Source organism: Desulfovibrio sp. SGI.102, from assembly GCF_050314315.1.
Classification (GTDB): domain Bacteria; phylum Desulfobacterota; class Desulfovibrionia; order Desulfovibrionales; family Desulfovibrionaceae; genus Desulfovibrio.
Genome location: NZ_JBNPNC010000017.1, coordinates 1 through 47,349, shown reverse-complemented (window position 1 = coordinate 47,349; position 47,349 = coordinate 1). Strand labels below are relative to the sequence as shown.

42 protein-coding genes are annotated in these 47,349 nt (G+C 64.5%); 27 read left to right on the top strand and 15 right to left on the bottom strand.

All coding sequences use genetic code 11. The features are described 5' to 3' along the window. Positions 1 to 167 precede the first annotated feature (167 nt). Positions 168 to 1,118: an aminotransferase class IV gene (locus tag ACQRCJ_RS05670; RefSeq protein ID WP_204625663.1), complete on the bottom strand. Its 951-nt coding sequence runs from the start codon at positions 1,116 to 1,118 to the stop codon at positions 168 to 170. A 259-nt stretch (positions 1,119 to 1,377) separates the two neighbouring features. Beyond that, the gene (locus tag ACQRCJ_RS05665; RefSeq protein ID WP_006007301.1) at positions 1,378 to 2,424 is read right to left on the bottom strand and encodes an aspartate-semialdehyde dehydrogenase; all 1,047 of its coding nucleotides are present in this window, start codon (positions 2,422 to 2,424) and stop codon (positions 1,378 to 1,380) included. 472 nt (positions 2,425 to 2,896) lie between these two features. Between ACQRCJ_RS05665 and ACQRCJ_RS05660 the strand changes: the two genes are divergently transcribed. The 21 genes from ACQRCJ_RS05660 (at position 2,897) to lepA (ending at position 24,947) form a co-directional block, all read left to right on the top strand. Continuing rightward, positions 2,897 to 3,706 (top strand): dihydroorotate dehydrogenase electron transfer subunit, encoded by an 810-nt coding sequence (locus ACQRCJ_RS05660; protein WP_297137663.1) that lies wholly within the window; start codon positions 2,897 to 2,899, stop codon positions 3,704 to 3,706. Positions 3,707 to 3,734: 28 nt separating this feature from the next. Continuing rightward, the gene (locus ACQRCJ_RS05655) at positions 3,735 to 4,661 is read left to right on the top strand and encodes a dihydroorotate dehydrogenase (protein WP_427799465.1); all 927 of its coding nucleotides are present in this window, start codon (positions 3,735 to 3,737) and stop codon (positions 4,659 to 4,661) included. 197 nt (positions 4,662 to 4,858) lie between these two features. Continuing rightward, positions 4,859 to 5,992 (top strand): hypothetical protein, encoded by a 1,134-nt coding sequence (locus tag ACQRCJ_RS05650; protein ID WP_289616840.1) that lies wholly within the window; start codon positions 4,859 to 4,861, stop codon positions 5,990 to 5,992. After that, positions 5,989 to 7,041 carry an NAD-dependent epimerase/dehydratase family protein gene (locus ACQRCJ_RS05645; RefSeq protein ID WP_427799464.1) on the top strand — a complete coding sequence of 351 codons (1,053 nt, stop codon included), beginning with the start codon at positions 5,989 to 5,991 and terminating at the stop codon, positions 7,039 to 7,041. Before ACQRCJ_RS05650 ends, ACQRCJ_RS05645 begins: the two co-directional genes overlap by 4 nt. Then, complete coding sequence (locus ACQRCJ_RS05640) at positions 7,038 to 9,044, top strand: ABC-F family ATP-binding cassette domain-containing protein (protein WP_427799463.1); 2,007 nt, start codon at positions 7,038 to 7,040, stop codon at positions 9,042 to 9,044. The genes ACQRCJ_RS05645 and ACQRCJ_RS05640 overlap by 4 nt, the downstream gene beginning before the upstream one ends. Then, positions 9,041 to 9,442, top strand: coding sequence for a (deoxy)nucleoside triphosphate pyrophosphohydrolase (locus ACQRCJ_RS05635; RefSeq protein WP_297137667.1), 402 nt, complete (start codon positions 9,041 to 9,043; stop codon positions 9,440 to 9,442). Before ACQRCJ_RS05640 ends, ACQRCJ_RS05635 begins: the two co-directional genes overlap by 4 nt. Positions 9,443 to 9,989: 547 nt before the next feature. After that, positions 9,990 to 11,069: a M24 family metallopeptidase gene (locus ACQRCJ_RS05630; protein ID WP_427799462.1), complete on the top strand. Its 1,080-nt coding sequence runs from the start codon at positions 9,990 to 9,992 to the stop codon at positions 11,067 to 11,069. Positions 11,070 to 11,078: 9 nt separating this feature from the next. After that, the gene (gene aroL / locus ACQRCJ_RS05625; protein WP_204674997.1) at positions 11,079 to 11,597 is read left to right on the top strand and encodes a shikimate kinase AroL; all 519 of its coding nucleotides are present in this window, start codon (positions 11,079 to 11,081) and stop codon (positions 11,595 to 11,597) included. Positions 11,598 to 11,665: 68 nt separating this feature from the next. Next, on the top strand, positions 11,666 to 12,727 hold the full coding sequence (locus ACQRCJ_RS05620) for a glycosyltransferase (protein ID WP_168934758.1): 1,062 nt from the start codon (positions 11,666 to 11,668) through the stop codon (positions 12,725 to 12,727). A gap of 303 nt (positions 12,728 to 13,030) precedes the next feature. Continuing rightward, on the top strand, positions 13,031 to 13,450 hold the full coding sequence (locus ACQRCJ_RS05615; RefSeq protein WP_006007274.1) for an ATP synthase F0 subunit B: 420 nt from the start codon (positions 13,031 to 13,033) through the stop codon (positions 13,448 to 13,450). Positions 13,451 to 13,598: 148 nt separating this feature from the next. Further along, positions 13,599 to 14,144: a F0F1 ATP synthase subunit B gene (locus ACQRCJ_RS05610; RefSeq protein ID WP_427799461.1), complete on the top strand. Its 546-nt coding sequence runs from the start codon at positions 13,599 to 13,601 to the stop codon at positions 14,142 to 14,144. Next, positions 14,141 to 14,692 carry an ATP synthase F1 subunit delta gene (atpH, locus tag ACQRCJ_RS05605; RefSeq protein WP_006007270.1) on the top strand — a complete coding sequence of 184 codons (552 nt, stop codon included), beginning with the start codon at positions 14,141 to 14,143 and terminating at the stop codon, positions 14,690 to 14,692. The genes ACQRCJ_RS05610 and atpH overlap by 4 nt, the downstream gene beginning before the upstream one ends. A 3-nt stretch (positions 14,693 to 14,695) precedes the next feature. Continuing rightward, positions 14,696 to 16,204 (top strand): F0F1 ATP synthase subunit alpha, encoded by a 1,509-nt coding sequence (gene atpA / locus ACQRCJ_RS05600; protein ID WP_006007267.1) that lies wholly within the window; start codon positions 14,696 to 14,698, stop codon positions 16,202 to 16,204. A gap of 17 nt (positions 16,205 to 16,221) precedes the next feature. Further along, positions 16,222 to 17,103 (top strand): F0F1 ATP synthase subunit gamma, encoded by an 882-nt coding sequence (locus ACQRCJ_RS05595; RefSeq protein WP_168934756.1) that lies wholly within the window; start codon positions 16,222 to 16,224, stop codon positions 17,101 to 17,103. A 12-nt stretch (positions 17,104 to 17,115) separates the two neighbouring features. Beyond that, positions 17,116 to 18,537, top strand: coding sequence for a F0F1 ATP synthase subunit beta (atpD, locus tag ACQRCJ_RS05590; protein ID WP_168934755.1), 1,422 nt, complete (start codon positions 17,116 to 17,118; stop codon positions 18,535 to 18,537). A 9-nt stretch (positions 18,538 to 18,546) separates the two neighbouring features. Beyond that, positions 18,547 to 18,948 carry a F0F1 ATP synthase subunit epsilon gene (locus tag ACQRCJ_RS05585; RefSeq protein ID WP_168934754.1) on the top strand — a complete coding sequence of 134 codons (402 nt, stop codon included), beginning with the start codon at positions 18,547 to 18,549 and terminating at the stop codon, positions 18,946 to 18,948. Between the two features lie 156 nt (positions 18,949 to 19,104). Next, positions 19,105 to 19,788, top strand: a complete 684-nt coding sequence (locus ACQRCJ_RS05580) for a helix-turn-helix transcriptional regulator (protein ID WP_168934753.1) — start codon at positions 19,105 to 19,107, stop codon at positions 19,786 to 19,788. A gap of 44 nt (positions 19,789 to 19,832) precedes the next feature. Then, positions 19,833 to 21,278 carry a Na+/H+ antiporter NhaC family protein gene (locus tag ACQRCJ_RS05575; RefSeq protein ID WP_204625511.1) on the top strand — a complete coding sequence of 482 codons (1,446 nt, stop codon included), beginning with the start codon at positions 19,833 to 19,835 and terminating at the stop codon, positions 21,276 to 21,278. Beyond that, positions 21,262 to 22,590 carry an MmgE/PrpD family protein gene (locus tag ACQRCJ_RS05570; protein WP_204625510.1) on the top strand — a complete coding sequence of 443 codons (1,329 nt, stop codon included), beginning with the start codon at positions 21,262 to 21,264 and terminating at the stop codon, positions 22,588 to 22,590. Before ACQRCJ_RS05575 ends, ACQRCJ_RS05570 begins: the two co-directional genes overlap by 17 nt. 4 nt (positions 22,591 to 22,594) lie before the next feature. Continuing rightward, positions 22,595 to 22,969 (top strand): Rid family detoxifying hydrolase, encoded by a 375-nt coding sequence (locus ACQRCJ_RS05565; RefSeq protein WP_427799460.1) that lies wholly within the window; start codon positions 22,595 to 22,597, stop codon positions 22,967 to 22,969. A 172-nt stretch (positions 22,970 to 23,141) separates the two neighbouring features. Continuing rightward, positions 23,142 to 24,947 carry a translation elongation factor 4 gene (gene lepA / locus ACQRCJ_RS05560; RefSeq protein WP_168934747.1) on the top strand — a complete coding sequence of 602 codons (1,806 nt, stop codon included), beginning with the start codon at positions 23,142 to 23,144 and terminating at the stop codon, positions 24,945 to 24,947. Between the two features lie 125 nt (positions 24,948 to 25,072). Here the strand turns inward: lepA and ACQRCJ_RS05555 are convergent, their stop codons facing one another. Further along, positions 25,073 to 26,176, bottom strand: coding sequence for a hypothetical protein (locus ACQRCJ_RS05555; protein ID WP_427799459.1), 1,104 nt, complete (start codon positions 26,174 to 26,176; stop codon positions 25,073 to 25,075). A gap of 264 nt (positions 26,177 to 26,440) precedes the next feature. On the opposite strand from ACQRCJ_RS05555, the gene ACQRCJ_RS05550 reads away from it, so the two are divergent. From ACQRCJ_RS05550 to ACQRCJ_RS05535, 4 genes are all read left to right on the top strand, one after another. Next, complete coding sequence (locus tag ACQRCJ_RS05550) at positions 26,441 to 30,007, top strand: FAD-binding and (Fe-S)-binding domain-containing protein (RefSeq protein WP_168934745.1); 3,567 nt, start codon at positions 26,441 to 26,443, stop codon at positions 30,005 to 30,007. 184 nt (positions 30,008 to 30,191) lie between these two features. Further along, entirely contained in the window at positions 30,192 to 30,695 is a 504-nt protein-coding gene (panD, locus tag ACQRCJ_RS05545) for an aspartate 1-decarboxylase (RefSeq protein WP_168934744.1), read from the top strand. 666 nt (positions 30,696 to 31,361) lie between these two features. Continuing rightward, positions 31,362 to 32,672 carry a malic enzyme-like NAD(P)-binding protein gene (locus ACQRCJ_RS05540; RefSeq protein ID WP_006007250.1) on the top strand — a complete coding sequence of 437 codons (1,311 nt, stop codon included), beginning with the start codon at positions 31,362 to 31,364 and terminating at the stop codon, positions 32,670 to 32,672. Between the two features lie 207 nt (positions 32,673 to 32,879). Continuing rightward, positions 32,880 to 33,290, top strand: coding sequence for an OsmC family protein (locus tag ACQRCJ_RS05535; protein ID WP_168934742.1), 411 nt, complete (start codon positions 32,880 to 32,882; stop codon positions 33,288 to 33,290). 320 nt (positions 33,291 to 33,610) lie between these two features. Here the strand turns inward: ACQRCJ_RS05535 and ACQRCJ_RS05530 are convergent, their stop codons facing one another. The 12 genes from ACQRCJ_RS05530 to ACQRCJ_RS05475 form a co-directional block, all read right to left on the bottom strand. Continuing rightward, positions 33,611 to 34,639: an FAD:protein FMN transferase gene (locus tag ACQRCJ_RS05530; protein WP_427799458.1), complete on the bottom strand. Its 1,029-nt coding sequence runs from the start codon at positions 34,637 to 34,639 to the stop codon at positions 33,611 to 33,613. Continuing rightward, complete coding sequence (rnfB, locus tag ACQRCJ_RS05525) at positions 34,632 to 35,564, bottom strand: RnfABCDGE type electron transport complex subunit B (protein WP_006007242.1); 933 nt, start codon at positions 35,562 to 35,564, stop codon at positions 34,632 to 34,634. The genes ACQRCJ_RS05530 and rnfB overlap by 8 nt, the downstream gene beginning before the upstream one ends. A 49-nt stretch (positions 35,565 to 35,613) precedes the next feature. Next, the gene (locus tag ACQRCJ_RS05520) at positions 35,614 to 36,189 is read right to left on the bottom strand and encodes an electron transport complex protein RnfA (protein WP_168934740.1); all 576 of its coding nucleotides are present in this window, start codon (positions 36,187 to 36,189) and stop codon (positions 35,614 to 35,616) included. Positions 36,190 to 36,216: 27 nt separating this feature from the next. After that, positions 36,217 to 36,897, bottom strand: coding sequence for an electron transport complex subunit RsxE (gene rsxE, locus ACQRCJ_RS05515; protein ID WP_168934739.1), 681 nt, complete (start codon positions 36,895 to 36,897; stop codon positions 36,217 to 36,219). 10 nt (positions 36,898 to 36,907) lie between these two features. Further along, complete coding sequence (rnfG, locus tag ACQRCJ_RS05510; protein ID WP_006007236.1) at positions 36,908 to 37,486, bottom strand: RnfABCDGE type electron transport complex subunit G; 579 nt, start codon at positions 37,484 to 37,486, stop codon at positions 36,908 to 36,910. Positions 37,487 to 37,488: 2 nt separating this feature from the next. Next, positions 37,489 to 38,448, bottom strand: coding sequence for an RnfABCDGE type electron transport complex subunit D (locus tag ACQRCJ_RS05505; RefSeq protein ID WP_427799457.1), 960 nt, complete (start codon positions 38,446 to 38,448; stop codon positions 37,489 to 37,491). Beyond that, positions 38,448 to 39,719 carry an electron transporter RnfC gene (locus ACQRCJ_RS05500; protein WP_168934736.1) on the bottom strand — a complete coding sequence of 424 codons (1,272 nt, stop codon included), beginning with the start codon at positions 39,717 to 39,719 and terminating at the stop codon, positions 38,448 to 38,450. The genes ACQRCJ_RS05505 and ACQRCJ_RS05500 overlap by 1 nt, the downstream gene beginning before the upstream one ends. A 10-nt stretch (positions 39,720 to 39,729) precedes the next feature. Then, complete coding sequence (locus tag ACQRCJ_RS05495) at positions 39,730 to 40,542, bottom strand: cytochrome c3 family protein (protein ID WP_168934735.1); 813 nt, start codon at positions 40,540 to 40,542, stop codon at positions 39,730 to 39,732. A 277-nt stretch (positions 40,543 to 40,819) separates the two neighbouring features. After that, positions 40,820 to 42,175 (bottom strand): alanine/glycine:cation symporter family protein, encoded by a 1,356-nt coding sequence (locus tag ACQRCJ_RS05490; RefSeq protein WP_427799456.1) that lies wholly within the window; start codon positions 42,173 to 42,175, stop codon positions 40,820 to 40,822. Between the two features lie 761 nt (positions 42,176 to 42,936). Further along, on the bottom strand, positions 42,937 to 43,497 hold the full coding sequence (pyrE, locus tag ACQRCJ_RS05485) for an orotate phosphoribosyltransferase (RefSeq protein WP_040369879.1): 561 nt from the start codon (positions 43,495 to 43,497) through the stop codon (positions 42,937 to 42,939). A gap of 21 nt (positions 43,498 to 43,518) precedes the next feature. Then, entirely contained in the window at positions 43,519 to 44,814 is a 1,296-nt protein-coding gene (gene purB, locus ACQRCJ_RS05480; protein WP_168934734.1) for an adenylosuccinate lyase, read from the bottom strand. A gap of 7 nt (positions 44,815 to 44,821) precedes the next feature. Continuing rightward, positions 44,822 to 45,151, bottom strand: coding sequence for an FmdB family zinc ribbon protein (locus ACQRCJ_RS05475; RefSeq protein WP_168934733.1), 330 nt, complete (start codon positions 45,149 to 45,151; stop codon positions 44,822 to 44,824). 720 nt (positions 45,152 to 45,871) lie between these two features. Between ACQRCJ_RS05475 and rnhA the strand changes: the two genes are divergently transcribed. Both rnhA and ACQRCJ_RS05465 read left to right on the top strand, forming a co-directional pair. Further along, positions 45,872 to 46,351 (top strand): ribonuclease HI, encoded by a 480-nt coding sequence (rnhA, locus tag ACQRCJ_RS05470; protein ID WP_168934732.1) that lies wholly within the window; start codon positions 45,872 to 45,874, stop codon positions 46,349 to 46,351. A gap of 15 nt (positions 46,352 to 46,366) precedes the next feature. After that, positions 46,367 to 47,349, top strand: a 983-nt coding sequence (locus ACQRCJ_RS05465; protein ID WP_427799455.1) for a hypothetical protein, incomplete at its 3' end; no start/stop codon positions are given.

Sequence of the window (47,349 nt, the reverse complement as noted above, 5' to 3'; positions counted from 1 at the left end):
CCCGCACATACAAATTCAAGAAAACCGGGATGCTCCATGAGGGATGGCTATTTCCCTGTATGGAACTTTTCACCATGTCCATCTGACATGGCGGGGCTTTCCCGGATAACGTGCGCAGGGGAGAGGGGAGTTTGAGGAAAGGGGCCCCTTCCCTCTCAAATATGCCCCTAAAACGGCGTGCCGGTAGCCAGCATGTGTTCCAGCAGGGCGTCACGCAGCCAGCGGGCCACGGGGCCGGGACGGCCGGCGTCGGGGCCCTGGCCGATGGGACGGCCCTCGAAGTGGCTGATGCCCACACACAGGCTGGCGCTGGTGAAAAGCAGCATCTCGCGGGCCGTGAAGATCTCTTCGCGGCGGATGGGGCGCTCCACCACGGGCAGGCGCTGCGGCGCGATCTTGCGGGCGGCCAGCATGGAGGTGCCGGGCAGGATGCGGCGCCCTTCGGGACAGCACAAGCGGCCTTCGGCATCCACGATGCCCACATTGGCGATGGCGGCCTCGCCCAGATGGCCGTCCTCGTCAAAGGTCACGGCCACGTCCATGCCCCGCTGCCGGGCCTCGGCGGCCATGAAGACATTGGGCAGATAGTTGGTGCTCTTGATGCGGGCCAGATATTCCTGCTTGGGCGGGATGGCGCTGGCAAAGGCCGTGAGGCCCTTCTCGTAAAAGGCTTCCGTGGGCAGGGCCTTGCGCAGGGCCACGATGTAGAGGCTGGACTGCGGGCACTCCTCGGGCGAGACGCCGAAACCGCCGGGCCCACGGCCCACCAGCACGCGGATGTCGCCATGATCGGTGCCCGAAGCGCGGGCCACGTCCAAGATGCGGGCACGCAGTTCGTCCCACGAACAGGGCGGCAGCAGGGAAAGGGCGCGGCTGCCGTCGCGCAGGCGGGCCAGATGTTCCTCAAGGGCAAAGATGCGGCCCTCGCGGTAGCACAGGCTCTCGAACAGGGCATCGCCCCGGTGGCACATGTGGTCGTCCAGGGGCAGGAGCAGACAGCGCGCGTCACGGCAGACGGCGTCCACACGCGCATCGTAAAAGGCCAGGATCTTGTCGGCCCCGGGCCGGGGCGCGGCCATCAGGGCCGCCATCCAGGCATCGGCATCCAGAATCTTCATGGCATCCCCGCGAAAGGCCCTCCCGCGCGGGAGCGGCCTGTTGTGGTTGCTGATCGGGGGCAGGGCCCCTGCCGGCGGCTGTCGCCGGTGAAACGTCTTTTTCTAGCACGAACGGCAGCGGCGGGGAATACCTTGCCCCGCTGCCGGGGATCACGCCCGCGCCTGCGCGCCGCAGGGCAAAAAGCAGGGGGAAGGACCTGCCCCGCCACGGCGGGAACGGGCCCCTCCCCCTCTGCTGTCCGTATCCTGTCGCTGCGGACTAGGACATGAAAACGTTCTTGTCGGGCACGCGCACCAGATCGCGCTTGAGCAGTTCCTCGGCGATCTGCACGGCATTGAGGGCCGCGCCCTTGCGCACGTTGTCGGCCACGATCCAGAGGTTCAGGCCGTTCTCGATGGTCTCGTCCTCGCGGATGCGGCCCACATAGGTCTCGTCGTCGCCCACGCAGTAGGCGGGCATGGGGTACATCTTTTCGCGCGGGTTGTCGAAGACGCGCACGCCGGGGGCCTGCGAGAGCAGGATGCGGCATTCCTTGGCGGTCATCTTCTTGTGGGTCTCGATGTTCACGGACTCGGCATGGCAGTAGAACACGGGCACGCGCACGCAGGTGGCGGTCACCTTGACCGTGGGATCGTTGAAGATCTTCACGGTCTCGTTGACCATCTTCATTTCTTCCTTGGTGTAGTCGTTCTCCAGGAAGACGTCGATGTGCGGCAGCACGTTGAAGGCGATGCGGTAAGGATAGACCTTGTTTTCGGGCTCGCGCATGTTGAACAGGTCGCGGGTCTGGCGTTCCAGTTCTTCCAGGCCCTTCTGGCCGGTACCGGACACGGCCTGATAGGTGGAGACCACGATGCGCTTGATGCCCACGGCGTCATGGATGGGCTTGAGGGCCACCAGCATCTGGATGGTGGAGCAGTTGGGGTTGGCGATGATGCCCTGATGGCCTTCCAGGTGTTCGGGGTTCACTTCGGGGACGACCAGGGGGCAGCGGTCGTCCATGCGCCACTGGGAGGAGTTGTCCACCACCACACAGCCGGCATGGGCGGCATGGGGAGCGAATTTTTCGGAAGTGCTGCCGCCGGCGGAGAAGATGGCGATGTCGATACCTTCGAAGACATCTTCCTTCAGTTCCTGCACCACCAGCTCGTCATCGCCGAAAGGCACCTTGGTCCCGGCGGAACGGGCCGAGGCGAAAGCACGCACTTCCGTGGCCGGGAACTGGCGATCGTGCAGGGTTTTCAGCATTTCACGGCCCACGGCGCCCGTGGCGCCCACAACGGCAACAGTCAACTTCTTGCTCATGCTCAATTCTCCATGCAGGGCAAATCAAAGGCTATACGGGGTCTGCAGCAGCATCATTCTGGCCCGGCCCCAAAAGAAACCTGACTATAGCGGGCATCATGGCAAAAGGGAAGATGTGACGGCGCGTCTGTACTGACAATTTTCGTGTGAAAAATTACACAGTTATCCTGCAGTGCTCCGACAGTGCAGCGCCTTTTTTGCCGACCGTGCGGCATGGTGCGGCGCAACACGCTGAAATCGAAACGATTTTCCGCATTCTTCCTGCACCGCCGCCGGGACGGATATGCAAAGCATCCCGCGGCCCGGAGGCCCGCCGTCAGCCCCCCTGACGCAGGCTCTCCCCGAGGCATGACCGAGCCTTTTTGCCTGCGCTTTTCCCGGCTTGCGGCGCAGGCAGAAAAAAACGCCTTCCGGCCGCTTCTGACGGGCCCGGAATGTTGACCGCTCCGGCACAAGCTCCTATACTTGCGCGATGACACAACCTAGCTCCTGCCTACTTACGGTGCTGGATCTGGTCCCCTTCGGCCAGACCGGCCAGGAAAGCCGCTTCTTCGCCCTGCGCCTCACCCGCCCCGACTGGCCGTCATGGCGTCCCGGCCAGTTCGTGATGGTGCGGCCCACGTCGTTCGGTCTTGAGATGCCCTGGGCCCGTCCCTTCGGCATCTGCCACATGACTTCCCGCCACCTGATCTGCTTCTTCCAGGTCGTGGGGCGCGGCACCCGTCGCATGGCCGAACTCAAGGCCGGCGACACCGCGCGCGTCTGGGGGCCCCTGGGCAACGGCTTCGCCATGGAGCCCGACACCCCCACACTGCTGCTGGCCGGCGGCATGGGCATCGTGCCCTTCGTGGGCTATGTGAGCGAGCACCCCAAGCCGTGGAACGTGACCATGCTCTTTGGCCATCGCGAGCCGCTGAGCTGCTACCCCGTGGACAGCATCAACGAGCATGTGCCCCTGGACAGCCTGCGCGAGACCGTGCCCGGCGACCTGGACAACTTCATCTTCACCATCCAGGAACGCATGCGCGAATACGCCGAGCAGAAGGGCCTGATCCTGGCCTGCGGCCCCCTGCCCTTCCTCAAGACCGTGCACGGCTTCGCCCGTGAGCTCAACGCCCGCGTGCAGCTCTCGCTGGAAAACCGCATGGCCTGCGGCGTGGGCGCCTGCCTTGGCTGCGTGACCCGCACCACCGAGGAATGGCCCGTGGCCGACAAGCGCAACGGCCTTGTCCAGACCTGCAACCACGGCCCCGTGTTCTGGGCCAACCAGATCGAGCTCTAGGCCGGGGGACAGCATGAACCAGCACTCTATGGATCTTTCCGTCACCCTCAAGGGGCCCACGCAGAGCCTGCACCTCAAGAACCCGGTGCTCACGGCTTCCGGCACCTTCGGTTACGGCATGGAATTCGCCCCCTACGGCGACCTGACCAGCCTGGGCGGCATCATCGTCAAGGGCCTGTCCCTGCTGCCCCGCGACGGCAACCCCTGCCCGCGCATCGTGGAGACCACGGCCGGCATGCTCAATGCCGTGGGCCTGCAGAACGACGGCGTGGAAGCCTTCTGCAAGGAAAAGCTCCCCCGCCTGCCCTGGCAGCATCTGCCCGTCATCGCCAACCTTTACGCCACCTCCCCCGCCGAATTCGGCGAGCTGGCCGCCCGCCTCAATGAAGAGGAAGGCGTGGCCGCGCTGGAAGTGAACGTCTCCTGCCCCAACGTCAAGAGCGGCGGCATCCTCTTCGGGCAGGACCCCAAGCTGGCCGCGGCCGTCACCCGCGCCGCCCGTGACGCGGCCCCCAACAAGCCGCTCATCATCAAGCTTTCGCCCAATGTCACGGACATCGCCCTCATGGCCCGCAGCGTGCAGGACGCCGGTGCGGACATGATCTCGTGCATCAACACCCTTTCGGGCATGGCCGTGGACGTGGCCCGGCGCAAGCCCCGCCTGGCCAATGTCATCGGCGGCCTGTCCGGCCCGGCCATCAAGCCCGTGGCCCTGCGCTGCGTGTGGCAGGTCTGCAAGGCAGTGGACATCCCCGTCATCGGCCTGGGCGGCATCTGCTCCGCCGAAGACGTGCTGGAGTTCATCCTGGTGGGTGCCCATGCCGTCCAGATCGGCACGGCCAACTTCATCAGCCCCGACTGCGCCTTCGAGATCGTCAAGGAACTGCCCGCCGTCTGCCGCCAGCTGGATGTGACCAGCCTGGACGAGCTGCGCGGCTCCCTGAAGACGGCCTAACGCACGTCCGCTCCTTTTCCCGTGCGGGAGGGTACCGTAAGGCGCTCTCCCGCGCGGTGTTTTTTGTCCGGGGCACTGCGCCCCGTCCCGGCCTTGCTCCCGAGCCCCGGCGCCTGCCGGGACGGCCCGGCCAGCCCCGAAGATCCAACCGCAACAGGGTACGGCAGCCCCTGCAAGTCTGCTCCATGGAGGCCCGCGTGGCAGAACTGAGCATCATCCCCGTCAACACTGCGGAAGACCTGGACCGCTTCGTCGAACTGCCCTGGAGCATCTACACGCCGGATTCCCTCTGGGTGCCCAACCTGAAAAAGCAGGACCGCGAGCTGCTCTCGCCCGGCGAGCATCCCTTCTGGAAGACCGCCCGGCGCGAACTGTTCCTGGCCCTGCGCGACGGCCGCCCCGTGGGCCGCATCGCGGCCATCGTGGACGAAAAATACAACGCCTATGCCGGCGAACGCTGCGGGGCCTTCGGCTTCTTCGAATGCCAAGATGACCGCGAGGCCGCCCACGCCCTGCTGCAGGCCGCCCATGACTGGCTGCGCCGCCAGGGCATGGCCTTCATGCGCGGGCCCCTCAATCCGTCCACCAACTACACCTGCGCCATGCTGGTGGACGGCTTCGACGAGGCCCCCGCGCTCATGATGCCCTGGAACCCGCCCTACTATCCCGCCCTGCTGGAATCCTGGCACATGCGCAAGGAGCAGGACCTGTTCGCCTACCTCATCGAGCGCGACAAGCTGCGGGTGGAGGACTGGCTCAAGGACGAGATCCGTCACCTCAAGGAACAGGAGCGCTTCACCTGCCGCGTCTCCTCCAAGGCCACCCTCACCGAGGACATCCGCATCATGCTGGACCTCTACCGCATCTCGTGGGCCGGCAACTGGGGCTTCGCGCCCCTTTCCGACGGCGAGGCCGACGTGCTGGTGAAGGAGCTCAAGGGCCTGCTCAACCCCGATTTCTTCGTCCTCTTCTTCCATGACGGCGAGCCCGCCGCGGGCATGGTGGCCCTGCCGGACTTCAATCCCCTGCTCAAGCGCCTCAACGGCAAGCTGGGCCTGAGCGCCCTGTGGCATTACTGGCAGGCGCGGGGCGAGATGCGCGGCAAGTACCGCATGATCCTCTTCGGCATCCGCGAAGAGTTCCGCCTGCTGGGCCTGCCCCTGCTCCTGCTGGACTACATGCTGGAACAGGCCCGCCGCCACCCCGAGTTCTGCCAGGTGGAAGGCTCGTGGGTGCTGGAGGACAACATGGCCGTCAATGACCTCATCGAAGACTTTTCCGGGCGGATCACCAAACGTTACCGCCTGTACCGCAAGGAGATCGTGTCATGAGCCATAGCACCGATACTCCCCTGGGCATGCCCGCTCCCTGGCTGGACGGCAAAAAAATCGTCGTCACCGGCGGCACCGGCTTCGTGGGCCGTCACCTGCTGCCCCAGCTGGTGGCTGCCGGGGCCCGCGTCACCTGTATCACCCGCGCCACGTCCCGCCGCGACCATCTGCCCGCCGGGGTGGAAGTGGTCCGCGCCGACCTGCGCAGCGGCGCCGGGCTGGAAGAAGCCCTGCGCGGCCAGGACATCTGCATCCACATGGCCGCCCTGCTCTTCGGTCTGGGCTGGCAGGACTATCTGCGCGCCAACAGCGAGGCCGCCCGCGCCTTGGCCACGGCCTGGCAGCGCCTCGACGCGCAGGGCCAGGCCCCGCAGCGCATGGTGCTGGTCTCCAGTCTGGCCGCCAGCGGCCCCTGCGACACGCCCGCCGGCAAGGGCGACGACGCGCCCGGCGCGCCCGTGTCCGCCTACGGCTGGTCCAAGCTCATGGTGGAACAGATCCTGGGCCGTGCCCTGGGCGAGCGCATGGTCACCCTGCGGCCGCCCATCATCTACGGCTCCGGCGACCGCGGCCTGCTGCCCGTGTTCCAGGGCCTGCGCTACGGCGTGGCCGTCACGCCCGGCATGTTCCGCCGCTTCCCGGTCTCGGCCGTGCATGGTCGCGACGTGGGCCGCGCCATCGTCTGCTGCTGCCGCCCCGAAGCGCACGGCGTCTATCACGTCAATGACGGCGGCTGCTACGCCATGGCCGACTTTTACCGCGCCATGGCCCGTGCCATGGGCAAAAAGGCCTGCATCCTGCGCCTGCCCCTCTGCTTCCTGGGCCTGACCGCGCTGCTGTCCACCCTGGGCGGCAGCCTGCTGGCCGCGCTGGGACGCAAGGGCCGCGCCCCCAACTGGAATCTGGACAAATACCGCGAAGCCCGCCAGTCCGGCTGGACCTGCGACGCGTCGCGCCTGCGCGAGGAACTCGGCTATGCCCCCGCCCTCACGCTCGACCAGGGCATGCAAGAAGCCGTGGAAGGCTACAGGCGCGAGGGCCTGCTGTGAAAATAACCATCCAGGAACTGTCCAAGTCCTTTGGCGGACGGGACATCTTCAACAATTTCTCGCTGGAAGTGGATTCCGGCGTGCGTCTGTGCGTCTGCGGCCCCAACGGGACCGGTAAATCCACCCTCCTCCGCCTGCTGGCCGGTGTGGAACCCGCCGACGGCGGCCGTGTCATCCTGCCCAGGGGCTGCCGCCTGGGCTTCGTGGAACAGGAGCTTTCCGAAGAGGCCCTGGACACGCCCCTGCTGACCTATGTGCTGGACGTGCTCCATGACTGGAACGAGTTCTGGGCCGAATGGGAAGAGGCCGCCCAGCAAAAGGACGAGGCGCGCCTGACCCAGCTCATGCACCGCCAGGCCGAGCTGGAAGCCACCCACGGCTACAATCCCGAGCACCGCGCCAAGGCCGTGCTCTCCGGTCTGGGCTTTGCCGAAAGCAAGTGGCTGCGCACCCTGCGCGAGCTCTCCGGCGGCTGGCGCGAACGCGCCAAGCTGGCCCGCGTGCTCACCGCCGGGGCCGACGTGCTGCTGCTGGACGAACCCACCAACCATCTGGACATGGAAGCCGTGGAATGGCTGGAGTCCTTCCTCATGGACTTCAAGGGCGCTCTGGTCTTCGTGGCCCACGACCGCGTGTTCATGGACCGCGTGGGCACGCACGTGCTATATCTGGGCCTGTCCCGCCCGGTCTTCCGCAAGGCCACCTACACCCAGTTCCTCTCCCTTCAGGAAGAATACAACGCCCAGCGCGAACGCGAGGCCAAGGCCCTGCAGGACGAACTGGCCCGCAAGATGGCCTTTGTGGAACGCTTCCGCGCCAAGGCCACCAAGGCCCGCCAAGCCGGTTCACGCCAGAAGATGGCCAAAAAGCTGGAAAAAGAGCTGGAAGATTACCGTCCCGAGCCCAAGCGCAAGGAACTGAACTTCACCTGGCCCGAAGCCCCGCACATGGAAAAGGTGGCCCTTGCCGCCGCCGATCTGGCCTTCCACTTCCCGGACGGCAAGCAGATGTGGCCGCCGCTGACCTTCACCCTGTACAACGGCCAGCGCGTGGCGCTGGTGGGGCACAACGGCTGCGGCAAGTCCACCCTGCTCAAGCTGCTGGCCGGGACCCTGGAACGCTGTGGCGGCAACGTGGTCACCGCGCCCCAGATGCGCCTGGGCTACTACACCCAGCACCAGATGGACACCCTGCGCCCGGACACCACCGTGCTGGGCGAGATCCGGCGCCTGTCCGACCCTCGCACCACCGAAGAAGAGCTCATGAGCGTGCTGGGCCTCTTCCTGCTGGGGCAGGAATACTTCGACCGGCAGGTGAGCAAGCTCTCCGGCGGTGAAAAGAGCCGTCTGGTACTGGCCAGCCTGTTCCTCAAGCGCTGCAACTTCCTGCTGCTGGACGAACCCACCAACCATCTGGACCTCGAAAGCCGCGAGGCCCTGGGCACGGCCCTGCAGAAGTTCGACGGCACCCTGCTCATGGTGGCCCACGACCGCTGGCTGCTCTCGCAGGTGGGTGCCGAGGCCTGGGCCCTGGACGAGAAAGGCATCACCGTCTACCCCGACTTCGCCAGCTACGACACGGCCCGCCGTGCCGCGCTGGAAAGCGGCAGCGTCAGTCCCAGCCTCAACGCCTCCAACAAGGCCGAGAAGCCCGACAACGCGCCCCGCGCCAACCTCTCCCGCGAGGAGCAGAAGCGCCTCAAGCGCGAGCAGGCCGAGCGCCGCAACGCCCTGCACAAGGAGCTCAAGCCCCTGCAGCAGAAATACGCCGCGCTGGAAGGCGAGCTGGAAAAGGCCATGAGCGAACAGTCCGATGTGGAGACCCAGCTGGCCGATCCGGCCGTCTACGCCGACGGCGCCCGCTCCACCGAGCTGCTCAAGCGCTTCAACGAGCTGCGCGACCTGACCGAGCGCCTTATGGAAGACATGGCCGCCCTGGAAGAACAGATCGCCGCCATCGAAGCCAGGCGCGCCGACATCGACAGCATGGGGGATCTGGCATGACCTCCATCGTCGTGGCCGGCGGCATCATCTGGCAGGACGACCACCTGCTGGCCGCCCTGCGCCCGCAAGGCAAGCCCATGGCCGGTTACTGGGAGTTCCCCGGCGGCAAGCTCGAACCCGGCGAGACCGCCGAGCAGGCCCTTTGCCGCGAGCTGCGTGAGGAGCTGGGCATCAGCGTGCGCGCCTGCCGGCTCTGGCAGATCGTGGAGCACGATTACGCCGAGCGCGACCTGCACGTGCAGCTGCACTTCTTCCACGTCACCGCCTTCGACGGCACGCCCTGCGCCCGGGAACGTCAGGAGCTGCGCTGGGTCACGCCCGCCCAGGCCCGTGACCTGCCCTTCCTGCCCGCCGACGCCGATCTGGTGGCCAGCCTGCCCGCCTGCGCGCCGCGGTAGCGCGTCAGGCTCTGTAAGAGTGATTTTGTTGAGGGGGGAAGGGAACCCCTTTGGCTAGCGCACAAAGGCAGTTCCCTTCCCCCTCAAACTCCCCCATCCTTCCCCAAACGCGCTTTCACGGCCTGTGTCCCTCCGGGGACACAGGCTTTCTTATTTTTTAGGGGGAAGTTCATGGAAAAGAGGCCGGGAGGCTGATCCATAACCTTCCCCAAATACTCAGCCAGGGCCAGAGTGGAGCCGCCTGTGCCTCCATATGACCTTCCGGCAGGAAGAGCGGCCCCGGCATCCCTGCCGTATTTCCTTCCGCAAACCCGGCCATTGCGTCCGAGCCGGACGGCGGCTAAGATGCCACCTTGTCCCCAAAGCCTCGCCCGACGGCAGCGCACGATGCCATGCCCTGTGTCCGCCAGACGGGGACCTGCCATACCGGCCTGAATAAAAGTTTTTGGAAGGGTTGGGGGGTCCGGGGGGAAGGGGGACCTTTTTCCCAAAAGGTCCCCCTTCCCCCCGCCCATCCCTCTCTGCCTTCCCTGCAAAGGAACCTCGCATGAACACGCCCTATGCTGCCCGACGCGACCGCCTGCGCCAACTGATGCGCGCCCGCGGTCTGGATGCCCTGCTGGTGAGCCACGCTGCCAACCGTTTTTATCTTTCCGGCTTCGAGCTGCATGACGTGCAGCTCAACGAGAGCGCGGGACGCCTGGTCATCTGCGCGGACGGGCGGGACTGGCTCTGCACGGACGCCCGCTACAAGGATGCGGCGGCCCGTCTCTGGGACGAGGACCGCATCCTCATCTACGGCCCGGACGCGGCCACGGAGATCGGCCAGCTCATGCGGCGTTGCGGCAGCCGCCTGGGCCTGGAGGCGGAGATCGTGAGCCTCAATTTCGCCCGCTCGCTGGGCCGTGCCGTGGGACGCGGCGCGCATCTGCAGGCCGCCGACGGCCTGGTGGAAGAGCTGCGCGTCATCAAGGATGCGGACGAGATCAAAGCCCTGGAGCGTTCCTTCGCTCTCAACCACGCCATGCTGCGCTGGCTGGAGGAAAGCCAGCTGCAACCGGGCCGCAGCGAAGCCGAGCTGGCCTGGGCCATCGAAAAATATTTCCGCGACAACGGCGCTTCGGAACTGGCCTTCCCGTCCATCGTGGCCGTGGACCAGAATGCGGCCCTGCCCCACGCCATCCCCGGCGAGAAAAAGCTGCCGGACAACGGCCTGGTGCTGGTGGACGTGGGCTGCCGCGTGGACGGCTATTGCTCCGACCAGACGCGCACCTTCTGGGTGGGCGACGCGCCGCACAAGGAGTTCCGCGAGACCATGAAGCTGGTGCGTGACGCTCAGCAGGCCGCCCTGGACAAGATGCGGCCGGGCCTGCCCCTGCACGAGGCCTATACGCTGGCGCGGGGCGTGTTCGAGAAGGCGAGCGTGGAGGCCTGGTTCACCCATGGCCTGGGCCACGGCGTGGGGCTGGAGACGCACGAGGCCCCCAGCCTGGGCCGTCGTGGCGACAAGGTCCTGCAGGAAGGCATGGTGGTCACGGTGGAGCCCGGCCTCTACTATCCGCAATGGGGCGGCATCCGCTGGGAATACACGGTGCTCATCACGGCCGACGGCAACCGCATCCTCTAGGGAGGCACCATGTCCCTGATCTACCTTGTGGGCCCGCGGGCCTGCGGCAAGACCACGCTGGGCAAGGCCCTGTCCGAAGTGCTGGACGTGCCTTACTGCGATACGGACCACCACCTCTGCGAGCGTCTGGGCATGGACGTGGCGACCATGGTGGAGCGCTGGGGCTGGGAGGGCTTCCGCAGCCGCGAGAGCGAATCCCTGCGCCTGGCCAGTGAGGAGCTGGCGGGCCGTGGCGTGGTGGCCACCGGCGGCGGCATGGTGCTGGCGGAGGCCAACCGGCGCTACATGCGCGAGCATGGCCGGGTCTTTTTTTTGTCCGCCCCCGTGGAGGTGCTGGCCGCCCGCCTGCGGCGCAATCCGCTGGAGGCCCAGCGCCCCAGCCTCACCGGCAAGAGCCTGGACGATGAAGTGCGCGAGGTGCTGGAAGCCCGCCTGCCCCTGTACCGGGACGCCGCCCACCACGAACTGGACGCCCGCCAGAGCATCACGGAACTGTGCCTGGCAGTGCGGACCCTGCTGCGTCGTTGATCATCACGGGGAGCGCGTCACGCCCATAGCGGCCTGATGCGCTCCCCGTGCGTTTTTTGGGAGGAGACATGTCTGCTAGCCCGCTGGTGACCGTCCTGCTGCCGGTCTGGAACGGCGCTTCCCTGCCCCTGACCGCAGAGGGGGAAGAGCCCCTGCGCGTGGCCATCCGTTCCCTGGCCCGGCAGGAAGCCGCGCCGGACGCCCCCGTACCGGGCTTCGAGGTGCTGGCCGTCGATGACGGTTCCACCGACGGCACGGCGGCCCTGCTGGATGCCCTGGCGGCGGAATATCCCTGCCTGCGCGTCCTGCATCGTCCGCATGAGGGCCTGCCCGGCGCGCTCAACGCCGGTCTGGAGTCCGCCCGGGGCGCGCTCATCGCCCGCATGGACGCCGATGATGTCTGCCACCCGCAACGCCTGGCCCTGCAGGCCGCCTGGATGGCGGAACATCCCGAAACGGGCCTGCTGGCCACGCGGGTACATTTTGGCGGCGACCGCGAGACCGCGCGCGGCTTTGCCCATTTCGTGGACTGGCAGAACGGCCTGCTGGATCATGAGGCCATCAGCCGCAACCGTTTTCGCGATACGCCCGTCAGCCATCCTTCGGTCATGTTCCGGCGCGAGCTGCCCCGGCTGCACGGCGGCTATGCCGACGGTTTTTTTGCCGAGGACTGGGAGTTGTGGCTGCGCTGGCTGCACGCCGGAGTGCGCATGGCCAAGCTGCCGCAGGAGCTGCTGGTCTGGAACGATCCGCCGCGCCGGGCTACCCGCAGCGACAGCCGCTATTGCGAGGCCGCCAACAACCAGTTGCGCGCCCTCTGGCTGGCCCGCTGGCTGGAACGCCACAACCCCTGGCATCCGCGGGTCTACCTGCTGGGCGCGGGCAAGGTGGCGCGCCGCCGTCTGGCCCCCCTGTGGGAAAAAGGCGTGCAGGTGGCCGCTTTCGTGGACATCGATCCCAAAAAGATCGGGCAGAAGGTGCACGGCGTGCCGGTCATCGGCCGGGACGGACTGCCCGGGCCGGGACGCTGTTTCCTGCTCAACGCCCTCACCGCCCACGGCGCCGACGAGGATGCCGCCCGCTGGCTGGCTGCCGCCGGCTATGATGCGGAGCAGTGGCTGCTGGTCTGAGAGGTCCCGGATAGTCCGCGAAGCGTGAGCCGCTGTCCAAAAATTGACGGCTCCTGCCGCGCTCTGCCTTCTTTCGCCCTTGCGGCCGCGCATTTTTCCCAAGAGATCCCGCTTTTTATTTGTTGAGATAATGGCTTAAAATTACTTGATTTTTACGAAAACATATGAAAAATATCATAAAATTGTTTGTGCAGATGCGAAGACTTTGCGAATTTTGTCACCAATACCCTTTGACATAACCCCTTGTTGAGGGTATTTTATAAAAGCTTTGAACATCACACCGTCCAGAGGGAGGATACGGTAATGTTGGACCTTAATATCACCTTGGTTTTCCAGTTGGTGAACTTCTTCATTGCACTGTACGTGCTGAACCTCCTTCTGATTCGCCCCATCCGCGAAATCATCCGCAAACGCAAAGCCGTCATGGACGATATGTCCGGCGAATCCGAATCCTACGAATACCAGGCCGAACAGCGCCTTTCCGACTATGACAACCAGCTGACCCGCGCCCGTCAGGATGCAGGCCAGAACCGCGAAAAGGCCCGCGAAGCCGGCGCCGCCGAACAGGCCAGCCTGGTGGCTGAAGCCCAGAAGCGCGCCCAGGAAATCATTGCCGAGACCCGTCGCAACCTGCAGGCCGAAGCCGATGCTTCCCTGAAGGAACTGCGCGGTCAGGTCGCCACGCTCTCCGGCCAGCTGGCCGAGCGTGTGCTGCGTGGCTAGTACGCCGTTTCTGCCACTGTGCCACGCGCGAGCTCGGTGGTTTTTCGGGCGGTCTTCGGACCGCGAGGGTAAAGAATCAAGAGAAACCCAATCAAGGGGGTGGGCTTTGAGCAAATGGAAACACGCTGGGCTGGGCTTGACGCGAGTTATGGTGCCTGTCCTTGCGCTTACGCTGCTTTTCGCCGTGGGGGCGCAGGCCTCTGAAGGGCATGACGCGCCGCGCTGGGGCGACTTTGGCTGGCGTGTGCTCAACTTCATCATCTTCGCCGGTATCCTGTGGTACTTCGTGGGCGGTCTGGCCCGCAAGTTCTTCTCCGGCCGCCGCGCCCGCATCAGCCAGGACCTCCAGGATCTGGAAGCCCGCCGCGCTGAAGCCCAGAAGCGCCTGGATGAAGTGGAAAAGCGCATCAGCAACCTTGAGTCCGAACGCAAGGCCATCCTCGATGAAAGCCTCGCTCAGGCCGAAATCGTGAAGCAGGCCGTCGTCGAAGAAGCCAAGCGTCAGGCCGAACAGATTGTGCAACAGGCTCGTCGCACTGCCGAGAACGAAGGCCGCGCCATGCTGGCCGAAGTGCGCGCCGCCATTGCCGATGAGATTGTGGACGCAGCGGAAAAGGTCCTGGCTGAAAAGCTGACCGCCGCCGAGCATGAAAAGCTCATTACCAACTCCCTCAACAAGGTGGTGCTCCATTGACGGACGCGATAGTTGCTCGCAGATATGCCGGCGCCATATTTGCGCTGGGCAAACAACAAGGGGATGAGGCCCTCTCGCGTTACGGGAGCGATCTCGCCGCGCTGGGAGACATGCTTGCCGCCTCGCCGAAGCTGGACGCCGCGCTGAAAAGCCCGGTCATCAGCATCGATGAAAAAAAGGCTGTGATGGGCAAGCTGCTTAAGAAAATCAAGGCGGACAAAACCGTCAGCAACTTCTGCCTGCTGTTGGCCGACAAAGAGCGTCTGGCTTATCTCGGCGAGATTGTCGGCTGGTATGGCAAGTTGCTTGACGACGCCAAAGGAATTATCCGTGGTACGCTCACTACCGCCGTGGAGCTTACGGATAACAAGCGGGCCGAACTCAAGGCCGAGCTTGAAAAGAAGGCGGGGGCGAGCATTGAGCTTGCCTTTGATGTGGATGCTTCCATCCTTGGGGGCGTGGTGCTCAAGGTTGGTGATCGAGTGCTGGACGCAAGTCTGCGCGCGCAGTTGGCGATCCTTCGGGAGACATTCAAGAGGGGTGAATAGCACATGCAGATCAAAGCTGAAGAGATAAGCAAGATCATTGAAGATCAAATCAAAAACTACGAGCAGCGCGTAGAAATGAGCGAAACCGGCACCGTGTTGTATGTCGGTGACGGTATCGCCCGCGTCTACGGGGTTCAGAATGCCATGGCCATGGAACTGCTGGAATTCCCCGGCGGCGTCATGGGTATGGTGCTCAACCTCGAAGAAGACAACGTGGGTGTCGCGCTGCTCGGCTCCGATGTGGGCATCAAGGAGGGCGATCCTGTCAAGCGTACCGGCAAGATCTTCTCCGTGCCCGTGGGCGACAAGGTTATGGGCCGCGTGCTCAACCCCCTTGGCCAGCCCATCGACGGCCTCGGCCCGGTCGAAGCCGAAGAAGTCCGCCCGGTGGAAATCAAGGCCCCTGGTATCATCGCGCGTAAGAGCGTGCATGAGCCCATGCCCACGGGTCTGAAGGCCATCGACGCCATGACTCCTATCGGCCGCGGCCAGCGTGAACTGATCATTGGCGACCGTCAGACCGGTAAGACCGCCGTCTGCATCGACGCCATCCTGGCCCAGAAAGAAACCGACATTCACTGCTTCTACGTGGCCATCGGCCAGAAGAAAGCGTCTGTCGCCCTGGTGGCCGACACCCTGCGCAAGCACGGTGCCATGGAATACACCACCATCATCTCGGCCACCGCTTCCGACCCGGCTCCCTTGCAGTACATCGCGGCTTACACCGGTTGCACCATGGCCGAGTACTACCGCGACAACGGCAAGCATGCCCTGATCATCTACGATGACCTCTCCAAACAGGCTGTGGGTTATCGCCAGATGTCCCTGCTGCTCCGTCGTCCTCCCGGACGTGAAGCTTTCCCCGGCGACGTGTTCTACCTGCACTCCCGCCTGCTGGAACGCGCTGCCAAGGTGAGCGACAAGCTCGGTGCCGGCTCCCTGACCGCCCTGCCCATCATCGAAACGCAGGCCGGTGACGTGTCCGCCTACATCCCGACCAACGTGATCTCCATCACCGACGGTCAGGTGTACCTGGAACCCAACCTGTTCAACGCCGGTGTGCGTCCGGCCATTAACGTGGGTCTGTCCGTGTCCCGCGTGGGTGGCGCCGCTCAGATCAAGGCCATGAAGCAGGTTGCCGGTACCATGCGTCTGGACCTGGCCCAGTACCGCGAACTGGCCGCTTTCGCCCAGTTCGGTTCCGACCTGGACAAGGCCACCAAGGCCAAACTGGAACGCGGCGCCCGTCTGGTGGAACTGCTGAAGCAGCCCCAGTACCAGCCCATGCCCGCCCAGGAACAGGTGGCTTCCATCTACGCCGCTACCCGCGGCTACATGGACGACGTGCCGGTGGATCAGATCCGTCGCTTTGAAAGTGAAATGCTGGCCTTCATGCGCGATACCCGCAAGGACGTGCTGGACGCCATCAAGGATAAGAAAGTCATTGATGAAGCTGTGGAAAAGGCGCTGAACGAGGCGATTACCGCCTTTAAGCAGGGCTACCAGGCTTAACGCCGGGGGATACCCATATGCCTTCACTCAAAGACGTAAAAATGAAAATCGTGGGGGTCGGCAAGACCAAGCAGATCACCAAGGCCATGAACATGGTGGCCTCGGCGAAACTGCGCGGCGCGCAGGCCCGCATCGAACGCTTCCGGCCGTATGCCGGCAAGTATCGCCAGGTCCTGGCCGAGCTTGCCCGCAAGGTGGAGGGCACTGCCCATCCGCTGCTGGCCGAGCATGAGGAAAAGAAAAACTGCGCCATCGTGCTGGTCACGTCCGATCGTGGTCTGTGCGGCAGCTTCAACGGCAACATCATCACCACGGCCCTGAAGCTCGCTGCTGAAAAAACCAATGCCGGTATGAAGGTCACCTTCGCCTGCATGGGCCGCAAAGGACGCGACGCTGTGCGCAAGGCCGGCTACGACATCTCGGTCGCTTACGGTGACCGTATGGGCAGCCTGGACTTTTCGCTGGCCAGCTCCATCGCGCAGGAAGTCATTCACGGCTACGAAACCTTTGCTTTTGATGAAGTCTGGATGGTGTACGGCGAGTTTGTGTCCATGGGGCATCAGCCCCCGCGCACACTGAGCCTGCTGCCCCTGGCTGCCCCTGAGGCGGAAGCGGAAGAAGGTCAGGAAGAAGCCCACTGCGAGTACGTTTACGAACCGCAGGAAGAAGCCCTTCTGGCCGAGCTGCTCCCCCGCTACATCAAGGTTCAGGTCTACCGGGGAATGCTGGATACGTCTGCCAGTGAACACGCTGCGCGCATGGCCGCTATGGACAACGCGACGCGTAACTGTAACGAGATGATCAATACGTTGACCCTGCTCTACAACAAGACACGGCAGGCTTCCATCACCAGCGAACTCATCGACATCGTCGGCGGCGCAGAAGCGCTGAACGGGTAACAGGAGCCAAGCATGAGCAAAAACATTGGTAAAATCGTCCAGGTTATCGGCGCCGTCGTGGACGTTGAGTTCAGCGACGGACACCTGCCTGATATCCTGACCGCCCTGGAAATCAAAAACCCCAACAACAGCGACGCGCCTGACCTCGTCTGTGAAGTGGCCCAGCACCTCGGTGACAACGTGGTGCGTACCATCGCCATGGACGCCACCGAAGGTCTGGTGCGCGGCATGGAAGTTGTGGATACGGGCAACCCCATCATGGTGCCCGTGGGCAAGGCGGCTGTGGGACGTATCCTCAACGTTATCGGCCGTCCCGTGGACGAAATGGGTCCGGTCAACGCTGAGAAGTACTACCCCATCCACCGTCCCGCCCCCGAGTTCACCGAGCAGAACACCAAGGTGGAACTGCTTGAAACCGGCATCAAGGTCGTGGACCTGCTCGTGCCCTTCCCCAAGGGCGGCAAGATGGGTCTGTTCGGCGGCGCCGGCGTGGGCAAGACCGTTATCCTGATGGAAATGATCAACAACATTGCCAAGCAGCACGGCGGCTCTTCGGTGTTCGCCGGCGTGGGTGAACGTACCCGTGAAGGCAATGACCTGTATAACGAACTGAAAGAAGCCGGTGTTCTGGAGCGCGCCACGCTGGTTTACGGCCAGATGAACGAGCCTCCGGGAGCCCGTGCCCGCGTGGCCCTGACCGCCCTTGCCTGCGCCGAATACTTCCGCGACGAAGAAAACCAGGACGTGTTGCTCTTCATCGACAACATCTTCCGCTTCACGCAGGCCGGTTCGGAAGTGTCCGCTCTGCTGGGCCGCATGCCCTCGGCCGTGGGTTACCAGCCCACCCTGGGTACTGACCTGGGTGCCCTGCAGGAACGCATCACCTCCACCAACAAGGGTTCGATCACCTCCGTGCAGGCCGTTTACGTGCCCGCTGACGACTTGACCGACCCCGCCCCGGCTACCACGTTCTCGCATCTGGACGGTACGCTCGTGCTTTCCCGTCAGATCGCCGAACTGGGTATCTACCCCGCCGTGGACCCGCTGGACTCCACCTCCCGCATCCTCGACCCCAACGTCGTGGGCGAAGAGCACTACAGCGTGGCCCGTCAGGTGCAGATGGTGCTGCAGAAGTACAAGGAACTGCAGGATATCATCGCCATTCTGGGTATGGACGAACTGTCTGACGAAGACAAGCTCACCGTTGCCCGTGCGCGTCGTATCCAGCGCTTCCTGTCCCAGCCCTTCCACGTGGCCGAAACCTTCACCGGTACCCCCGGCCAGTATGTGAAGCTGGAAGACACCATCAAGGGCTTCAAGGGCATCCTGGAAGGCCAGTACGACCACCTTGCCGAATCCGACTTCTACATGCTGGGCAGCATCGACCAGGCCGTGGCCAAGTACGAAGCCCGCATCCAGCAGGAAGCTAAGTAAGGAGCGCCCATGAGCATGCTGCAACTGGAAGTGGTGACACCTGACAAGACCGTTGTCAGCGCTCAGGTGGATATGGCCGTGTGCCCCGGCGTCATGGGTGAGTTTGGCGTGCTGCCGCATCACGTCTCCCTGCTCTCTGCCCTCAAGATTGGCAATCTGCGCTATACTGAAGGCGGCAAGCAGCACAACGTGTTCATCTCCGGCGGCTTTGCCGATGTGAACAACAAGGTCCTGACCGTGCTGGCGGAATCGGCCGAACTGGCCGAAGACATCGACACCGCCCGCGCCCAGGCCGCCAAGGAGCGCGCCGAAAAGCGCATGGCCAGCCAGGCCGATGATGTGGACCATGCCAGAGCGGAAGCCGCTCTGCAGCGCGCCGTCGAGCGCCTGCATGTGGCCCAGTTGCGCTAGCGGCAATCAGTCTCCTGATTAAAACAAGCCGCATTGCGGGAAACCGCAATGCGGCTTTTTCATACCCGAAAATTTTTATACAAAAAATTTTTTGTTGTACAAAAAATAGTTTACAAATCGAGAGCCACCCCGTATATTCACCTCATGGAGTTCCACATGGACAAGAAAACTCTTCTGGAAAATTTGTGCAGGATCGCCGACGGGCTGGTCGCTTTTTGGGGGCGTGACTACGAGATCGCCATCCACGACCTCAGCCGTCTCGAATCCTCCCTGGTCCATATCGCCGGCGAAGTGACCAAAAGAGCCCCCGGAGCTCCGGCAACCGATTTCCTCATCAACCACCTGAGCCGCTATGGCGCCGATGCGCCGGACGTGCGCCCCTACCGCGCCCAGGGCCGCCATGGCGAACCCCTGCGCGGATCACTGGTCTACATCAAGGACGACAAGGGCGTGCCTGTCTTCGCCATGTGCATCAACCAGAACATCTCCCGCCAGATGGCCGCCATCGCCGCCCTGGAAGACCAGATACGCACGGCCCCCGCCGGAGACAGCCGCAATGACGGTACCCAGGAGACCTTTGCCGCCACCTCGGAAGAGACCATGGAAGCCATCGTCCGCAAGGTACTGCAGCAATTCGGCAAGCTCCCCACAGAGCTGGACAGGGAAGAACGCATCGCCCTGATAGCCCAGTTCGACCAGCACGGAGCCTTCCGCTTCAAGGGCATGGTCGAACATATCGCCTCCATCATGGGCATCTCCAAATATACGCTCTACAGCTATCGCAAGGCGTGCCGCCAGGGCCCGGCCAACGGCCCGCAAGATCCGGAATTGCCTTCATAACACGTGGAGGACTGCTCCACGTAAACATTTACTGGAGGTACTTCATGTCAGTCCCGAACCGCCCCGAGAGCGAATACAACGCTGCCCTCAAGATGTGGGGGGGAAAGTGGGGGGCAGCCATCCCCCTGCTCCTGCTTATCTGCGGCCTCTTATGGTTGTCCCTGCACGGGCCGGCCACGCCAAAGAACTTCTGGAGCATCGGCTTTGCCGCCATCTGCATCGGCCTTTTCCTCTCCAAGACGCCCAAGGAATACTGCGCGACCGTCCTGCGCGGGTTCAACAACAAGAGCGTCGGCGTGCTGTGTGCCTCCTGGATCTTTGCCAGTGTCTTCGGCCAGATCATGCAGGCCGGCGGCATCATCGAGGGGCTGCTCTGGTTCGGGCTCAACGTAGGGGCCCAGGGCAGTGTGTTCACCGTCATCACCTTCCTGGCGGCCATGCTGTTCTCACTGGGTACCGGCACCGCCAACGGCACCATCCTGGCGCTGACGCCCGTCATGTTCCCGGCCGGTGTCTTCCTTGGGGCGGACCCCGCCTTCCTGGCCGTGGCCATCCTCTCCGGCGGCGCCCTGGGGGACAGCTATTCCCCCATCTCCTCTTCCAACATCACCGTCGCCTTCACCCAGGACGCTGACATCCAGAAGATAACCCGGACCCGCGCGCCCCTGGTCTTCACGGCTGCCGCCATCTCCGCCATCGTCTTTGCCTGCTTCGGCGGTGGCGGCACGGTCTCCACGCCGCCCCAGTTCGCGGCCTCCATGTCGCCCACCTGCCTGCTGCTCCTGCTTGCCTTCGGGATCGTCATCGTGGCCTCGCTCCTTGGGCGCCATATCATCGAATCCCTCACCTGGGGCATTGCCGCGGCCATCGTCATCGGCCTTGCCATAGGCCGCCTCAGCCTGTCGGATCTGCTCCATCCCGTCACCACCGGCGGCATGAGCAGCGGCCTGCTCGAGAACGGCGTGAGCGGCGTCACGGGGGTCATCATCTTCATCCTCTTCATCCTTGGCGTGATCCAGCTCGTCATGGAAAGCGGCATCATGGAAGATATCGTCAACTGGGTGCAGAAGACCTTCATCAAGACGGCCCGTCAGGCCGAGATCACGATCATCGCCTCCACGGTGCTGATCACCATCCCCATTTCCGCCAACGTCCCTGCGGAAGTCCTGCTGGGTACGACCTTCGTCAAGCCCCTCTCCCAGCGCTTCGGCATAGCTCCCGAACGCGCCGCCGACCTGCTGTGCTGCTCGGCCTGTACGATCTTCTATATGCTGCCCTGGCATATCGTCTGTGCGCTCTGGTTCAATACGGTCAGCCACGCCGCCGCCGAATACGGCCTTGTCAGCCCGCCCATCACCTCCGCGCTCCTCATGCCCTACGCCTGGGCCCTGCTGCTCGTCCTTTTCCTTTCCGCCATCACGGGATGGCAGAAGCGGATACCGACCCAAGGTCTTTCTTCCAAGGAGCAAAATGATGCCGTCTCCCGCTAACCTCCTTACGGATTTCATCCTCAGGCAGAGCTATGCCGATCTTCCCGAACCGATCCGCCATCAGGCAAAGCGCTGCCTGCTGGACAGCATGGGCGCCCTGTCCGCCGGTGCGGTCACGCCGCTGGCCCGCCTGACCGCCCGCACGGCCGAACGTTTTTTCCAGGGCGGGGAATGCACCCTGATCGCCAGCGGCAGGAAGGTCTCCCCCCTGGGGGCCAGCATGGCCAACGGTTTCGCCTCCAATGCCCTTGATGTGGAGCACGGCTACCGGCCCGCCCAGGGACGCCCCGGTGCGGCCCTGACGCCGGTGATGCTGGCTGCCGCCGAGATGGCGGAAACGCCTCCCTCGGGCACGGATATGCTGGCTGCAGTGGCCGTCGGCTACGAGGTGGGGATGCGCTCCGGCATGTACTGGAACCGGGATCATGCCCGCGTCTACACTTCCGGCCTCTGGGGCGCCATCGGCGCCGTGGCCGCCGCCGGCCGCATCCTCGGCCTGAAGGAAGACGTCCTGCTCCAGGCGCTGAACTGCGCCGATTACCACGGCCCGGTAGGCTTCATCGCCCGCGGTGTGGCCACCCCCTGCATGGCCAAGGACGGCGTCGGCTGGGGGGCCCATACGGCCATGATGTCCATCCTGCTGGCACAGGCCGGGTTCACCTCCCCCCTGCTGGATTTCGACGCCGCGCTGGCCGAAGAACTGGGAAGCCGCTGGCGCATGGCGGACCTGTACTTCAAGCCCTACTGCTGCTGCCGCTGGGCCCAGGCCTCCATCGCAGGCGCCCTCAAGATCGTCAGGGAAAACCACCTTGCCGTCAGCGACATCCGCCGTCTTGTCATCCACACCTTCTCCAAGGCGGCCTCGCTCAGCCGCGAACACCCCACGCATACGGACGCGGCCCAGTACAACATCACCTATCCCATCGCTGTCGCCCTGCTGGACGGCCAGATCAGCGGGGCCCAGGTCCTGCCGCCGCGCATCTTCGACAAGGATGTCCTGGAGCTTGCCGACATGATCGAAGTGGTGGTGGAAGAGCGCTTCGAAGAGCGCTTCCCGGCCCGGACGTTCTCCGAAGTCTGCATCACCACCACGGACGGCAGGGAGCTGCGGTCCGGGGAACTGGAGCCCCAGTGGGAACCCGCCGACAGCCCCTCCGATGAAGAGCTGCTGGACAAGTTCACCCGCCTGACCGCCCCCGTCTTCGGTGAGCAGGAATGCGCCCGCATGCGGGAGGCCATCTGGCATGCGGAAGACCTGGACAATGCGCTGGACATCTGGCCGCGCACCCTTGCCCGTCATATCGAGGAGTAACCATATGGACATGATCCAGAGCACAGGGGCCCCGGCGGCCATCGGTCCCTATTCGCAGGCCGTGGATACCGGCAGCACCGTCTATCTGAGCGGCCAGATCGGCCAGGACCCCGCCAGCGGGCAGCTCGTCACCGGCTTCAAAGCCCAGACCATCCAGGCTCTCGAAAACCTGAAAGCCGTGCTTGCCGCGGCCGGCATGACGCTCGACAACATGGCCCAGGTCGATGTCTTCGTGACGGACATGCGCAACTTTGAGGACTTCAACGCCATCTACTCCACCTACTTCCCCGCCTACAAGCCGGCACGACTGTTCGTCGAGGTCCGGGGGCTCTGCCCGGGAGCAGAGGTCGAGATCCGCGGTATCGCATGCAGGCGGTGACCCCGCCGGCATGAGACCGGCCTGTCCGGGAACGGTTCCGCACAACTCCGTTTCCCGGACAGGCTCCTTTTCCCCTCCCTCCGGGCGGGCACGGGCGGGCAGCATGGACTTTGGCCCTGTTTTGGCTTATTAAGATACTTTTCAATCTTCGTAACCCAATGCAGGATATACCATGCCCAGTCTGGATCATATTCGCAATTTCTGCATCATCGCCCATATCGACCACGGCAAGTCCACCCTTGCCGACCGCATCCTTGAGCTGACCAAGGTCGTCAGCCAGCGCGAGGCCCGCCAGCAGTACCTGGACAAGATGGATCTGGAACGCGAGCGCGGCATCACCATCAAGGCGCAGACCGTGCGCATCCCCTATGTGGCTGCCAACGGAGAGGAATATGAGCTGAACCTCATCGACACGCCCGGACACGTGGACTTCAACTACGAAGTGTCGCGCTCCCTGGCCGCCTGCGAAGGCGCGCTGCTGGTGGTGGACGCCACCCAGGGCGTGGAGGCCCAGACCCTGGCCAACGTCTATCTGGCCCTGGACCACGACCACGAGATCGTGCCCGTGCTGAACAAGATCGACCTGCCCAGCGCCGAGGTGGACCGCGTCAAGGAAGAGATCGAGGAAGCCATCGGCCTGGACTGCACCGACGCCCTGCCCGTGTCCGCCAAGACCGGTCTGGGCGTGGACGCCGTGCTGGAAGCCATCGTCAACCGTCTGCCCGCGCCGGGCGGCGATCTGGACGCCCCCCTCAAGGCCCTGATCTTCGACTCCTGGTACGACAGCTACCAGGGCGTGGTGGTGCTCTTCCGCGTGGTGGACGGCCGGGTGAAACTGGGCGACATGGTGCGCCTCATGAGCACCGGCAAGGAATATGAAGTGCTGCGCCTGGGCGTGTTCTCGCCTGAGGCTACGGACGTGAAGGAACTGCACGCCGGTGAGGTGGGCTTCCTTTGCGGCAGCATCAAGTCCCTGGGCGATGCCCGCGTGGGCGATACCATCACCCTGGCGGCCAATCCGGCCACCGAGCCCGTGCCCGGCTTCAAGGAAGTGAAGCCCATGGTGTTCTGCGGCCTCTATCCCTCGGAATCCGACGATTACGAGAACCTCAAGGCCGCGCTGGAAAAGCTCCAGCTCAACGACGCCGCCTTCAGCTTCGAGCCTGAGACCTCCCAGGCCCTGGGCTTCGGCTTCCGCTGCGGCTTCCTGGGCCTGCTGCATATGGAGATCATCCAGGAACGCCTGGAACGCGAATTCGAGGTGGACCTCATCGCCACGGCGCCCTCGGTCATCTACCGGGTGGACACCACCGACGGCAAGACGCTGGAGATCGACAACCCGGCCCATCTGCCCGACTCCACCAAGATCAAGGCCCTTTACGAGCCCTATGTGAGCATGGACATCCACGTGCCCAACGAATACGTGGGCAACGTCATGAAGCTCTGCGAGGACAAGCGCGGCACCCAGAAGAACCTGCACTACCTGGCCGCCAACCGCGTGGTGGTGACCTACGAGCTGCCCTTCGCCGAGATCGTCTATGACTTCTTCGACCGACTCAAGTCCTGCACGCGCGGCTACGCCAGCATGGACTACCAGCCCATCGACTACCGCGAGTCCGACCTGGTGCGTCTGGACATCCTGCTCAACAGCGAGCCCGTGGACGCCCTGGCCGTCATCGTGCACCGCGACCGCGCCTACACCTACGGCCGTTCGCTGGCCCTCAAGCTCAAGCGCACCATCCCGCGCCAGCTCTTCCAGGTGGCCATCCAGGCGGCCATCGGCCAGAAGATCATCGCCCGCGAGACTGTGTCCGCCTTCCGCAAGGACGTGACCGCCAAGTGCTACGGCGGTGACATCACCCGTAAGCGCAAGCTGCTGGAAAAGCAGAAGGAAGGCAAAAAGCGCATGAAGCGCATGGGCAACGTGGAGCTGCCGCAGGAAGCCTTCCTGGCCGCCCTCAAGGTGGGCGACGAATAAACCGCTTTTGTACGGACGTAAAAAGGCCACCCCGCAGGATGGCCTTTTTTCATGCATCACGACAGGACGGCACCGGAGCCGGAGAAGCGCTCGCTGTCCGGCGCCCATCCCTCCCGGCCGGTCCGTCAGCTGGCGGCCTTCTTCTTTCCGGCCGGAGGACGGGGCATCGTGCGCCGGGCGCGGCGCTCCGCAGCGCCGAACACGCATTCCTCCCGCGCCACGGGCAGGGCCGCCTCCCGGGTCTTGCGGCGCTGCCGCCAGGCTTCCAGATGCGGCTTGCCGTAGAGCACGCCCTCACGCGGTTCCGCGGGCTCCGGCACCTTGCCGTAGGACAGGGGCAGGTGCTCCGTCTCGCGGGACGAGGCAGGCAGCTGGGGGCCGCGCAGGGCCGCGGGCCGGAAGTATCTGGTGGCCCAGGTCAGGGCCAGCACGTAGGCGGCCGCGAACAGGCTGGCGGCCGTGTCCCACGGCGGGGTGGCCGAAAGGGCCAGACGCATCATCAGCGTGCCGATGACGAAGCCGGAGTTGCGGAACACCGCATGGAAGGACGGCATGTAGCGCTGCGAGATGAGGACCAGCGCGATGTCGGCGAAGATCAGCACCGTATAGATGGTCTCGAAAAAGCGCATGTCCTCGCCGGTGTGGATGTGGATCCAGGCATCCCGGATGCCGATGCCCAAAAAGATGACGAACAGCGTCAGCGAAAGCAGCTTTTTGCTGATGACGAAACGCATGCGCATCTCCGGGCTCTGGATGTAGGCATAGCTGGAGGCCAGCTTCCCGTAGATGCCCAGGGCCACGAAGATACCCAGGGCCCCCAGCGCCGTAACCGCGATATGGATGACGGGATCGAGGTTGCCGGCGATGCTCACCGGCTCGGGCAGGTGCGCCAGCTCCTTGAAGGCATTGCGCAGCAGGATCAGCGCCAGGATCTCGAACTGCTTGCCCACGGACCGTGAAAAGGATGTGGAGATGATGAAGATCAGGCTCATGACCTCCAGGCCCAGGATCAGGGTGAAGGCCAGCTGGATGGCGCTGAAATGGCTGTGGGGCGTCAGCTGGGCCAGTGCGGGCGGCAGCATGCCCTGGCGTTTGAGCTCCACGCAGCACAGGGCCGCCACGTAGATCCAAAAGATGACCAGCGCCACCTTGCGCTGGACGTGGGTCCGCTCCCAATTGTGGTGCAACCAGTCAAAAATATCTGTAAGCCATTGCAGCTTGAGCAGCATGTGGAGTCTCCTTTCCGGGGATCGTGTGTGGCGCACAGCATCTTTCAAGTTCGGGAAAATGTAAAGAGGACAAGGCATGACAGGAATGACAGGAATCGTTCCTGACGGCTTTTTTCCTCTCTGGCGAAGACAGTGGCCCCAGTATGGGGGCGTGCTTGCCTTGCGCGGCCAATAGCAGTAAAAAACAAGGTTTCTCCACTTGTGCATCCGGCCCGCCGGGCCCGTGCACAAGGAAAATGCAGAAGACAACGAGGTACCTACGCCATGGCTCACAAGGGTCCGCACATATCCATCTCACCTGACTATGTGGTCAACCGCATCCTGCGTATCAATATCGACGACTTCGCGGAGTGGCCCGAGTCTGTGCGGCATCTGGCCATTGCCATTGCCGAAGAACTGTTCCTGGTGGCCTACAACCCCTTCATCAACGTGGAGACCGTGCGCAACAGCGTGCACGCCCGCTTCGAACGGGAATCCATGGCCCTGGCCCACTATTTCGCCAACGCCATCGGCGAAGGCATCACCATGTTCTGGTCCGCTTACGAGGCCGAACGCAGCTTCCGCGAAGAGCTGATCTCCGCCCTGCGCAACATCCTGCCCAACGAGTGCATCCTTTCCTCGCCCTCCGCCCTGGTGGCCTCGGCCACGGACGCCACGGACCTGCGCATGGAACTGCCCCTGCTGGTGGTGGAACCCGACAGCGCCGAGCAGGTGGCTGCCCTGGTGAAGCTGGCCAACGACATGAAGTTTGCCCTCATCCCGCGCGGCGGCGGCTCCGGCATGACCGGCGGCGCCGTGCCGGCCCGCAAGCGTACGGTCATCGTCAGCCTCACCCGTCTGACCAAGATCGGCCCCATCGACCTTGAGAACATGACCGTCACCGTGGAAGCCGGCGCCATCACCCAGAACGTCATCAAGGCCGTGGACGCGGCCGGGGCGCTCTTCTCCGTGGACCCGGCCTCCAAGCAGGCCTCGTCCATCGGCGGCAACGTCTCCGAAAACGCCGGCGGCCCCAGCGCCTTCGAATACGGCACCACCCTGGACAACCTGCTCTGGTGGCGCATGGTCACCCCCACGGGCGAGATCATCAGCGTGGAACGCGAGAACCATCCCCGCCACAAGATCCTGCCCGAAGAAACGGCCGTGTTCGTGGTCAAGGACATCAGCGGCGGCGTGCGCAACGTCATCCACCTGCGCGGCGACGAGATCCGCCTGCCCGGCCTGGGCAAGGACGTGACCAACAAGGCCCTGGGCGGCCTGCCCGGCATGCAGAAGGAAGGCGTGGACGGCATCATCACCGAGGCCTGCTTCATCATCCATCCCAAGCCCAAGTTCAAGCGCGTCATGGTGCTGGAATTCTTCGGCCGCTCCATGCACCCCGCCGCCGTGGTGGTGCGCGAGCTGGTGGGCCTGCGCAACCGCATCCGTCAGGAAGGCGACTACGCCCATCTGTCCGCCCTGGAAGAATTCAACGCCAAGTACGTGCAGGCCATCGAGTACAAGCGCAAGTCCCAGAAGTATGAGGGCCTGCCCATCTCGGTCATCATCCTCCAGGTGGACGGCGACGACCCCTACCTGCTGGACAAGTGCGTCAACGACATCGTCTGCGTGGTGGAAGAACAGGACAACGTGGACATCATCGTGGCCCAGGACGACAAGGAAGGCGAACGCTTCTGGGAAGACCGGCACCGCCTGTCGGCCATCGCCAAGCGCACCTCCGGCTTCAAGCTCAACGAGGACGTGGTCATACCCATGGACCGCATCCCGGACTTCGCCCTCTTCCTCGAACAGCTCAACCTGGAATGCACGGCCCAGGCCTACCGCCACGCCCTGCAGGAAGTGGGCCGCCTGCCCGGCTTCCCCATGGAAGACAAGGAATTCAACCGCGAGTTCTCCTTTGCCTCCAAGGTGGCGTCCGGCGACAACCCGCAGGCCGAGCTTTCCGATACCGAGCTCTGGAAGCGCGCCGAGGCCTTTTTGGCCGGCATGGGCCAGAAGTACGCCCATCTGGACAAGAAGATCGGCAAAATCCGCGATTACATGGAAGCCAGCCGCATCGTGGTGGCCAGCCACATGCATGCCGGTGACGGCAACTGCCATGTGAACATCCCGGTCAACTCCAACGACGCCCACATGCTGGAAGAGGCCGAAGAGACCGCGGCCCGCGTCATGGCCGAATGCCAGGAGATGGGCGGCGAGGTCTCCGGCGAGCACGGCATCGGCATCACCAAGATCTCCTTCCTCGGCAAGAGCAAGATGGACGCCCTGCGCGCCTTCAAGGAACGCGTGGACCCCCGCGACGTCATGAACCCGGCCAAGCTGGTGCATCGCGAACTGCCCGTGCGTCCCTTCACCTTCTCCTTCAACCGGCTCATCAACGACATCCACGCCAGCGGTCTGCCGGACAAGGAAAAGCTCATCAGCCTGCTGTCCACGGTGCAGGTCTGCACCCGCTGCGGCAAGTGCAAGCAGGTCTGCTCCATGTGCTACCCCGAGCGTTCCATGCAGTACCATCCCCGCAACAAGAACATGGTGCTGGGCATGCTGCTGGAAGCCGTCTATTACTCGCAGGTCAACAAGGGCGCCATCGACGACAACCTGCTGCGCTGGCTGCGCGACCTGGTGGAACACTGCACGGCCTGCGGCCGCTGCCTGGCCAACTGCCCGGTCAAGATCCCGTCCGGCGAGGTGGCCCTGACCCTGCGCTCCCTGCTGGAACACGAGAACGCCGGCGGTCATCCCATCAAGAAGCGTGCCCTGGAATGGCTGGTGCATGACGTTTCGTCCCGCGTGCCCAAGGCGGCCAAGATGGCCTCGCTGGGCCAGAAGGTGCAGAACAAGCTGCTGGGCGTGGTGCCCTCCGTGTGGAAGAAGCGCATGCAGAGCCCCATCTTTGCGGGCAGCGGCCCCAAGATGGGCTACACCAACCTGTACGAATCCCTGCGCCTGCACCGCGGTTCCGTGTTCGCGCCCAGGGAAGTGACGCCGGGCATGCCCTGCGTGCTCTACTTCCCCGGCTGCGGCGGTTCGCTCTTCTATGACCGCATCGGTCTGGCCGCCATCATGCTGCTGCTGCACACCGGCCACGCCGTGGCCGTGCCGCCGCGCCATTTGTGCTGCGGCTATCCCCTGCTGGCCGCGGGCATGGATACCGAATACGAAGACAACATGGCCCAGAACCGCCAGTATCTGGCCTCCATGCTGCGCAACCTCATCAAGCAGGGCTTCGATGTGCGCTATCTGGCCACGGCCTGCGGTTCCTGCCGCGACAGCCTGGCCCGCATGAAGCTCAACGAGCAGTTCCCGCAGCTGGAACAGAAGGACGTGAGCCAGATCGTCCTGCCCCTGCTGCAGCACGAGGGCATGGAAGCCCCGGTGGCCCCCGGCACCAATGTGCTCTATCACGCGGCCTGCCACTGCGAATGGGCGGGCGTGCCCACCCTCAAGGGACAGGCCCAGCTTACCGGCGCCCTGGAACAGCTCTGCAAGGTCAAGGTCTCCACCATCCCCGGCTGCTGCGGCGAGTCCGGCATGGGCGCCGTGACCTCCCCCACCATCTACAACCTGCTGCGCGCCCGCAAAAAGGAACGCCTGGCCCAGGCCTTCGAGCCCCAGCCGCAGACCGGCGCCTGCTACGCCGGGCCCATCCTGGTGGGCTGCCCCTCCTGCAAGATCGGCATCGCCCGCTGCCTCATCCAGCTCAAGGAAAAGCACCCCGTGCTGCACGTGCTGGAATGGCTGGCCAACCAGGTGGACGGTGAGGACCGCCGCCAGCGCTTCCGCCGCCGCGCCAACGAGACCCGCGGCGACGTGCGCATCGTCCAGTGCTAGACGAGAATGATGACGATGAAATGATATGAGGGGGGAAGGGAACGTTTTCCGCTGGAAAAGTCCCCTTCCCCCTTCATGCTCCCCCATTCTTCAAAATCGTCCACAAGGAGCCCGACGGCTCCTCCAGACCCTGCCCGGCGGTACGTTCTGCCGCATGACGGACAGGTCCCCCAAGGGGAACCACATGGAAAGAAAAGAAGTCACCCGTATGCTGGTGGGTGTCCAGCCCCAGGGGCAGGGCACCATCCGCGTCGTAGGCGCCAAGCTGCACGGTATCGTGGTCACGGAATCCAAGCTCAACTACCACGGCTCCATCACCATCGACACCGACATCCTCGAAGCGGCCCATCTGCTGCCGCTGGAATACGTCTACATCTGGAACAAGCACAGCGGTTCCCGCATCGAGACCTATGTGCTGCCCGGCCCGCGCGGCAGCGGCGTGGTCTGCCTCAACGGCGCCGCGGCCCGTACCTGTCAGGTGGGCGACGAGATCATCGTGGCCTCTTCCCGCGAGATCCCCGTCAGCGACTATCACGACGGCTTCTCCTGCCGGGTGCTGACCTTCGACCAGAGCGGCGAGCTGCCCAACCGTGTGGCCGAGAAGCTGGAATACCGCGTGGCCGCCAAGGGCGACGGCACGGAATTCGTCATCATGGACATGGCCACCGGCCAGGAATGGATCGGCTAGACAGTTCTTTTACCAGAGGGGAAGGGGAGGCCATCGCGCTGCCGATGCCCGGAGCGACCGCGTCATGACGGGCATGGCCCTGCGACCGCCTCCGGCCGTCTCCGGTGGAAAATCTCCCCTTCCCCTCGTGTCTTCTCCAGCCTTCCAAGTCCCCGCACAAGAAGCCCGTCTGACGGCGCTCCTCCCTCCCCCGCCCCGCTGATGGCCCAGCCCGCATGCCGGAACAAAACGGCGCACCTAGGGACATCGGCCGTTCTCTTCCCGTCCCCGCTCCATAGGCGACCTACTCCCTACCCCCTGCGGAAGTAGCGGGCATCCCGCCATATTTTCCATTGCCCCTCTCCCACAGTACCGGGGGACCATCAGAGGCCGCAGTCTGCCGCGCCACACCACCCGTCCATCCTTCTGAAACCAGCCACGTCCGCCCCCCTGCCCGCACTTGCGAAAGCGGCAACGGATTTTTATACTCATGTGTTGCCCGGGCGATCGCATGGCATACGGCCATGTCCCGCGGCCCGGGGCCGAAAACGCCCGTCACGGCGCGAGAGCGCGCGTTCCTCCCCGCTCCGATCAAGGGGCCACGCAAACAGGAAAACGCTGTCCCCCACGCCTGTCCGGGCCCGTTTTTCACTATCTCACCGCTCCAGCCGAGCAGCAGAGGATACTATGAGCTATACCAAGGAAGATGTCTGGAAATATCATGCGGAGCCCCGCCCCGGTAAGGTGGAAGTGCTGCCCTCCAAGCGGGGCGAGACCCAGGACGACCTGACCCTGGCCTATTCGCCCGGCGTGGCCGATGCCTGCCGCGCCATCGAGGCCGATCCCGCCGCCGCGGCCAGCCTCACCGCCCGCAGCAATCTGGTGGCCGTGGTCAGCAACGGTACGGCCGTGCTGGGCCTGGGCAACATCGGCCCCCTGGCGGGCAAGCCCGTCATGGAAGGCAAGGGCATGCTCTTCAAGATGTTCGCCGACGTGGACGTCTTCGACCTGGAGCTGGCCACCACCGATCCCGACGAGCTCATCAACGTGGTCAAGACCCTGGAGCCCACCTTCGGCGGCATCAACCTGGAAGACATCAAGGCCCCCGAGTGCTTCTACATCGAACAGAAGCTCAAGGAGATCATGAACATCCCCGTCTTCCATGACGACCAGCACGGCACCGCCGTCATCTCCGGCGCGGGCCTCATCAACGCGGCCCACATCGCCGGCCGCAAGATGGAAGACATGAAGGTCGTGGTGGTGGGCGCCGGTGCCGCCGGCATCGCCTGCGCCAACTTCTACGTCAGCCTGGGCGTCAAGCGCGAGAACATCTGGATGTTCGACAGCAAGGGCCTGATCCACAAGGGCCGCCAGGACAAGCTGCATCCCACCAAGGCCGCCTTCGCGCAGGAAAAGGACGCCACCCTGGCCGAAGCCATGCAGGGCGCCCATGTGTTCCTGGGCCTGTCCAAGCCCGGTCTGGTCACGCAGGACATGGTGCGCAGCATGGCCTCGCATCCCGTGATATTTGCCTGCGCCAACCCCGTGCCCGAGATCACCTACGCCGAAGCCAAGGCCGCCCGTGACGACCTGCTCATGGGCACCGGCCGCTCCGACTGCCCCAACCAGATCAACAACGTGTCCGGCTTCCCCTTCATCTTCCGCGGCGCCCTGGACGTGCAGGCCACGGAGATCAACGAAGCCATGAAGCTGGCCGCTGCCGAGGCCCTGGCCATGCTGGCCCGCGAAGACGTGCCCGAAGAAGTGAGCAAGGCCTACGGCGGCAAGAAATTCAGCTTCGGCCCCGACTACATCATCCCCAGCCCGCTGGATCCGCGCATCATCGAATGGGTGACGCCCGCCGTGGCCCGTGCCGCCATGGAAAGCGGCGTGGCCCGCGCCCGCATCGAGGATCTGGACGCCTACCGCGCCGGTCTGCGCGAACGCGTGGCCCGCATGCGCCGTCGCGCCGACGCCGCCCGTCTGGCCAACGATTAAAGCAGCGGACAATCCCGCTGTTCCGAACGTACGGGGAGGCAGCCGCCTCCCCTTTTTTCATGGCCGGAACGGTCCGGCATCCCGGACATGGCCCGGCATAACGCCACAAGGCCTCCAGAAGCCGCGAAACCATTTCCCCTGACTACGGCATACCTCTTGCGTCCGGGGAGCGGACAGGGCATTCTGGGGCAAAAAAGGAGTTCCCCCATGGCAGACATCACCGCCAAATATCTCGGCGACCTGCGCGTGGAATGCGTGCACCAGCAGAGCGGTACCGTGCTCGTCACCGACGCCCCCAAGGACAACAACGGCAAGGGCGAGGCCTTCTGCCCCACCGACCTTTGCGCCACGGCCCTGGCCGCCTGCGCCATGACCATCATCGGCATCTACGGCCGGAACCACGGCGTGGACGTGACCGGCACCACCATCGAGATCAGCAAGACCATGAGCGCCAACCCGCGCCGCATCGGCAAGATCGAGATCATCTTCAACATGCCCGACCGTGAGTTCTCCGAAAAGGAAAAGACCATGATCGAACGGGCCGCCCATACCTGCCCCGTGCATCTGAGCCTGCATCCCGATACCGAGCAGGTCTTCACCTTCAAGTGGAGCCGCTAGGGCACCCGGCGCACGATATGACAAAAAAGGGAGGACGACGTCCTCCCTTTTTTCATGCCTTGCGGCAGCCGCCGGATGCGGCGGCGGACCAGGTCGCTCTCCCCGGATGGCCGCCAGCGACCGAAAGACGTCCCGGACGTTGTTCCCTCCTCCCCTTTTGCCTCCTTTTGCCGTGCCCCTTTTGAGGCCCGGCGGCAGGATACCGCGGCAGATCGCGGAGAGCGGGCTTGCCGGGATGGGGAACAGGAACGGCCGGTGCCGGAAACGGAAAAAGCCCGTCCCCTGGGGGACGGGCTTTTTGCATCCATGAACGATCAGTATCAGGCTTCCGCAGGCCAGCGGCGGGAGACCTGCAGGCGGCCGTCCCGGCGCAGCAGGCCGCAGGCGCAGCCCGAAAGGCTGTCGGCCAGCGTCAGGGCCTCCCCGGCGGGCAGGACGGACAGGCCGGTGGCCAGCGCATCGGCCTGCATGCAGGTGGCGGCCAGCACGCTCATGCTGCCCAGCACGGGGCTCCGCCCGGTGGACGGGTCCAGCAGATGATGATGGCGCCCCTCGGCGTCATAGTGCATCTCATAACCGCCGGACGTGGCGATGGCCTGGTTGTACAGCTCCAGCACCTGCGGGTAGTGGCCGCGCTTTTCCGGATCTTCCACGGCCACGCGCCAGAACACGCCCGGGGCCTTGTGCCCGCGCGCCAGGATGTCGCCGCCGGCATTGATGAGATGGTTCTCGCAGCCCGCGCGCAGCAGCACGGCGGACATGGCATCCACGATATGCCCCTTGGCGATGCCGTCCAGGGTCAGGCCCATGCCCTGCCGTTCCAGACGCATCCCGTCGCGACCGGCGTACACGGCCTCGGTATCCACCAGGGCCAGGGCATCGCGCAGGTCGCTCTCGGGCAGCTCCAGCTCGCCTTCGGGATTGCTGCGGCTCTCCAGCAGGCGCACCAGGGGCAGGACAGTGGCATCGAAGGCACCGCCGGTCAGATGGCAGATGCCGTGAGCCCGCTGCCAGACATTGAGCAGCTCGGGCGGCACGTCACGCAGGCTGCCCTGGCTGTTGAGCACGCCCAGGGGGGCCGCCGCGTCATGCCGGGTCAGCAGGGCTTCCAGACGGCGCCCCTCGGCAAAGGCCAGATCCATGGCATCGTGGGCCTGGGTGGACGAGGGACAGGCCACGGTGATGCTCACCATGGTGCCCATGAACAGGGCCGTCTGCTGCGTGGGCGCGCCAAGGCGCGTCACGGCCCGGGCGGGCGCGGGCTCCAGGACGGAGGCCGCACCGGCCAGAAGCAGGCCGCTGCCGGCCAGCGTCCAGCGCAAAAAATCTCGGCGAGAGGTCTTAGGCATTGCAGTTCTCCTGTGCGGGGCGGTCATTCTTTCCGGTCACAGGCACGGTGCCGCCCCCAGCAGCGCCGTCGCCATCGCTGTCATCCTTCATCCTGGCCACATTGGCGGCCTCGATGCCCGTGGGGCAGGTTCGCCGCAGGATGTGGCGGGCACAGGCCTCCACGCAGGCCTCACCGCAATCGGGCCCGTAAGAAACACACTTGATCTGGTCCACCACCATGCGCCCGGCCACGTTGCTCACGGCCTTGGCCGGACAGGCCTTGGCGCAGCGGCCGCAATTGATGCAGCCCGCGTCGCAGACTTCGGTCACGGCACGCAGCTTGTCGCGCGTATTGCAGAACACGGCCACACGATGGCGGCGCGGCACCAGCTCCAGCACTCCGCGCGGGCAGGCCGACACGCACATGCCGCAGCCCGTGCAGCGGGACATGTCCACGCGCACCACGCCGTCCTTGACCTGCATGGCGTCGAAGGGGCAGACCTGCACGCAGTCGCCGAAGCCCATGCAGGACCAGTGGCAGGTATCGGTGCCGCCGCGCAGCATGGCCGCCGCCGCGCAGGAGGGCATGCCCTGGTACTGGTAGCGCAGGGCCACGTTGCCGGCCAGCTTGTCACAGCGCCGCAGCGAGAACAGGGGTTCCGCCTCGGCCACGGTCTTGCCGGTCAGCTCGCCCACGGCGATGGCCGTATCGGCACCGCCGGCGCAGCATTTGTTGGCCGGGATGTCGGGATCGGAGACCACGGCCGCGGCGTAGCCTTCGCAGCCGGCAAAGCCGCAACCACCGCAGTTGGCCCCGGGCAGGACCTCCAGCACGGCCTCCACCCGCGGGTCTTCCTTGACGTAGAAGACGCGCGAGGCGATGGACAGCAGGATGGCGGCCACGAGCCCCAATCCGAACAGGGTGATGATGGAAACGAAAACCATATATGCCTCTCCTTGCCGCCCAGCGGCAGTCAAAAGCCCGTAGTCCGCGTTATTGCGCCATGCCCTTGAAGCCCATGAAAGCCAGCGACATCAGGCCGGCCATGATGAGGGCGATGGGCGTCCCGGCCATGGCCTTGGGCAGACGGCAGGTATCCAGCCGCTCGCGGATGCCCGCCATGAGCAGGAGGGCCAGGGTGAAGCCCACGGCCGAGGCCCCGCCGTACAGTACGGAGGTGAGCAGGTCGTATTCCTCGCGCTGCACCAGGATGGCCACGCCCATGACGGCGCAGTTGGTGGTGATCAGCGGCAGGAAGATGCCCAGGGCCGCATACAGGGGCGGCACCATCTTCTTGAGGAACATCTCCACGAACTGCACCAGCGAGGCGATGACCACGATGAAGACGATGGTCTGCAGGTAGCCCAGGCCAAAGGGCTCCAGCACGTAACGCTGCATGAGCCAGGTGCAGGCCGTGGCCACGATGATGACGAAGATCACCGCGCCGCCCATGCCCAGGGCCACGCCTTTTTCCTTGGAGCAGCCAAGGTAGGGGCAGTTGCCCAGGTACTGGGCCAGCACGATGTTGTTGACGAAGATGGCCGAGATGAAAAGCTGGAAGATATCCATACGCGCATCCTTGCGAAAGCCCGCGGGCTACTGTTCCTGACGCTGCTGGAGCATGCTGCACGCCTTGCAGCCGCCGCAGCTGGAGGTTTCCACCACCTGGCCGCCCTTGCGGCGCGCCTGCCAGACATTGATGACGTTCATGGTGGCCAGGATGAGGCCCAGGCAGATGAAGGCGCCGGGGGCCTGCACCATGATGGCGAACGGCTGGAAGCCGTCCCACATGACCGGGTGGCCGAACCAGGTGCCGTTGCCCAGGATCTCGCGCAGCGAGCCCAGGAAGGTCAGCGACATGGTGAAGCCCAGACCGATGCCCAGGCCGTCGGCCACCGAGGCGGCCACGCCGTTCTTGGCGGCGAAGGCCTCGGCGCGGGCCAGGATGATGCAGTTCACCACGATGAGCGGCACGAAGATGCCCAGCTGCTGGTAGAGCGGATAGGCATAGGCCTGCATGAGCAGTTCCACCGCCACCACCAGCGAGGCCGCGATGACGATGAAGCAGGCGATGCGCACTTTCTTGGGGATGATGCCGCGCACCATGGAAATGATCATGTTGGAGAGCACGAGCACGAAGATGACCGCCGCACCCATGCCCAGGCCGTTGTTGGCGGAGTTGGTGACCGCCAGCGTGGGACACAGACCAAGCACCAGCCGGAAGGGCGGCAGGTCCTTCCACAGCCCCTTGGTGAATTCTTGCATGACGCTGCTCATGGCCGGCTCCTTATTTGTTGCCCCAGGTCTTGAGGATTTCAGGCTTGAGGGCCTTGTAGGCCTCGGCGGCCAGGTTCACGGCCGTCACCGCACCCGAAGAGGAGATGGTGGCGCCGGAGATGCCGTCGATGCTGCCCCCCTGGCTCTTGAGGCCCACCGGCGCGGCGATGCCCCTGAACTGCCCGGTGAAGCCGGGCTCCGCGATACGCATGCCCAGACCGGGCGTTTCCTTGAGGGTGGTGGTGCCGATGCCCGCCAGCGTGTCGTTGGCCACATTGAAGCCCACCATCACGCCCACGTCACCGCCGTAGCCCTTGCCCTTGGCTTCCAGGGCCACCCCCACCAGCTTCCCGTCACGCATGGCGGGAAAGACCAGCACCCGGCCTTTCTCGGTCTCGAAGGCCTTGCGGTCGGCGATGGGCTGGTTGTCGATATCAGTGAACACCCCGGCAATGGCCGGTCCCTGCACATAGGTCAGCACCTGTTCCTCGATGACGGGCGCAGTGACCATCTTGAGGTAGGACAGGGCAAAGCCCGAAAGGCCGCACAGGGCTGACAGGACGACGATCATTCGCAGGATATCGGCCATGGCTAGCGCACTCCAAAAGGTTTGGGCCGGATGGAATCCAGCAGCGGGGCCACCAGATTGGCCAGCAGGATGGCAAAGGGCACACCGTCAAGGTAGATGCCGTACTTGCGGATGGTCATCACCAGCGCGCCGCCCAGCAGGCCGTACAGGAACATGGGCAGGGGGCGCGACGGCGCGTTGGCCGGATCGGTGATGAGGAAGAAACCGCCCAGCATGACCGAGCCCGTGCACAGATGGAACAGGGGCGAGGAGTCGGTGGCGGGGCTGCTCATGCAGAAGAGCGCGGCCAGGCCGGCCACCCCGGCAAAGAAGCCCAGGGCGATCTGCCAGCGGATGATGCCGCGGGCCGCCAGCAGGGAGCCGCCCAGGAAGAGCGCCCCCACCTGCCCGGCGCCGAGGCCGTTGATCTGCTGGCCCAGCAGCAGGTCCTGCAGGGGGATGCTGCCGGCATCGGCCCAGCCGAAGAACTTGAGCCGCACCAGCGGGTCCACCATGGACGCGGCGTTGAGCTGCACGGCATTGGGTTCCATGAACAGGGGGAAGGAGACGAAGAGCACGGCCCAGCCCACCACGGAGGTGTTGACCGGGTTGGCGCCCAGACCGCCAAAGGCCATCTTGCCCAGGCTGATGGCGATGAGCGGCGCCATGACCGCGATCCACCAGGGGGCGTCGGCCGGCAGCATGAAGGACAGCAGCAGGCCGGAACAGACGGCCGTGTAGTCGTCGATGGCCAGCTCGCGGCCCATGAGTTTCTGGCAGGCGGCCTCGGTGAGCACGGCCACGGCCACACACAGGGACATGACGCGCACGGCGGGCAGGCCCCAGGTCCAGACGGCCCCGATGACGGCAGGCAGCAGGGCCGCGAGGGTCATCAGGCTCTGGCGGCGCACGGTGCGCCCGCAATGCCAGTACGGCGGGGCGCTCATGGCCAGCAAAACGGAAGATTGAGCGGCAGCGGGCATCAGTTTTCTCCTTCCTTGGCTTCGGCGGCAGGCTGCGCCGCGGGACGCAGCTCCCGTTCTTTCAGACGGCGGGCCTCATCGGCCTGGGCCAGCTTGTGCTTGGCCAGACGGATGTATTGCAGGACCGGACGGCGGGCGATGCAGACATAACCGCACAGGCCGCATTCCAGACAGCAGTCCACGTGTTCGTCGCGGCAGCGCTCGTGCAGGGCGAATTCCGCGTTGCGGCTCAGCATGCTGGGGCTCAGGCGCGCGGGACAGATCAGCACGCAGGCGCCGCAGTTGATGCAGGGGCTGTGGCCTTCCATGGGCGGCACGGTACCGGCCTCCACCACGAAGACGCCCGTGGCCCCCTTGGTGATGCTGCGGTCCAGGCGGTCGATGCTCTCGCCGCGCAGCGGGCCGCCGCGAACCAGGGTGTCGCCGCTGTTGAGCTTGATGTGGGCGAATTCCAGCAGCTCGCCCAGCATGCTGCCTTCCTTGACGATATAGTTGCCGGAGTGGGTGTAGCTGCCCAGGGTGATGACCGACTCGATGAGCGGCAGGCCCGTGCGGGCCACGCGGCCCAGGCTCCAGACATTGTGGAGCCCCACCACGCCCACGCCTTCGGGCTTTTCCTTGCCGGTGACGCTCTTGACCAGCAGGGCATCGACGCTGGCCGGATAGCGGGCCGTCACGCGCACCACTTCCACGTCGTCGAAATGCAGGTGCATCTCGCGCGGCACGGCCAGCAGGATGCGTTTGGCCGGGGAAAGGCGGCGCAGCACGGCCAGACCGGCCCGCAGCGTGCCCTGGTGGGTCAGCAGCATGGGCTCGGCCCAGGTGACGCCGGGGTCGGGGTTGAGGCCGTTGATGATCAGGGTCTCGCACTGCTGGCCCAGGCTCTTGGTGTTCAGGCCCAGGCTCTTGAGCAGCACGGCCAGTTCCTGGCCCGTGCGTTCGTCATTGATCAGGTCCACCTTCTCCACGCCGTCGGCCAGGGCGCGCAGGGCCTCGTCGGGCTCGATGGCCTCCACGAAGAGGCTGCGCTCGGTCACGTCGGTGATGCGGCCGAAGATGGGCGAGAACGCGTCCCCCTTGAGCGGCGAAGGATGCACCGCCAGGCGCATGCGCGGGTAGACCAGGGCTTTCTTGGTCACGCCTTCCACGAGCTTGTAGCCCTCGCGGTTGAGGCGCACGCGGCGCGGTTCCGGGCCGTTGCTGTAGCGTTGCGTCACCCCGTACACCAGGTGGAAACGCGGGTCCTTCAACATCTGGAATACTTCTTTCATACCCGCCTCACTACTTGGTATGGCACTGGGCACACTTGTCCTTGCCGAAGGGGCCCTTGCCGAGCTTTTCATGACAGCCCATGCACTGGCCGTGGAAGGCGTCCATACGGCCGGGGATCAGCTTGTCCGGCGTCTTCTTCACATGGCAGACCGTGCAGTCGGCATACAGGGCGTTCACCTTGCCCTTCACGGCAGCCTCATCCTTGCGCGTGGGCTTCAGCTCATGGCAGGAAGCGCAGTTCTTGGCCTTGCCGAACAGATCCTGATGGCAGGCCACGCAGCGCGCGTGCACGGCATCGGCCAGCACCGGCGGCGTGCCGGGCTCGGCAGCCTTGTTGGTGGGCCGGGCCCCGGCCTCATGGCAGTTGGCGCAGCTCTGCGGTTCGGGCTCGATGTTCGTGTCGGCATGGTGGCAGGAGGTGCAGTCCACGCCAAAGTCCTCGCTGTGCTGCTGGTGCCCCCAGTCCTTGGCCGCCAGTTCGTAATGGTGGCAGGTCACACAGCTTTCCGCCGGATAGCTCTTGGCATGCCCCGCCTTGAAGGCATCGTCCAGGGCCACGCCGTGGCAGCTGGCACAGGCCATGGCCTTGTCGGGCGTCTTCTGCAGGCTCTCGTGGTGGCAGGTGGCGCAATCTTCCTTGAGCAGACGGCTGTGCTTCTGATGGTCGAAGACCACGGGACCGCCCGCATTGTCGAACAGGATGCGACGCGTGGCAGGTTCCTTGTCCCCCGCGACCGGGCCCGCCGGCAGCAGATAGCCGGCGATCCCCGTCACGGCCAGGACGGCCGTCAGGATGGCGATGGAAAGGTAACGTTTTTGCAATGCCTTGCCCCTCTTCCAAAAGGTGAACGGGATGGGAGCCTCCGGCGTCCCGGCCGGCAGTCCGTCATGCCGGACCGTCACGGAGGCGCCGCTGCGCCCTTGCCAGCTCCGCAGCCTTCTCCCTGCCGGTCTTTTTCCATGGAAAAGGCCGTTTTCAGGGTGAGCGCCAAGACCCGCTCCCCGATGACGGAGAGCGCCGGCCCGAAGGCTGCCTTCCTCAGGCTATGTCATGGAATATGTTGCAAAGGGGCGGGCCCGGGGCCCGCCCCCCGGTTGCCTACACGACGAAACGATCGTCCCGGGCCACCTCGTCCCGTACGATCTTGAACAGCACGGGGCTCAGCAGCAGGACACCGGTAAGGTTGGGCAGCGCCATAAGGGCGTTGCAGGTATCGGCCAGGAGCCACACGGCATCCAGGGCCAGGACGGAACCCACGCCCACCGCCAGGCAGTACACCAGGCGGAAGACCATCTGGGCCCGGTCGCCGAACAGGTAGATGGCGCAGCGTTCACCGTACACACACCAGCCGAGGATGGTGGTGAAGGCGAAGAAAGTCAGACAGATGGTGACCGCGAACTGGCCCACACCGGGCAGCGCCTGTTCGAAGGCCATGGAGGTCATCATGCTGGCGGCGGAGGAACCGGCGGTCCAGGTGCCCGTCACCAGGATCACGAAGCCCGTCATGCTGCAGACGATGATGGTATCGATGAAGACGTCGAGCATGCCGATGGAGGCCTGCACCAGCGGGGTCTCGGCCGTGGAGGCCGCGTGGGCCATGGGAGCGGTACCCAGGCCGGCTTCGTTGGAGAAGATACCGCGGGCCATGCCCTGACGAATGGCCATCATCACCGTGGCGCCCACAAAGCCGCCGGTGGCCGCCGTGGGCTGGAAGGCGTCGGAGATCACCCACCAGAACACGGAGGGGACCTTTTCGATGTTCATGCCGATGATGAGCAGGCACATGAAGACATACATGATGGCCATGAAGGGCACGATCTTGCCCGCCACGGCGCCGATGCGGCGCACGCCGCCCAGCAGCACGGCCACGCACAGGCCCACCAGGATCAGGCCGCACAGCCACGCGGGCAGGCCGAAGGTGCCGGAGATGTTGTCGGTGATGGCCTTGGCCTGCACCATGCCGCCCGTACCGATACAGGCGCAGATGCCGAACACGGCAAAGCAGGTGCCCAGCCAGACCCATTTGGGGCCCAGGCCGTTCTTGATGAAGTACATGGCGCCGCCCACCCAGTTGCCGGCGGGGGTCTTTTCGCGGAAGTGCACGGAAAGCAGCACTTCGCTGAACTTGGTCATCATGCCCACCAGGGCCGTGACCCACATCCAGAACAGGGCGCCGGGGCCGCCCACGGCGATGGCCAGGGCCACGCCCACCACGTTACCGGTACCGATATCTGCGGCCAGAGCAGTCATGAGGGCATTCCACGGCGAGATCTCGCCGTGTTCGGACTGATGGGACCGCCCCTGCCACAGGCACTTGTAAGCTCGTACCCAGTTGCGGAAGGAGAAAAAGCGCAGCGCTATATTCAGATAGATGCCCGTGCCTACCAGCAGCACCAGCATGACCGGACACCACAAAAATCCGTTAAAGGTTTCCAACAGCTTGTAAAGCTCCACTTTTCCATCCTCCCGGGGCTCGCCCCTGTCCTCTCGTTGATATCTTCCGCCCGGACAGCCCTCTGCATCCGGCCGGAATGCCCGTGCCACAGCGGATGGCACAAAAACACGCTAGCACGCTTTCACCATCGCTGCAAAGGGCCGGGCTCTGCTTTACGCCGGTTTTACACGGAAAAACGCGCACTTTGTTACGCAATGCACATAGTCCCGCCATGACTGTTCACACAAACAGTCAAAAGACTTTCCATACACTTTAAGAAATAACGAACAAGCCAAACAAATGAACATCATAAAACTGTATATGATGCAAAATATACTTTATTTTTTTGTGTTACTACGTCAAAAGTACATTATGAATCAAAATCGATATGCGTACAACCATCTCTATCATCAATGTGACAAAGTTTTTCAGCCTGCACATTTCCGGCAGCTTTGCGCCATCACATTTTTCGGCGGCCTTCGGAAAAATTTCCTGAAAAAAATTTCAAAAAATTTTTTCCTGTGACCTTTCACGCTGCTTTCCAGGCCTGTCAGCGCCCTGCCGCAGGTAAAAATCCGGACAGGCAAGCGCGCGGCACAGGCGCTTACCGCCCAGCCCCCCGGCCTGTGCCGGACAAAAACGTACAAAAAAGGGCAGCCCGAAGGCTGCCCTTTGACGATCAGTATATCCCCGGTCCGGGACGGATCTGGAGCGGGAACCATGGTGGGCGTCATCCCCGCCATGCCCCGGATCATGCCGGGAACGCTCCAGCGAAAAAGCCCTAGGAGCGGGCCATCTCCACCAGTTCCTTGCGGGTAAAGAGGGAGTGCAGTTCGTAACCGGCTTCTTTCAGCTTTTCGCGGCCGCCTTCTTCACGGTCCAGGATGCAGCACACGGCCACGATGTCCAGACCGGCAGCGCGCACGCGGTCACAGGCCTTGAGCAGGGAGCCGCCGGTGGTCACCACGTCTTCCAGCATGGCCACTTTGTCGCCGGGTTTGAAGTTGCCCAGGCCTTCCACGAACTGGCCGGTACCGTGGTCCTTGGCTTCCTTGCGCACCAGCAGGCCGTTGAGGGGACGGCCCAGTTCATGCGAGATGGCGGTGGTGGCGGAGACCAGCGGGTCGGCGCCCATGGTCATGCCGCCCACGCCCACCACGGGCACGTCCTTGAGCAGGTCGTTGAACAGCGTACCGATGAGCCAGGAACCTTCGGCATGCAGGGCGGTCACGCGGCAATCGAAGTAATAGTCGCTGCGACGGCCGGAAGCCAGGACGAAGTCGCCTTCACGGTAGGACTTTTCCACCAGCAGGCGGGCCAGACGACGCTTGATCTCCAGGATGGACTGCTGCACGGGAGCCTCCTAATTGCCGAAGACGCGCTTGTAGATGACGTCTTCGTATTTAAGATAGTAGGTGGGATCGAAAAGTTCGGCCAGCTGGGCATCGCCCAGACGTTCATGCATGTCGGGATCGGCGCACACCAGCTCGGGGAAGGGCTTGCGGGTCTCCCAGCTCTGCATGGCCAGGCGCTGCACGGCCTCATAGGCCTTCTGGCGCGGCAGGCCGGTGGCGATGAGGGCGGTGAGCACGCGCTGGGAGAAGTACAGGCCGTAGGAACGCTCCATGTTCTCCTTCATGCGCTCGGGCTTGACCACCAGGCCGTCCAGCAGGCGGCACAGGCGGTTGAGCACGTAGTCGGCCAGGATGGTGGAGTCGGGCATGATGACGCGCTCCACGGACGAATGGCTGATGTCGCGCTCGTGCCACAGGGCCTGGTTCTCCATGGAAGCCACGGCATTGCTGCGGATCAGGCGGGCAAGGCCGGCCATGTTCTCGGCGGAGATGGGGTTCTTCTTGTGCGGCATGGCCGAGGAGCCCTTCTGGCCCTTGGCGAAACCTTCTTCCACTTCCAGCACCTCGGTGCGCTGCAGATGGCGCAGCTCCACGCACAGGCGTTCGATGCCGCCGGCCAGGATGGCCAGGGAGGTGAAGAAATGGGCATAGCGGTCACGCTGCACGATCTGGGTGGAGTGCGGGTCCACGGCCAGGCCCAGACGGGTCAGGGCCTTTTCCTCCAGTTCGGGGGAAAGGAAGGCGTAGGTGCCCACGGCACCGGAGATCTTGCCCACGCGCACGCTCTCGATACCGGCCTTGACGCGCTCCAGATGGCGCTGGAACTCGGCGTGGAAGCCGGTCATCTTGAGGCCGAAGCTGGTGGGTTCGGCATGGATGCCGTGGGTGCGGCCCATGCAGAGCACGCCCTTGTGCTTGCGGGCCAGGGCTTCCAGAGAAGCCAGCACCTTTTCGATGTCTTCCACGATGAGCTTGCCGGCCTGCATGAACAGATAGCCGTTGGCGGTGTCCACGATGTCGGAAGACGTACAGCCCAGATGGATGTAGCGGGCGTCGGGGCCCACCTTTTCTTCCAGCGAAGTAAGGAAGGCGATGACGTCGTGACGGGTGGTCTGCTCGATCTCGAGGATGCGGTCCACGTCGATGTCGGCCTTTTCCCGGATGGTCTTCACGGCCTCGGCGGGCACGCGGCCCAGTTCGGCCCAGGCCTCGCACACGGCCACTTCCACAGCCAGCCAGGCGCGGTAACGGTTCTCCAGGGTCCAGATGCGGCCCATGGCGGGCCGGGTGTAGCGCTCAATCATAGGTACCTCACGCGGAAGGGGTCGACGAAGAGGAGGTGGAAGAACCCGAGCCTCCGGAAGTGCTGCTGGCAGTGCTGCCGGAAGAAGTGGAACTTGTCGACGAGGAGGCGGAAGAAGAAGGGGTGGACGTGCTGTTCTCGTCCTTGATGCCCTTGCGGTAGCCGTAATCGCTGACATACCAGCCGCCGCCCTTGAGCACGAAAGACGTGTGCGACATGACCCGCGGCGAGGGGGTGCCGCAATCAGGGCAGGGCTCCTGTGCCTGCATGTCGGTCACATGGGTCCATTCTTCAAAGACTTTCTGACAGTTGGGACACTGATATTCGTAGATGGGCATAGCTATAACGCAAGAACGGCCACGACAGCCCCTTTTTTTGTCCGGGGCCATCGGCCGTTGTGCTGAAATTCGCGGCTCCCCGCAGGGAACCGGCAATGAACTGTCCGCGGAAACTAGGCCTTGGCGGCCTTGGCTTCACGCACGCGCTGCTTCAGACGTTCAGCGCGACGATGACGGCGGCGATCCAGTTCCTTTTTACGCTCAATTTTCTTGTGAGCCATGATGTCCTCCACGGGGGTGATGCCCCCATTAATTTTTGGTAGAAAAGCATATCCCAAAGGTTCCGCAAAGTCCAGCCTGCAGAACGAAGACCACGGCCCCGCCCGCGCCATCCCTGCCTTGCTGCTCCCGCTGTGCGCGCGGGCACACCCGGGGAGGCCCCGTTGCCAGCGCCCCGCTTCTTTCCTACACTGCGCGGTCATGTTGCAATCCACAGTCGCCCCATCCGCCTAATGAGCTTTAGCCGTTGCGACGCAGGAAGCTACGGATAAAGACAGCAATGTGTTACGCGGCAAGACAGCCCATGAAAGCGCTGTCGCTATCCGTAAGCCCGCTGGTGCGGGCAACGGCTACCGCCTCCGCGACCGGCGGATAGGGGGCGTGCGGATCGCCCCTCCCTGAAGGGAGAAGTTACGGAAAAGGATTTCATCGGCTTCGCCGTCTTGTCAAATTCCCTTTTCCCCCTGAAGGGGGAGGTCTCAAACCACAAAGGAATTCTTGATGAAGAAAGTCATCATCTATACGGACGGTTCCTGCCTGGGCAATCCCGGCCGGGGCGGCTGGGCCGCCATCCTCTGCCTGGTGGGCAGCACGGCCCGCCGCGAGCTGGTGGGCGGCGCCCGCCTGACCACCAACAACCGCATGGAACTGGGCGGCGTCATCGCGGCCCTCTCCGCCCTGCGCGAAGCCTGCGAGGTGGACCTCTACACCGATTCCAAATACGTCTGTGACGCCGTGGAAAAAGGCTGGCTGGCCGGCTGGCAAAAGCGCAACTGGATCAAGAGCGACAAGAAGCCCGTGCTCAACGTGGACCTCTGGAAGCAGCTCCTGCCCCTGCTGCGCACCCACAAGGTCACCTTCCACTGGCTGCGCGGCCATGCCGGGCACCGCGAAAACGAACGCTGCGACGAACTGGCCCGCGCCTTCGCCGCCGGTCCCGACCTGCCCGAGGACACGGGCTTCACGGCCGCCCAGGCCTGATCCCGCGCCCTGCCCATGAACGATATCCTTTCCTCTGACACTCTGCATTCCCTGGCCCTGCTCTGGAAAGGCCTGCTCTGGCCCCTGCTGCGTCTGCTGCTGGGCCTGTGCGTGGGCCTGCTGCTGGCCAATCTGCTGGAGGCCCTGCGCTGGACGCGCCATCTGGCCCGCCTGGCCACCCCGCTGGCCCGGGCCGCCCATCTGCGCGACGTGGCGGGCGCGGCCTTCTCCCTGGCCTTCGTCTCCCCGGCAGCGGCCAACGGCCTGCTTTCCGAAAGCCACCAGAAAGGCGAGATCGACGGCCGGGAACTCATGCTGGCCAATCTGTTCAACAGCTTCCCGGCCTATCTGGTCCACACGCCCACCATCTTCCTGCTCACCTGGCCCGTGCTGGGCTGGCCCGCCGTGGTCTATGTGGGCCTGACCCTGCTGGCCGCCGTGGGCCGTACCGGCCTGACCATCGCCTTTTCCCGCCGCCTGCTGCCCGCACCGCCGCAGGGCTGCCTGGCCTGCACGGCCGCCGCCGACGGCGAGACCGGCTGGCGCGCCGCCGCCCGCAAGGCCTGGAAGCGCTTCCGCCGCCGAGTGCCCAAGCTGGTCTGCTTCACGGTGCCCGTCTACATCATCATGTATCTGTTGCAGCGCTACGGCCTGTTCACCGCCGCCGAGGAGTGGCTGGCCATGCACATGGAATGGCTGGCCTTCCTCAAGCCCCAGGCCATGGGCATCATCGTGCTGCATCTGGCCGCCGAGCTGGGCGCAGCCCTGGGCGCCGCAGGCAGCGTGCTCCAGACCGGCGGCCTCGAGGCCCGCGACGTGGTGCTTGCCCTGATGGTGGGCAACATATTGTCCACGCCCATGCGGGCCATCCGCCACCAGCTGCCCGCCTACGCCGGTTTCTACCGCCCGGCCCTGGCCCTGCGCCTGATCCTGGCCAACCAGGGCCTGCGCGCCGTCAGTATGGCCGTGGTCACCCTGCTGTACTGGTGGGTGGCGTT

What these genes read in the sequence shown, in the direction of transcription:
- ACQRCJ_RS05670 (WP_204625663.1), bottom strand. Translation starts at nt 1,118, where the DNA reads ATGAAGATTCTGGATGCCGATGCCTGGATGGCGGCCCTGATGGCCGCG.
- ACQRCJ_RS05665 (WP_006007301.1), bottom strand. Translation starts at nt 2,424, where the DNA reads ATGAGCAAGAAGTTGACTGTTGCCGTTGTGGGCGCCACGGGCGCCGTG.
- ACQRCJ_RS05660 (WP_297137663.1), top strand. Translation starts at nt 2,897, where the DNA reads ATGACACAACCTAGCTCCTGCCTACTTACGGTGCTGGATCTGGTCCCC.
- ACQRCJ_RS05655 (WP_427799465.1), top strand. Translation starts at nt 3,735, where the DNA reads ATGGATCTTTCCGTCACCCTCAAGGGGCCCACGCAGAGCCTGCACCTC.
- ACQRCJ_RS05645 (WP_427799464.1), top strand. Translation starts at nt 5,989, where the DNA reads ATGAGCCATAGCACCGATACTCCCCTGGGCATGCCCGCTCCCTGGCTG.
- ACQRCJ_RS05635 (WP_297137667.1), top strand. Translation starts at nt 9,041, where the DNA reads ATGACCTCCATCGTCGTGGCCGGCGGCATCATCTGGCAGGACGACCAC.
- ACQRCJ_RS05630 (WP_427799462.1), top strand. Translation starts at nt 9,990, where the DNA reads ATGAACACGCCCTATGCTGCCCGACGCGACCGCCTGCGCCAACTGATG.
- aroL (WP_204674997.1), top strand. Translation starts at nt 11,079, where the DNA reads ATGTCCCTGATCTACCTTGTGGGCCCGCGGGCCTGCGGCAAGACCACG.
- ACQRCJ_RS05620 (WP_168934758.1), top strand. Translation starts at nt 11,666, where the DNA reads ATGTCTGCTAGCCCGCTGGTGACCGTCCTGCTGCCGGTCTGGAACGGC.
- ACQRCJ_RS05615 (WP_006007274.1), top strand. Translation starts at nt 13,031, where the DNA reads ATGTTGGACCTTAATATCACCTTGGTTTTCCAGTTGGTGAACTTCTTC.
- ACQRCJ_RS05610 (WP_427799461.1), top strand. Translation starts at nt 13,599, where the DNA reads ATGGTGCCTGTCCTTGCGCTTACGCTGCTTTTCGCCGTGGGGGCGCAG.
- atpA (WP_006007267.1), top strand. Translation starts at nt 14,696, where the DNA reads ATGCAGATCAAAGCTGAAGAGATAAGCAAGATCATTGAAGATCAAATC.
- ACQRCJ_RS05595 (WP_168934756.1), top strand. Translation starts at nt 16,222, where the DNA reads ATGCCTTCACTCAAAGACGTAAAAATGAAAATCGTGGGGGTCGGCAAG.
- atpD (WP_168934755.1), top strand. Translation starts at nt 17,116, where the DNA reads ATGAGCAAAAACATTGGTAAAATCGTCCAGGTTATCGGCGCCGTCGTG.
- ACQRCJ_RS05585 (WP_168934754.1), top strand. Translation starts at nt 18,547, where the DNA reads ATGAGCATGCTGCAACTGGAAGTGGTGACACCTGACAAGACCGTTGTC.
- ACQRCJ_RS05580 (WP_168934753.1), top strand. Translation starts at nt 19,105, where the DNA reads ATGGACAAGAAAACTCTTCTGGAAAATTTGTGCAGGATCGCCGACGGG.
- ACQRCJ_RS05575 (WP_204625511.1), top strand. Translation starts at nt 19,833, where the DNA reads ATGTCAGTCCCGAACCGCCCCGAGAGCGAATACAACGCTGCCCTCAAG.
- ACQRCJ_RS05570 (WP_204625510.1), top strand. Translation starts at nt 21,262, where the DNA reads ATGCCGTCTCCCGCTAACCTCCTTACGGATTTCATCCTCAGGCAGAGC.
- ACQRCJ_RS05565 (WP_427799460.1), top strand. Translation starts at nt 22,595, where the DNA reads ATGGACATGATCCAGAGCACAGGGGCCCCGGCGGCCATCGGTCCCTAT.
- lepA (WP_168934747.1), top strand. Translation starts at nt 23,142, where the DNA reads ATGCCCAGTCTGGATCATATTCGCAATTTCTGCATCATCGCCCATATC.
- ACQRCJ_RS05555 (WP_427799459.1), bottom strand. Translation starts at nt 26,176, where the DNA reads ATGCTGCTCAAGCTGCAATGGCTTACAGATATTTTTGACTGGTTGCAC.
- ACQRCJ_RS05550 (WP_168934745.1), top strand. Translation starts at nt 26,441, where the DNA reads ATGGCTCACAAGGGTCCGCACATATCCATCTCACCTGACTATGTGGTC.
- panD (WP_168934744.1), top strand. Translation starts at nt 30,192, where the DNA reads ATGGAAAGAAAAGAAGTCACCCGTATGCTGGTGGGTGTCCAGCCCCAG.
- ACQRCJ_RS05540 (WP_006007250.1), top strand. Translation starts at nt 31,362, where the DNA reads ATGAGCTATACCAAGGAAGATGTCTGGAAATATCATGCGGAGCCCCGC.
- ACQRCJ_RS05535 (WP_168934742.1), top strand. Translation starts at nt 32,880, where the DNA reads ATGGCAGACATCACCGCCAAATATCTCGGCGACCTGCGCGTGGAATGC.
- ACQRCJ_RS05530 (WP_427799458.1), bottom strand. Translation starts at nt 34,639, where the DNA reads ATGCCTAAGACCTCTCGCCGAGATTTTTTGCGCTGGACGCTGGCCGGC.
- rnfB (WP_006007242.1), bottom strand. Translation starts at nt 35,564, where the DNA reads ATGGTTTTCGTTTCCATCATCACCCTGTTCGGATTGGGGCTCGTGGCC.
- ACQRCJ_RS05520 (WP_168934740.1), bottom strand. Translation starts at nt 36,189, where the DNA reads ATGGATATCTTCCAGCTTTTCATCTCGGCCATCTTCGTCAACAACATC.
- rsxE (WP_168934739.1), bottom strand. Translation starts at nt 36,897, where the DNA reads ATGAGCAGCGTCATGCAAGAATTCACCAAGGGGCTGTGGAAGGACCTG.
- rnfG (WP_006007236.1), bottom strand. Translation starts at nt 37,486, where the DNA reads ATGGCCGATATCCTGCGAATGATCGTCGTCCTGTCAGCCCTGTGCGGC.
- ACQRCJ_RS05505 (WP_427799457.1), bottom strand. Translation starts at nt 38,448, where the DNA reads ATGCCCGCTGCCGCTCAATCTTCCGTTTTGCTGGCCATGAGCGCCCCG.
- ACQRCJ_RS05500 (WP_168934736.1), bottom strand. Translation starts at nt 39,719, where the DNA reads ATGAAAGAAGTATTCCAGATGTTGAAGGACCCGCGTTTCCACCTGGTG.
- purB (WP_168934734.1), bottom strand. Translation starts at nt 44,814, where the DNA reads ATGATTGAGCGCTACACCCGGCCCGCCATGGGCCGCATCTGGACCCTG.
- ACQRCJ_RS05475 (WP_168934733.1), bottom strand. Translation starts at nt 45,151, where the DNA reads ATGCCCATCTACGAATATCAGTGTCCCAACTGTCAGAAAGTCTTTGAA.
- rnhA (WP_168934732.1), top strand. Translation starts at nt 45,872, where the DNA reads ATGAAGAAAGTCATCATCTATACGGACGGTTCCTGCCTGGGCAATCCC.